Source organism: Streptomyces sp. NPDC001292 (assembly GCF_042896465.1).
GTDB lineage: Bacteria > Actinomycetota > Actinomycetes > Streptomycetales > Streptomycetaceae > Streptomyces.
This window is the reverse complement of sequence record NZ_JBIAXG010000033.1, coordinates 38,462-94,236: the sequence shown is the minus strand read 5'-3', so window position 1 is coordinate 94,236 and position 55,775 is coordinate 38,462. Positions and strand designations below refer to the sequence as shown.

The 55,775-nt window shown below is 70.9% G+C and carries 52 protein-coding genes (1 of these 52 cut by a window edge); 22 read left to right on the top strand and 30 right to left on the bottom strand.

Features of this window, described 5'->3' with window-relative positions; translation table 11 throughout:
- The 3 genes from pta to pyk all read left to right on the top strand — a co-directional run.
- Positions 1-1,632, top strand: the 3' portion of a protein-coding gene (pta, locus tag ACFY4A_RS29510) for a phosphate acetyltransferase (protein ID WP_390832383.1). Its footprint begins 444 nt before the window's first position; 1,632 of the gene's 2,076 nt are visible here — the last part of the coding sequence; its start codon lies beyond the left edge, outside the window; its stop codon occupies positions 1,630-1,632.
- 86 nt (positions 1,633-1,718) lie between these two features.
- The gene (locus ACFY4A_RS29505) at positions 1,719-2,927 is read left to right on the top strand and encodes an acetate kinase (RefSeq protein WP_390832382.1); all 1,209 of its coding nucleotides are present in this window, start codon (positions 1,719-1,721) and stop codon (positions 2,925-2,927) included.
- A 107-nt stretch (positions 2,928-3,034) separates the two neighbouring features.
- A complete protein-coding gene (gene pyk / locus ACFY4A_RS29500) occupies positions 3,035-4,465 on the top strand; it encodes a pyruvate kinase (RefSeq protein WP_390832381.1) in 1,431 nt (476 codons plus the stop codon).
- A 102-nt stretch (positions 4,466-4,567) separates the two neighbouring features.
- On the opposite strand, the gene ACFY4A_RS29495 is transcribed toward pyk, so the two are convergent.
- From ACFY4A_RS29495 to ACFY4A_RS29480, 4 genes are all read right to left on the bottom strand, one after another.
- Positions 4,568-5,905, bottom strand: a complete 1,338-nt coding sequence (locus ACFY4A_RS29495; protein WP_390832380.1) for a hypothetical protein — start codon at positions 5,903-5,905, stop codon at positions 4,568-4,570.
- A complete protein-coding gene (locus ACFY4A_RS29490; RefSeq protein ID WP_390832379.1) occupies positions 5,895-6,506 on the bottom strand; it encodes a DUF6114 domain-containing protein in 612 nt (203 codons plus the stop codon). The genes ACFY4A_RS29495 and ACFY4A_RS29490 overlap by 11 nt, the downstream gene beginning before the upstream one ends.
- Positions 6,507-6,635: 129 nt before the next feature.
- Positions 6,636-7,277 (bottom strand): DUF6230 family protein, encoded by a 642-nt coding sequence (locus ACFY4A_RS29485; RefSeq protein ID WP_390832378.1) that lies wholly within the window; start codon positions 7,275-7,277, stop codon positions 6,636-6,638.
- Between the two features lie 647 nt (positions 7,278-7,924).
- Entirely contained in the window at positions 7,925-8,896 is a 972-nt protein-coding gene (locus tag ACFY4A_RS29480; protein WP_390832377.1) for a tetratricopeptide repeat protein, read from the bottom strand.
- 238 nt (positions 8,897-9,134) lie between these two features.
- On the opposite strand from ACFY4A_RS29480, the gene ACFY4A_RS29475 reads away from it, so the two are divergent.
- On the top strand, positions 9,135-9,752 hold the full coding sequence (locus ACFY4A_RS29475) for a TetR/AcrR family transcriptional regulator (RefSeq protein ID WP_390832376.1): 618 nt from the start codon (positions 9,135-9,137) through the stop codon (positions 9,750-9,752).
- Between the two features lie 49 nt (positions 9,753-9,801).
- Here ACFY4A_RS29475 and ACFY4A_RS29470 read toward each other — a convergent pair whose 3' ends face one another.
- The 4 genes from ACFY4A_RS29470 to ACFY4A_RS29455 all read right to left on the bottom strand — a co-directional run bounded on the left by ACFY4A_RS29470 (position 9,802) and on the right by ACFY4A_RS29455 (position 13,856).
- Positions 9,802-11,502, bottom strand: a complete 1,701-nt coding sequence (locus tag ACFY4A_RS29470; RefSeq protein ID WP_390832375.1) for a methylmalonyl-CoA mutase — start codon at positions 11,500-11,502, stop codon at positions 9,802-9,804.
- Between the two features lie 79 nt (positions 11,503-11,581).
- Positions 11,582-11,926, bottom strand: coding sequence for a DUF3817 domain-containing protein (locus ACFY4A_RS29465; RefSeq protein WP_390832374.1), 345 nt, complete (start codon positions 11,924-11,926; stop codon positions 11,582-11,584).
- A gap of 101 nt (positions 11,927-12,027) precedes the next feature.
- A complete protein-coding gene (locus ACFY4A_RS29460) occupies positions 12,028-12,537 on the bottom strand; it encodes a MarR family winged helix-turn-helix transcriptional regulator (RefSeq protein ID WP_390832373.1) in 510 nt (169 codons plus the stop codon).
- A 44-nt stretch (positions 12,538-12,581) separates the two neighbouring features.
- Complete coding sequence (locus ACFY4A_RS29455; protein WP_390832372.1) at positions 12,582-13,856, bottom strand: MFS transporter; 1,275 nt, start codon at positions 13,854-13,856, stop codon at positions 12,582-12,584.
- Positions 13,857-13,947: 91 nt separating this feature from the next.
- On the opposite strand from ACFY4A_RS29455, the gene ACFY4A_RS29450 reads away from it, so the two are divergent.
- Complete coding sequence (locus ACFY4A_RS29450; RefSeq protein WP_390832371.1) at positions 13,948-14,928, top strand: DUF5937 family protein; 981 nt, start codon at positions 13,948-13,950, stop codon at positions 14,926-14,928.
- A 60-nt stretch (positions 14,929-14,988) separates the two neighbouring features.
- On the opposite strand, the gene ACFY4A_RS29445 is transcribed toward ACFY4A_RS29450, so the two are convergent.
- Positions 14,989-15,291 carry an MTH1187 family thiamine-binding protein gene (locus tag ACFY4A_RS29445; RefSeq protein WP_390832370.1) on the bottom strand — a complete coding sequence of 101 codons (303 nt, stop codon included), beginning with the start codon at positions 15,289-15,291 and terminating at the stop codon, positions 14,989-14,991.
- Positions 15,288-15,632: a DUF3817 domain-containing protein gene (locus tag ACFY4A_RS29440; protein WP_141358273.1), complete on the bottom strand. Its 345-nt coding sequence runs from the start codon at positions 15,630-15,632 to the stop codon at positions 15,288-15,290. The genes ACFY4A_RS29445 and ACFY4A_RS29440 overlap by 4 nt, the downstream gene beginning before the upstream one ends.
- Before the next feature lie 215 nt (positions 15,633-15,847).
- Here ACFY4A_RS29440 and ACFY4A_RS29435 point away from each other — a divergent pair, with 215 nt between their 5' ends.
- From ACFY4A_RS29435 to ACFY4A_RS29420, 4 genes are all read left to right on the top strand, one after another.
- Positions 15,848-16,480: an AIM24 family protein gene (locus tag ACFY4A_RS29435; protein WP_390832369.1), complete on the top strand. Its 633-nt coding sequence runs from the start codon at positions 15,848-15,850 to the stop codon at positions 16,478-16,480.
- Between the two features lies 1 nt (position 16,481).
- The gene (locus ACFY4A_RS29430; protein WP_390832368.1) at positions 16,482-17,132 is read left to right on the top strand and encodes an AIM24 family protein; all 651 of its coding nucleotides are present in this window, start codon (positions 16,482-16,484) and stop codon (positions 17,130-17,132) included.
- The gene (locus tag ACFY4A_RS29425) at positions 17,129-17,932 is read left to right on the top strand and encodes an AIM24 family protein (protein WP_390832367.1); all 804 of its coding nucleotides are present in this window, start codon (positions 17,129-17,131) and stop codon (positions 17,930-17,932) included. The genes ACFY4A_RS29430 and ACFY4A_RS29425 overlap by 4 nt, the downstream gene beginning before the upstream one ends.
- Before the next feature lie 95 nt (positions 17,933-18,027).
- Positions 18,028-18,504, top strand: coding sequence for a MarR family winged helix-turn-helix transcriptional regulator (locus ACFY4A_RS29420; RefSeq protein ID WP_390832366.1), 477 nt, complete (start codon positions 18,028-18,030; stop codon positions 18,502-18,504).
- Positions 18,505-18,589: 85 nt separating this feature from the next.
- Here the strand turns inward: ACFY4A_RS29420 and meaB are convergent, their stop codons facing one another.
- Complete coding sequence (meaB, locus tag ACFY4A_RS29415; protein ID WP_390832365.1) at positions 18,590-19,546, bottom strand: methylmalonyl Co-A mutase-associated GTPase MeaB; 957 nt, start codon at positions 19,544-19,546, stop codon at positions 18,590-18,592.
- A gap of 81 nt (positions 19,547-19,627) precedes the next feature.
- Positions 19,628-20,836, bottom strand: coding sequence for an acetyl-CoA C-acetyltransferase (locus ACFY4A_RS29410; RefSeq protein WP_390832364.1), 1,209 nt, complete (start codon positions 20,834-20,836; stop codon positions 19,628-19,630).
- A gap of 149 nt (positions 20,837-20,985) precedes the next feature.
- Here ACFY4A_RS29410 and mce point away from each other — a divergent pair, with 149 nt between their 5' ends.
- The 7 genes from mce (at position 20,986) to ACFY4A_RS29375 (ending at position 30,776) form a co-directional block, all read left to right on the top strand.
- Positions 20,986-21,426 carry a methylmalonyl-CoA epimerase gene (mce, locus tag ACFY4A_RS29405; protein ID WP_390832363.1) on the top strand — a complete coding sequence of 147 codons (441 nt, stop codon included), beginning with the start codon at positions 20,986-20,988 and terminating at the stop codon, positions 21,424-21,426.
- 234 nt (positions 21,427-21,660) lie between these two features.
- Entirely contained in the window at positions 21,661-25,506 is a 3,846-nt protein-coding gene (gene scy / locus ACFY4A_RS29400) for a polarized growth protein Scy (protein ID WP_390832362.1), read from the top strand.
- A 181-nt stretch (positions 25,507-25,687) separates the two neighbouring features.
- Positions 25,688-26,623, top strand: coding sequence for a cellulose-binding protein (locus ACFY4A_RS29395; RefSeq protein ID WP_390832361.1), 936 nt, complete (start codon positions 25,688-25,690; stop codon positions 26,621-26,623).
- A 103-nt stretch (positions 26,624-26,726) separates the two neighbouring features.
- Positions 26,727-27,695 carry an ABC transporter ATP-binding protein gene (locus ACFY4A_RS29390; protein ID WP_390832360.1) on the top strand — a complete coding sequence of 323 codons (969 nt, stop codon included), beginning with the start codon at positions 26,727-26,729 and terminating at the stop codon, positions 27,693-27,695.
- A gap of 3 nt (positions 27,696-27,698) precedes the next feature.
- Complete coding sequence (locus ACFY4A_RS29385) at positions 27,699-28,469, top strand: ABC transporter permease (RefSeq protein WP_390832359.1); 771 nt, start codon at positions 27,699-27,701, stop codon at positions 28,467-28,469.
- A 112-nt stretch (positions 28,470-28,581) separates the two neighbouring features.
- The gene (locus ACFY4A_RS29380; protein ID WP_390832358.1) at positions 28,582-29,904 is read left to right on the top strand and encodes an ATP-binding cassette domain-containing protein; all 1,323 of its coding nucleotides are present in this window, start codon (positions 28,582-28,584) and stop codon (positions 29,902-29,904) included.
- On the top strand, positions 29,901-30,776 hold the full coding sequence (locus tag ACFY4A_RS29375) for an ABC transporter permease (protein WP_390832357.1): 876 nt from the start codon (positions 29,901-29,903) through the stop codon (positions 30,774-30,776). Before ACFY4A_RS29380 ends, ACFY4A_RS29375 begins: the two co-directional genes overlap by 4 nt.
- 16 nt (positions 30,777-30,792) lie before the next feature.
- Here ACFY4A_RS29375 and ACFY4A_RS29370 read toward each other — a convergent pair whose 3' ends face one another.
- Positions 30,793-31,134: an ATP/GTP-binding protein gene (locus tag ACFY4A_RS29370; RefSeq protein ID WP_390832356.1), complete on the bottom strand. Its 342-nt coding sequence runs from the start codon at positions 31,132-31,134 to the stop codon at positions 30,793-30,795.
- Positions 31,135-31,355: 221 nt separating this feature from the next.
- On the opposite strand from ACFY4A_RS29370, the gene ACFY4A_RS29365 reads away from it, so the two are divergent.
- On the top strand, positions 31,356-32,384 hold the full coding sequence (locus ACFY4A_RS29365) for an LLM class flavin-dependent oxidoreductase (protein ID WP_390832355.1): 1,029 nt from the start codon (positions 31,356-31,358) through the stop codon (positions 32,382-32,384).
- Between the two features lie 84 nt (positions 32,385-32,468).
- Here ACFY4A_RS29365 and ACFY4A_RS29360 read toward each other — a convergent pair whose 3' ends face one another.
- Complete coding sequence (locus tag ACFY4A_RS29360; RefSeq protein WP_351350219.1) at positions 32,469-32,861, bottom strand: SCO5389 family protein; 393 nt, start codon at positions 32,859-32,861, stop codon at positions 32,469-32,471.
- 300 nt (positions 32,862-33,161) lie between these two features.
- Between ACFY4A_RS29360 and nucS the strand changes: the two genes are divergently transcribed.
- A complete protein-coding gene (gene nucS, locus ACFY4A_RS29355) occupies positions 33,162-33,833 on the top strand; it encodes an endonuclease NucS (RefSeq protein ID WP_390832354.1) in 672 nt (223 codons plus the stop codon).
- Positions 33,834-33,910: 77 nt separating this feature from the next.
- Here nucS and ACFY4A_RS29350 read toward each other — a convergent pair whose 3' ends face one another.
- The 3 genes from ACFY4A_RS29350 to ACFY4A_RS29340 all read right to left on the bottom strand — a co-directional run bounded on the left by ACFY4A_RS29350 (position 33,911) and on the right by ACFY4A_RS29340 (position 38,392).
- On the bottom strand, positions 33,911-36,541 hold the full coding sequence (locus tag ACFY4A_RS29350) for an ATP-binding protein (protein ID WP_390832353.1): 2,631 nt from the start codon (positions 36,539-36,541) through the stop codon (positions 33,911-33,913).
- A 533-nt stretch (positions 36,542-37,074) separates the two neighbouring features.
- Entirely contained in the window at positions 37,075-37,398 is a 324-nt protein-coding gene (locus ACFY4A_RS29345) for an STAS domain-containing protein (RefSeq protein WP_141358314.1), read from the bottom strand.
- A gap of 145 nt (positions 37,399-37,543) precedes the next feature.
- Entirely contained in the window at positions 37,544-38,392 is an 849-nt protein-coding gene (locus tag ACFY4A_RS29340) for a 3-hydroxyacyl-CoA dehydrogenase family protein (protein WP_390832352.1), read from the bottom strand.
- A 267-nt stretch (positions 38,393-38,659) separates the two neighbouring features.
- Here ACFY4A_RS29340 and ACFY4A_RS29335 point away from each other — a divergent pair, with 267 nt between their 5' ends.
- Positions 38,660-39,232, top strand: coding sequence for a cob(I)yrinic acid a,c-diamide adenosyltransferase (locus ACFY4A_RS29335; protein WP_390832351.1), 573 nt, complete (start codon positions 38,660-38,662; stop codon positions 39,230-39,232).
- 27 nt (positions 39,233-39,259) lie between these two features.
- Here the strand turns inward: ACFY4A_RS29335 and ACFY4A_RS29330 are convergent, their stop codons facing one another.
- Positions 39,260-39,838 (bottom strand): hypothetical protein, encoded by a 579-nt coding sequence (locus ACFY4A_RS29330; protein WP_390832350.1) that lies wholly within the window; start codon positions 39,836-39,838, stop codon positions 39,260-39,262.
- 152 nt (positions 39,839-39,990) lie between these two features.
- Here ACFY4A_RS29330 and ACFY4A_RS29325 point away from each other — a divergent pair, with 152 nt between their 5' ends.
- The 3 genes from ACFY4A_RS29325 to ACFY4A_RS29315 all read left to right on the top strand — a co-directional run bounded on the left by ACFY4A_RS29325 (position 39,991) and on the right by ACFY4A_RS29315 (position 43,797).
- Positions 39,991-41,166 carry a sensor histidine kinase gene (locus tag ACFY4A_RS29325; protein WP_390832349.1) on the top strand — a complete coding sequence of 392 codons (1,176 nt, stop codon included), beginning with the start codon at positions 39,991-39,993 and terminating at the stop codon, positions 41,164-41,166.
- Positions 41,163-41,804, top strand: coding sequence for a response regulator (locus ACFY4A_RS29320; protein ID WP_390832348.1), 642 nt, complete (start codon positions 41,163-41,165; stop codon positions 41,802-41,804). Before ACFY4A_RS29325 ends, ACFY4A_RS29320 begins: the two co-directional genes overlap by 4 nt.
- Before the next feature lie 166 nt (positions 41,805-41,970).
- The gene (locus ACFY4A_RS29315) at positions 41,971-43,797 is read left to right on the top strand and encodes a glycosyl hydrolase family 18 protein (RefSeq protein WP_390832347.1); all 1,827 of its coding nucleotides are present in this window, start codon (positions 41,971-41,973) and stop codon (positions 43,795-43,797) included.
- 80 nt (positions 43,798-43,877) lie between these two features.
- On the opposite strand, the gene ACFY4A_RS29310 is transcribed toward ACFY4A_RS29315, so the two are convergent.
- From ACFY4A_RS29310 to glyA, 12 genes are all read right to left on the bottom strand, one after another.
- Positions 43,878-44,324, bottom strand: a complete 447-nt coding sequence (locus ACFY4A_RS29310) for a DUF2550 domain-containing protein (RefSeq protein WP_390832346.1) — start codon at positions 44,322-44,324, stop codon at positions 43,878-43,880.
- Between the two features lie 129 nt (positions 44,325-44,453).
- Positions 44,454-44,828, bottom strand: coding sequence for a F0F1 ATP synthase subunit epsilon (locus ACFY4A_RS29305; RefSeq protein WP_376548624.1), 375 nt, complete (start codon positions 44,826-44,828; stop codon positions 44,454-44,456).
- 110 nt (positions 44,829-44,938) lie between these two features.
- The gene (atpD, locus tag ACFY4A_RS29300) at positions 44,939-46,375 is read right to left on the bottom strand and encodes a F0F1 ATP synthase subunit beta (protein WP_390832345.1); all 1,437 of its coding nucleotides are present in this window, start codon (positions 46,373-46,375) and stop codon (positions 44,939-44,941) included.
- Entirely contained in the window at positions 46,375-47,292 is a 918-nt protein-coding gene (locus tag ACFY4A_RS29295; RefSeq protein ID WP_390832344.1) for a F0F1 ATP synthase subunit gamma, read from the bottom strand. Before ACFY4A_RS29295 ends, atpD begins: the two co-directional genes overlap by 1 nt.
- Before the next feature lie 21 nt (positions 47,293-47,313).
- Positions 47,314-48,906 carry a F0F1 ATP synthase subunit alpha gene (gene atpA, locus ACFY4A_RS29290; protein WP_390832343.1) on the bottom strand — a complete coding sequence of 531 codons (1,593 nt, stop codon included), beginning with the start codon at positions 48,904-48,906 and terminating at the stop codon, positions 47,314-47,316.
- 138 nt (positions 48,907-49,044) lie between these two features.
- Complete coding sequence (locus ACFY4A_RS29285; protein WP_390832398.1) at positions 49,045-49,860, bottom strand: F0F1 ATP synthase subunit delta; 816 nt, start codon at positions 49,858-49,860, stop codon at positions 49,045-49,047.
- 2 nt (positions 49,861-49,862) lie between these two features.
- Positions 49,863-50,408, bottom strand: a complete 546-nt coding sequence (locus ACFY4A_RS29280) for a F0F1 ATP synthase subunit B (protein ID WP_390832342.1) — start codon at positions 50,406-50,408, stop codon at positions 49,863-49,865.
- A gap of 41 nt (positions 50,409-50,449) precedes the next feature.
- On the bottom strand, positions 50,450-50,680 hold the full coding sequence (atpE, locus tag ACFY4A_RS29275) for an ATP synthase F0 subunit C (RefSeq protein ID WP_028804225.1): 231 nt from the start codon (positions 50,678-50,680) through the stop codon (positions 50,450-50,452).
- 74 nt (positions 50,681-50,754) lie between these two features.
- Positions 50,755-51,576: a F0F1 ATP synthase subunit A gene (gene atpB, locus ACFY4A_RS29270; protein ID WP_390832341.1), complete on the bottom strand. Its 822-nt coding sequence runs from the start codon at positions 51,574-51,576 to the stop codon at positions 50,755-50,757.
- Between the two features lie 225 nt (positions 51,577-51,801).
- Positions 51,802-52,248, bottom strand: a complete 447-nt coding sequence (locus ACFY4A_RS29265; protein WP_390832340.1) for a hypothetical protein — start codon at positions 52,246-52,248, stop codon at positions 51,802-51,804.
- Between the two features lie 299 nt (positions 52,249-52,547).
- A complete protein-coding gene (locus ACFY4A_RS29260; RefSeq protein ID WP_390832339.1) occupies positions 52,548-53,939 on the bottom strand; it encodes an MraY family glycosyltransferase in 1,392 nt (463 codons plus the stop codon).
- Positions 53,940-54,078: 139 nt separating this feature from the next.
- The gene (gene glyA / locus ACFY4A_RS29255) at positions 54,079-55,317 is read right to left on the bottom strand and encodes a serine hydroxymethyltransferase (RefSeq protein ID WP_390832397.1); all 1,239 of its coding nucleotides are present in this window, start codon (positions 55,315-55,317) and stop codon (positions 54,079-54,081) included.
- Positions 55,318-55,775: the final 458 nt, after the last annotated feature.

Here is a 55,775-nt window from a genome sequence, read left to right as displayed (position 1 = left end):
GCCGAGACCCGCAACGCCTACCGCGCCTACGACGGCCTGGGCTGCGACGTACTGGCCATGGTCACCAACCGGGTGGCCCGCGAGGACCGCGACGAGATCGCCGAGCGGCTGGCCGGCCGGCTGCCGGTGCCCTGCTGGGTGGTGCCCGACGAACCGGCCCTGTCCGCGCCGACGGTCGCACAGATCACCCAGGCCCTGGACGGCAGGGTCCTGCTGGGCGACGACTCCGGCCTGGCCCGCGACGCCCTCGACTTCGTCTTCGGCGGCGCCATGCTGCCCAACCTCCTCAAGGCGCTGACCCCCGGCTGCCTGGTGGTCACCCCCGGCGACCGCGCCGACCTGGTCATCGGCTCACTCGCCGCACACAGCGCAGGCACCCCGCCGATAGCCGGCGTGCTGCTCACCCTGAACGAGGCGCCGCGGCAGGAGATCCTCACCCTGGCCGGCCGGCTCGCCCCGGGCACCCCGGTCGTCTCGGTGTCCGGCAACAGCTTCCCCACCGCCGAGCGGCTGTTCTCCCTGGAGGGCAAGCTCAACGCGGCCACCCCGCGCAAGGCGGAGACCGCGCTCGGCCTGTTCGAGCGGTACGTCGACACCGCCGACCTCAGCAAGCGCGTCTCCGCGCCCAGCAGCGACCGGATCACCCCGATGATGTTCGAGCACCAGCTGCTCGAACAGGCCCGCAGAGACAGGCGCCGGGTCGTGCTGCCGGAGGGCACCGAGGAGCGCGTGCTGCACGCGGCGGAGGTGCTGCTGCGCCGGGGCGTGTGCGACCTGACGCTGCTCGGCCCGGTGGAGGGGATCCGCAAGAAGGCCGCCGACCTCGGCATCGACCTCGTGGACGCGCAGCTGATCGACCCGGCCACCTCCGGCCTGCGGGACGCCTTCGCCGAGCAGTACGCGCTGCTGCGTGCCCACAAGGGCGTCACGGTCGAGCTGGCGTACGACGTCGTCTCGGACGTGAACTACTTCGGCACGCTCATGGTGCAGGAGGGGCTGGCCGACGGCATGGTGTCGGGCTCGGTGCACTCCACGGCCGCGACCATCCGGCCCGCGTTCGAGATCATCAAGACCCGCCGGGACGCCAAGATCGTCTCGTCGGTGTTCTTCATGTGCCTGGCCGACAAGGTCCTCGTCTACGGCGACTGCGCGGTCAACCCCGTACCGGACGCCGAGCAACTGGCGGACATCGCCATCCAGTCGGCGGCCACCGCCGCCCGGTTCGGGGTGGAACCGCGGATCGCCATGCTGTCGTACTCCACCGGCACCTCCGGCTCGGGCGCCGACGTGGACAAGGTGCGCGAGGCGACCGAACTGGTGCGGCTGCGCCGCCCGGATCTGATGATCGAGGGGCCGATCCAGTACGACGCGGCCGTGGAACCGTCGGTGGCCGCCACCAAGCTGCCCGGCTCGGAGGTGGCGGGGCAGGCCACCGTGCTGATCTTCCCGGACCTGAACACGGGCAACAACACCTACAAGGCCGTGCAGCGTTCGGCCGGCGCGATCGCGGTCGGCCCGGTCCTCCAGGGCCTGCGCAAGCCGATCAACGACCTCTCCCGCGGCGCCCTCGTGCAGGACATCGTCACCACCGTGGCCATCACGGCGATCCAGGCCCAGTCGTCCGGCAACTGACCCCTCGTCGGCCGCGTTCGAGCCAGGGCCGCTCCAGGCCCCGGCCGAAGACCTCCACAGCCCCCGACCAGAAAGCGCCAGCGCTCGTGACCGCGACCCGCGTCCTCGTCCTCAACTCCGGCTCCTCGTCGGTGAAGTACCAGCTGCTCGACATGCGCGACGCGACCCGGCTCGCCGTCGGCCTGGTGGAGCGCATCGGCGAGCAGACCTCCCGGCTCGAGCACACCTGCCTGGCCACGGGGGGCACCCGCGAGCAGAACGGGCCGATCGCCGACCACGACGCCGCGCTGAAGGCGGTCGCGGAGGCACTGGCCAGGGACGGGCTCGGCCTGGACTCCCCCGAACTGGCCGCGATCGGGCACCGGGTGGTGCACGGCGGCATGTTCTTCACCGAGCCCACCGTCATCGACGACGCCGTGCTCACCGAGATCGAGCGGCTGATCCCGGTGGCTCCGCTGCACAACCCGGCCAACCTCACCGGCATCCGCACGGCCATGGCGCTGCGCCCCGACCTGCCGCAGGTCGCCGTCTTCGACACGGCGTTCCACACGACCATGCCGGAGTCCGCGGCGCGCTACGCGATCGACACGAAGATCGCGGACCGGTACCGGGTGCGGCGCTACGGCTTCCACGGCACCTCGCACGCCTACGTCTCCCGGGCGACCGCCGAGCTGCTGGGCAGGGCCCCCGAGGACGTCAACGTCATCGTGCTGCACCTGGGCAACGGCGCGTCGGCCTCGGCGGTCCGGGGCGGCCGGTGCGTGGACACCTCCATGGGGCTCACCCCGCTGGAGGGGCTGGTGATGGGAACACGTTCCGGTGACCTCGACCCGGCCGTCATCTTCCATTTGCAGCGAGTCGGCGGAATGTCCATGGACGAGGTCGACACTCTCCTCAACAAGAGGAGCGGTTTGTTCGGCCTGTGCGGCGACAACGACATGCGGGAGATTCGGCGCCGGATGGAGGAGGGCGACGATGAGGCACGGCTCGCGTTCGAGATCTACATCCACCGGCTGAAGAAGTACGTGGGTGCCTATTACGCGGTACTCGGCACGGTGGACGCGGTCGCCTTCACGGCCGGGGTCGGCGAGAACGCGGCCTTTGTGCGCGAGGCCGCCCTCGCGGGCCTGGAAGGGCTGGGCCTGGCGGTGGAGGGCGAACGGAACGCCGTACGCGGCGACGGGCCGCGGCTGATCTCGCCCGAGGGTGCGCGGATCGCCGTGGCCGTGGTTCCCACGGACGAGGAAATGGAGATCGCCACCCAGACTTACGCACTGGTCGTAAAGGACGCCTGAGCACGTCCACGGAATTCCGGTCGCACTCGACTGAGCGCGAAGGCGCCCATTTGCATCTTCCACCAGACGGAATATTCCGGAGCGAAACAAACCGATAGGATCGCCCCATGCGCCGTTCGAAAATCGTCTGTACTCTCGGCCCAGCGGTCGACTCCCACGAGATGCTCGTCGCCATGATCGAGGCGGGCATGAACGTAGCCCGTTTCAACTTCAGCCACGGAACGCACGCCGAGCACCAGGCACGGTACGACCGTGTCCGCGCCGCGGCCAAGGAGACCGGACGGGCCATCGCCGTCCTCGCCGACCTCCAGGGCCCGAAGATCCGGCTGGAGACCTTCGCCGAGGGTCCGGTGGAGCTCCAGCGGGGTGACGAGTTCACCATCACCACCGAGGACGTCCCGGGCGACAAGCACATCTGCGGTACGACGTACAAGGGGCTGCCGGCCGACGTCTCGCGCGGCGACCAGGTCCTCATCAACGACGGCAACGTCGAACTGAAGGTCCTGGACGTCGAGGGCCCGCGGGTGAAGACGATCGTCATCGAGGGCGGCGTCATCTCCGACCACAAGGGCATCAACCTGCCCGGCGCCGCGGTGAACGTGCCCGCGCTGTCCGAGAAGGACGTCGAGGACCTGCGCTTCGCCCTGCGCATGGGCTGCGACATGGTCGCCCTGTCCTTCGTCCGGGACGCCAAGGACATCTCCGACGTCCACCGGGTCATGGACGAGGAGGGCCGCCGCGTCCCCGTCATCGCCAAGGTGGAGAAGCCGCAGGCGGTGGAGAACATGCAGGACGTCGTGATGGCGTTCGACGGTGTGATGGTCGCCCGCGGCGACCTGGCCGTCGAGTACCCGCTCGAGAAGGTCCCCATGGTGCAGAAGCGCCTGATCGAGCTGTGCCGGCGCAACGCCAAGCCGGTGATCGTGGCGACCCAGATGATGGAGTCGATGATCACCAACTCCCGTCCGACCCGCGCCGAGGCCTCCGACGTGGCCAACGCGATCCTGGACGGGGCCGACGCGGTCATGCTGTCGGCCGAGTCGAGCGTGGGCGCCTACCCGATCGAGACCGTCAAGACGATGTCCAAGATCGTCAAGGCGGCGGAGGAGGAGCTGCTCTCCAAGGGCCTGCAGCCGCTGGTGCCGGGCAAGAAGCCGCGTACGCAGGGTGGTTCGGTGGCCCGCGCCGCCTGCGAGATCGCCGACTTCCTGGGCGCCAAGGGCCTGGTGGCCTTCACCCAGTCCGGCGACACCGCGCGCCGGCTGTCCCGGTACCGCGCCTGCCAGCCGATCCTGGCTTTCACCACCGACGAGTCCACCCGCAACCAGCTGGCGCTCAGCTGGGGCGTGGAGCCGCACGTTGTGCCGTTCGTCAACAGCACCGACGAGATGGTCGAGCTGGTCGACCAGGAGCTGGTCAAGCTCAACCGCTTCGCCCCCGGCGACACGGTCATCATCACCGCCGGCTCGCCCCCCGGCGTGCCCGGCACCACCAACATGGTCCGCGTCCACCACCTGGGCGGCGGATCCCGCGACTGAGACCGACCGCGCGCACGGTCGATCGGCACAGACCGAGGGCGCCCCCCACGGACAGGGGGCGCCCTCAGCGGTGTCGCGGCTCCCGGACGGGCCTCCGGCCGGTCAGTCGGTGGTGTACAGGTGCATTCCGGGGACGTGCAGGTTGCCGCCGAACTGGGCCGCCTGGACCACTTTGACCTTGGTGAAGTAGATCAGCGGAATGTTCAGCGGCGGAGGGCTGTCCGGGCTGAAGCAGACGGGGGTCAACCCGAACAGGTTGCCGCAGATGCTCTCGGTGTACATCACCGTGTCGCCGCCGCGGATCGTGGACGTCGAGCCCTTGCGGGCCTGCACGTGATAGGTCTTGCCGACCTGCTTGTCCGTCACCGTCTGGTGCAGGTCGCCGATGTCGGTGCCATCCGAAATGACGTACTTCAGCACCTTCTTGACGTTTCCACTGGCCGTGCGCACCTCCACGATGCCCTGGTAGTCGGCACCCTTCAGCAGCAGCGAACTGGCGTTCAGGTACCACGGGTCGTCGGCCAGGAGCACCTCGTTGTCCACGCCGCCCACGGCGTCGGTGGCGACCGGGCAGCTCTCCGGGTCCGTCGTGGAACTCGCCGACGGGCTCGGCGAGGCCGTCGCCGCGCCGGCCGCCTCGCCGGCCGCGTCCTTGGCGCCCTCGACGGCCTTCCCGGCCTCCTCGACCGTCCTGGACACCGTGCCGGTCGCGTCCTTCACCGTGTCCTTGACCGTGTCGGTGGCCTTCTGGGCGGTGTCCTCGACCGTGTCGGAGGCGCCGCCGCCGGCGTTCCCGGTCCCGCCCGCCGAAGGCGTGGCGGAGGCGGTCGGTGTGGGCTCAAAGTCCGCTGAGGCCCCGGAGCCGGAGCCCTGCTCACCGCCGGTGAGGACGCCGCCGAGCGCGTCACCGATGGTCCCCAGCAGGCCGCCGCCGCTCGTGGACGCCGACGGGGAAGCCGTGGCGGTGCCTCCGGCATCCGAACCGCCCGGCTTGCTCTGCGAGGCGGTGGAGTCGGGCTCGGGCGCGGCCTCGTCGCCGGAGGACGGATCCGGCGAGGAGGACGTGGCCGAGGGGGCCGGCCGCGCGGTGGCGTCCCCGCCGTCCTCGGCGGTGTCTCCAGCGCTCGCGGAGGCGGACGGCGTCGGCGGGGCCGAGGCCTTGTCCAGGGAGCCGTCCAGTGCCGCGACGCAGTCCTTGTACTCGTCGGCCGTCAGGCTCTTGGCGGACGGCGTCGGCGCGTTGTTGTCGGCGATGGCGTGCGTCGATGTGAAGCCCATCCCCATGAGGACCGCCGTCGGCATCGCCGCCATGGCTATCGCCTTGCCGGCCGGCATGTGGAATCTGGTGAACAGCGGCTTCTTGGGTGCCGCGTGGCGCGGCCCGGTTCTCACACGGGACTCCTCCACTCCCGTCCCGTGAGTCACCTCGTCAGCCGGCACTTTGCCTCCCGTTCGCCCCGTTGGCCGGGCTCGTTCCTGACAGGTCGTTCTCCCCCAGTGCCCCAACGGCCCGGGAGGGACCCTCATTGCTCATCGGGTCCACCGCCGGGCCGGCCGGCACCGGGTCGTCCGCCACCGGGCCGGGCACGGCCGCGGGAGCACCGCCCCGTACGGGGCCGGCCCGCTCGGCGTCCTCCGGAGCGGGCGGCACTCCCTCCGCCCACGCCACGGCCATCGCGCCGCCGATGAGCGCGAACAGGAAGCCCATGACGAAGCCACCGAAGTTGGACACGGGGATGGACACCAGCGCCAGCAGGATCGCCGCGACACCCGCGAACACCCGGATGTGCTTCTGGAACCAGAGACTGATGCCCAGGACGACGAGCAGCACGCCGATGATCAGGGACCCGGCTCCCGCGGTGGTGGCCATCGCCAGCGTCAGATGACCTAGCTGGAGGTGGGCGTACGGGAAGTACATGATCGGAAAACCGCCGAGCAGGACGAACAGACCGGCCCAGAACGGACGTGTGCCCCGCCAGGCGCGGAACTGCAGCCTCCGGCGGGTGAACTGGCCGGCTACGGCAGGAGTCTCGGCGCTCATGGAAAACAGCTCCCTGGTGCGGCGTTGCTGTGATGAGGGTGATGCTTGGTCTGTGGGGGGTGTGTGAAGAACGGATGGAAGATGGAACGGGCGGGGGCGCCGTCGGCTCCCCCGCCCGTCACCGAGCGCCTAGTAGCACTCCTTGGTACCCGTCGCCAGCGACATGCTGAGTCCGCTGAGCTTGAAGGTTCCGGCGGTCGTCGCCCACGCCGTCTGCTTCACGCCGGTCAGCACGGCCGAGTCGGCCTGCTGAGCGAACCCGAAGGGATTGGTCTGCTTGTTCGCGACCTCGCCCGGCTTGATGCCGGGACCCTTGTTGGCGTCCTTGGCCGCAACACCGATGTCGATGTTTTTGAACGTGGCGTCGGCCTGAAGGTCTGCGACGTCGATGTAGAGGTTCTCGGCCTGGACCGGCGACTTGCCGCCGCCCGCCTTCAGCAGCAGGCTCACGTTGCCGAAGGGCGTCGGGGTGACGACCGACTGGCACAGGTTGTTGATCGTGGCCCTCTTGAACGCCGAGACCGCGACCGGGTGGTGCTCGTCCTTGCTGCCGTCGAGGCTCTTCCCCGAGTCGATCGCGCCGTACTGGGCGAACCCCTTGCCCTCCAGCCTGTCGGCCGTCACCTTGAACGACTGGCCCGACACGCTGAACGACGCGGCGAGAGCACCCTGCGCCAGGGCCACGCCTATCGCCGCCGTCGCGGCCACGCTGGGCACCATGACCACAGCGAACCGCTTCCATCTGGTCCCGCCACGCACTTGGGACTCCATATTTCCTCCTTCTCGGACGTACATCTCCTGGCCCGGCTCACCACCGGCCGGCGGTCAGGCCGGGCAGGGATGGGAGAAGTGCTACGTCCTCGGGAAGGAGAGCGCCCGCGCTCAGTGGCGCCAACCGCGCCCGAATCACCGGCGATCACCCCCGAGCGACAACCACTGGTCGCGCCTGACACGCATCACGCACAACCCTGCTGGACAGGCTTCGCCAGCCGGCGAAGACCCCCCTGCCCCAAGGGACGGCGTCACTGCCGCCGGCCCTGCTCGGTGGGGACCCAGACACCCCGTGCCCCGACCGGCTGCCGGGGGTACGGGGATGGACCGAGCGTCGCCGATCGTGGTGCATTCTCGCCGCCCGCACAAGGGGGTTCGTTACTCGCTAGTAACGGCCGGATAACCGGGACACGACTCACCGGCCCCGAACGACGACACTCGGTGGTAACAAAGGGCAGAACAAAACGGTTGATCCCCGGACCGAACCGGGCGGAACCACACCCTCGATTTACTGCCAGTAACAGCGGCCGCGATTACCAAGTTTTGGTAAAGCGCGGCCGCACTGACGGCTCCTCGCCCAATCTTTCACTCGGGCATCACATGCCGTGACGTTTAACGACTGGTCAGCACAAGAGCGTTGGCCCGGATCAGAACAGCGCCCGCGCCAACGCCCGGCGCGCCCCCGCCACTCGGGGGTCCTCGGCACCGATGACCTCGAAGAGTTCCAGCAGCCTCAGCCGCGCCGTGTCCCGGTCCTCACCGGCGGTGCGCCGCACGGTGTCGATGAGCCGGCCGAAGGCGTCCTCCACGTGACCGCCGACCAGATCCAGATCGGCGGCGGCGATCTGCGCCTGCACGTCGGCGGGCTTCTCGGCCGCCTCCTTGCGTACCCGCTGCGGGTCCAGGTCCTGCACCCGCTGGAGCAACTCGGCCTGCGCCAGGCCAAGTTTGGCCTCCGGGTTGCCCGGATCGTCGGCGAGCACGTTCTTGTACGCCTGGACCGCGCCGCCCAGGTCGCCGGCGTCGAGCGCCTGCGAGGCCGCGTTCAGCAGCGATTCGTACGGGCCGACAGGGGCCTGCCGAGCCGTCTGCCCACCCGCCTCGGCGTCCGGGTCGACGGTCAGACCGGTCAGCCCGAACCGCTCCTCGGCGACCTGCACCAACTGGTCCAGCGTCTGCCGGATCTGCGCCTCGCCCGCCGCCCCCTGGAACAGGGGCAGGGCCTGGCCCGCGACCACCGCGAAGACCGCGGGGATCCCCTGGACTCCGAACTGCTGCATCAGCAACTGGTTGGCGTCGACGTCGATCTTGGCGAGGAGGAAGCGCCCGTTGTACTCGACGGCCAGTCGCTCCAGGACCGGGCTCAGCTGCTTGCAGGGCTGACACCACTCGGCCCAGAAGTCGATGACGACCGGCACCTCGGCCGACCGCTGGAGGACATCGCGCTCGAAAGTGGCCTCGTCGACGTCGATCACGAGATCGGCCGGGGAGACCGCCCCCGCGCCACCCTCCCTGGCCGCTTGGGCGCGCGCCTGCTCCGCCTTCGCCTTGGCCTCCTGGGCCGCCTTCACCGCGGCGAGGTCGACGACTCCGCTCATGGACATGTTCCGTGGCTGCATGCGTCTATCCTCCCCCGTTCTGGCCGCCTGAGTGAAAACCGCCGGGAAAGCCGTACTGCGCCGGGCGCCCGGTCCCCACCTGGCACCCTGTGGTCATCGCTCGGACGCTGGCTCGCGCCCGCCTTTCGCTACGACCCGTAGCGTAATGGCACCGGACGCCCGCGCGGAAGCACATCGCGGTGATCTCTCTCACGACCGGACAGGAACCACTCGTTTTCGGGCCGGTTATGGTCGGGGAATGCAGAGCCGCACCCCCGCCGCCCGCGCCGGCCGGCCGCGCAGCGCCGCCGCGGACGCGGCGATCCTGGCCGCCACCCGGGCGGCGCTGGTGGAGCTGGGCTGGTCCCGGCTCACCCTGGGGGACGTGGCCACCCGGGCCGGGGTCGCCAAGACGACGCTGTACCGCCGCTGGGCGGGCAAGAACGAACTCGTGGTCGACGCCGTCGCCGAACTCTTCGACGAGCTCCGCCTCCCCGACCGCGGCAGCCTCGCCGCCGACATCGAGGGCGTGGTCCTGCAGTTCGCGGCGATCCTGGCCCGGCCCGAGGCCAGGAGCGGCCTGATGGCCGTGGTCGCCGAGTCGACGCGTGACGAGGCCCTGCGCGAACGCATCCGCACCTCGATCGTGGACCGCCAGAAGCGGCTGGTCCTGGAGGGTCGCGCCCGCGCCCAGACCCGCGGCGAACTCCCCCCGGAACCGGACCCGGAGGAAGCCGCCCGCACGGTCGGCCTGATCTTCGACGTCGTCGCGGGCGCGGTGGTGCACCGTACCCTGGTCAGCGCCGAACCGGCGGACGAGGAATGGGTGCGCGGCTTCACCCGGCTCCTTCTGACCGGGCTGGCGGCGAACAGCTGACAGGGCCGCCGGGACGGAAGAATCCGCCCCGGCCCCCCGCTCCGGACCGTCAGAACCCCGCGGGCTCCGTGTACACCCCCCACTCGTCCCGCAGCACCCCGCAGATCTCACCCAGCGTCGCCTCGGCGCGCACGGCGTCGAGCATCGGCTCGATCATGTTGGCGCCGGACCGCGCGGCCGCCAGCATCGCGTCCAGCGCGGAGCGCACGACGCTCTCGTCCCGCCCGGCCTTCCGCTCGCCGAGCACCCGCACCTGCTCCCGCTCCACCTCGTGGCTGACCCGCAGGATCTCCAGGTCCCCGGTGACCGAGCCGGTGTGGACGTTGACGCCGACGACCCTCTTGTCGCCCTTCTCCAGCGCCCGCTGGTACCGGAACGCCGACTCCGCGATCTCGCCGGTGAACCACCCGTCCTCGATGCCCCGCAGGATCCCGGACGTGATCGGCCCGATGGGGTGCTGCCCGTCGGGGTGCGCCCGCAGTCCCCGCTCCTTGATCTGCTCGAAGATCTTCTCGGCGTCCGCCTCGATCCGGTCCGTCAGCTGCTCGATGTACCACGAACCGCCCAGCGGATCGGCCACGTTGGCGACCCCGGTCTCCTCCATCAGCACCTGCTGCGTGCGCAGCGCGATCTCCGCGGCCTGCTCGCTCGGCAGCGCGAGCGTCTCGTCGAGCGCGTTGGTGTGCAGCGAGTTGGTGCCGCCGAGCACCGCCGCGAGCGCCTCCACGGCCGTACGCACGACGTTGTTGTACGGCTGCTGGGCGGTCAGCGAGACCCCGGCGGTCTGCGTGTGGAAGCGCAGCCACTGCGCCTTGTCGGTCTTCGCCCCGTAGACGTCCCGCATCCACCGGGCCCAGATGCGGCGCGCCGCGCGGAACTTGGCGATCTCCTCGAAGAAGTCGACGTGCGCGTCGAAGAAGAAGGACAGGCCGGGCGCGAAGACGTCGACGTCGAGACCGCGGCTGAGCCCGAGCTCGACGTATCCGAAGCCGTCCGCCAGCGTGTACGCCAGCTCCTGCGCGGCCGTCGCCCCCGCCTCGCGGATGTGGTAGCCGGAGACGGACAGCGGCTTGTACGCGGGGATCTTGGCGGCGCAGTGCTCCATCAGGTCGCCGATGAGGCGCAGATGCGGCTCGGGCTGGAAGAGCCACTCCTTCTGCGCGATGTACTCCTTGAAGATGTCCGTCTGGAGCGTGCCGTTGAGGACGGAGGCGTCCACGCCCTGCCGCTCCGCGGCGACCAGGTACATGCAGAAGACGGGGACGGCCGGCCCGCTGATCGTCATCGACGTGGTGACGTCACCGAGCGGGATGTCCTTGAACAGCACCTCCATGTCGGCCGCCGAGTCGATGGCCACGCCGCAGTGGCCGACCTCGCCCAGCGAACGCGGGTCGTCGGAGTCGCGGCCCATGAGCGTCGGCATGTCGAAGGCGACCGAGAGCCCGCCTCCGCCGTTGCCGAGGATCATCTTGTAGCGCTCGTTGGTCTGCTCGGCGTTGCCGAACCCGGCGAACTGCCGGATCGTCCACGTACGCCCCCGGTAGCCGGTCGGGTACAGGCCGCGGGTGAAGGGGTACTCCCCCGGCCAGCCGATCCGCTCGAATCCCTCGTACATGTCTCCCGGCCGGGGACCGTACACCGGCTCCACGGGGTCGCCGGAGAGTGTCGTGAAGTCCGCCTCGCGCTTGCGTGCGGCGTCGTACCGGGCCTGCCAGCGGCGGCGGCCCTCCTCGATGGCGTCAGCGTCCATACCCCCGAATTTACTAGGACGTCCAAGTAAATGTCGACGGCTGACCGCCGTACGTGTGCCGTACGGCGGTGGCGCGTGCCTACGCCTTGGCGACCGCGGGGGCCTCGTCCTGCGCGGCGAGCCGGGACTCCAGCTCGCGGCTGATCCTGCGCTCGACGAAGAAGGCGGCGGTCGGGATGGTCCCCGCAAGGAGCACCCACAGCTGCTTGCCGACCGGCCACTTGGCCTTGGAGCCCAGGTCGAAGGCGAACACCAGGTACACGACGTACAGCCAGCCGTGCGCGATGCCGACGATGCGCGTGAAGTCCGCCGCGCCGTTCACGTCGAGCACGTACTTGGCGATCACGCCGAGAGTCAGCAGGACCAGCAGCACACCGGTGACGTAGGCCATGACGCGGTAGCGGGTCAGCACGCTTCGTTTCATGGGGACGAGCGTAACCACCCGTTCCGGGAGATCTTGCCCCGGGTGGCCCTGCCGCGGCGGTCCGTGCCCCGGCTCCTCAGCCCTCGTGGAAGCCGTGCACGTCAGTCCTCGTGGAAGTCGTGCGCGGCGATCCGCAGCGGCCGCAGCATCGCGAAGATCTCGCCGCACTCCTCGGCGTCGTAGGCCCCGAGGCCGAACTCCATGGCCATCAGGTCGCGGGTGGCGGCCTCGACCACCTCGCGGCCCTTGTCGGTGATGACGGCGAGCGTGCCGCGCCCGTCCTTCGGATTGGGCCGCCTGGCGACCAGACCGGATTTGACCAGGCGGTCCACGGTGTTCGTCACGGACGTGGGGTGCACCATCAGACGCTCGCCGATCTTGGACATCGGCAGTTCGCCGGCCTTGGAGAAGGTGAGCAGCACCAGGGCCTCGTAGCGCGCGAAGGTCAGCCCGTACGGCTTGACCACCGCGTCGACCTCGGCCAGCAGGATCTGGTGGGCGCGCATGATCGAGGTGATCGCGGCCATGGACGGCACGCTTCCCCAGCGCCGCTTCCAGAGCTCGTCGGCACGGGCGATGGGGTCGAAAGGAAGACTGAGGGGCTTCGGCACGTCACCAGACCCTACCGGTCGGTCATATCCGGCTCAGCCCCGTCTCAGCTTTCGGTCCGGCGGGCGGCCACCGCCAGTCCCACGCAGCACACCGTCCCCAGCACCCCGGCCCCCGCGACCGTCGCCGCCGCCCCGGCGAACTCCGCCGCGACCCCGGCCAGCGCCATGCCCACGCCCTGGATCGTCATGAGTCCGGCGGTCAGCAGGGTCATCGCCCGGCCGCGCAGTTCCTCGGGCACCGCCCGCACGAACCACTGGTCCAGGCCCAGCGTGTACGCCGACCCGGTGCCCGAGAGCAGCAGCAGGAGGAGGGAGACGGTGAGGTCCGGGTGCAGGGCGTAGCCGAGGTACGGCAGCAGCATGAGGCAGACCAGCGGGAGGGCTATCCGCTCGCGGACGGCGGGCCGCAGCCGGGAGCCGGCGTACAGCTCGCCCGCGATGGTGCCGACGGGCAGCGCGCACATCAACAGGCCGAGGCCGGTGGAGCCGGCGCCGAGCGCGGCGGCGTACGGCGCCGCCAGCGCCTCGGGTACGACGGCGAACATCGGCGGCAGCCAGAACAGCAGGAGCAGCACCCGGATCCGGCGGTCGGCGAGGACCTGCCGGGCGCCCCTGAGCGAGTCGCCCACCAGGGCGCCGGGCTGCCCGGCGCGCGGTGGGCGGCGCCGGGTGCCGAAGCGGAGCAGCACCGCGGAGGTCAGGAAGGTGCCGACGGTGATGAGCAGGGCGTGCCGCGGGCTGACCACGGTGAGCAGCAGGCCGCCGAGGCCGTAGCCGACGAGCAGCGCGCTCTGCGAGACGATCCGCAGCAGGGAGCGGCCGAGTACGAACAGGTCGCCGTCCCCGAGGATGTCGGTGAGGGTGGCCATGCGCGTTCCCTGGAACACGGGGGACACGACGGCGAGGGCGCAGCGCAGGACGAGCAGTACGCCGATGTGGGACGCCGGCGCCACCATGGGGGCCACGCAGGCCGCGCAGACCAGGTCGCAGACGACAAGCACGCGGCGGGCCGGGAAGCGGTCGGCGATCCCGGCGAGGAGGGTGCCGCCGACGACGTACGGCAGGAAGCCCAAAGCGAAGGTGAGGGCGCTCATCAGGGGCGAGCCGGTGAGGTCGTAGACCAGGACCGACAGGGCGATCTCGCTGACGATCACGCCGAGCAGGGAGAGGGCGTGGGCGGCGAAGACCGCGGGGAACTCGGGTACGGCGAAGACCCGGGCGTAGCCGGTCGCCGGTTCGGGTGCGGGGGTGCTCGCGGGCGGGGTCTCCGGCCGGTCCGGGGTCTGCGGGGTCGGGGTGGGCTCGGGGGCTTGCTGCATGGGCCGCAGCGTGCCGGTGGGAGGGTTGGGCGGCGTAGAGTTTCGGCCGCTGCCGAATCCTGCTTTCTTTCCTGCTTTCCCGGGGGGTGCCGTGCCGTTCCTTCTGCACTTCGGGGACGACGACCTCATGCGGTGCCGGTTCGCGGTGTCGCCGCTGTGGGAGACGCAGGAGGCGGTGCGGACGCTGCGGCGGCCGGACCGGCACGGGTACCACCCGCACTGGCTGCGTCGCATCCGGGAGGCCGCACGGGGGCTGGACCTCGCCCCGCTGTGGCTGCTGATGCCCCGGCGCGGGCACAGCCCCGACTTCCTCGGGCCGCCGCCGATCGGGCCGGCGGCCGTGTTCGAGGACGAGATCGCTCAGGTGCGGGCGGCGGACCCCCGGGCGGCGCGGGAGGATCTGGCGCGGGCGCTCGCCGATACGCCGGGTGCGCTGGAGTCGTCGCGGGGACGGGCGATGCTCGCCGATCCGGCGCGTGCGGTGCGGGAGCTGGCCGATCTGATGGAGGCCGCGTGGCATGCGCTGGTCGAGCCGGAGTGGCCGCGGCTGCGGGCGCTGCTGGAGGCCGATGTGGCCTTCCACTCGCGGCGGCTGGCCGAGGTGGGGCTGGGGGCGCTGCTGCCGGAGCTGGACCGGCGGCTGGCCTGGGACGGGCGGACGCTGACGGTCGACTGGCCGGGCGAGCACGGGCGCGACCTCGACGGACAGGGGCTGGTGCTGATGCCGAGCGTGTTCTCCTGGCCGGACGTGATCAGCGGCTTCGATCCGCCCTGGCAGCCCACGCTGGTGTACCCGGCGCGGGGGCTGGGGGGCCTGTGGGCGCGGCGGGGCGCGGAGGGCGGCGAGGCCCTGGTGCGGCTGCTGGGGCGGGGGCGGGCCGCGGTGCTGGCCGCGCTGACCGATCCGGCGACGACGACGGCTCTGGCCCACCGTCTGAGCCTGGCTCCGTCGTCGGTGTCGGCGCATCTGACGGTGCTGCGGGACGCGGGCCTGCTCACGTCCCGCCGGTACGGGCACCAGGTGCTGTACGAACGCACGCCGCTGGGGATGGCACTGGTCTCGGGCGGGTGAGGCCCGCGCGACCGGGGCGGCGCGGGCGGGACGGGAGTCCCGCGGCACGCCGCCGGGTGCCTACTCCGCTTGTTGGGCGAGGTGCCTTTCGACCCGCTCCACCTTGGCGGTGAGGCCGTCCGTCACGCCGGGACGGATGTCCGCCTTGAGGACCAGGGAGACGCGCGGAGCGCGTGCCTCCACCGCGGCGACGGCTCGCCTGACGACGTCCATGACCTCGTCCCACTCGCCCTCGACGGAGGTGAACATCGCGTCGGTGCGGTTGGGCAAACCGGACTCGCGGACGACCCGGACGGCGTCGGCGACGTACTCCCCCACGTCCTCGCCGACGCCCAGCGGGGTCACGGAAAAGGCGACGATCACGCGTTCACGACTCCTTCGCGGCGGGCACGGGAGGCGATCACCGCGTCCTCGGCCTCGCGCTTGAGCCTGCGCTCGGCGAAGAAGCCGCCGGTGGGCAGGACCGAGAGGACGAAGTAGAGGGCGGCGGTCCCCAGTGACCACTTGGCGCGGTTCCAGGCGTCGGCCCAGAAGATCACGTACAGGATGAACAGGACGCCGTGGATCGCGCCCATCACGGGCACCGCGTTGAAGTCGGTGGTCCGCTTCAGGACCGAGCAGACCAGCAGCAGGAGGAAGGAGACCGCCTCGGGGGCGGAGACCAGGCGGAGGCGGCGGAGGGCGGTGGCGGTCTTGATGTCCACGGGTCACCTTCGGTGGGAGACGGACAGCGGGCCGCTGGAGTGACGCGGACCGCTTGTGAATGCGAGCACAAACGCTCGTCCATTGTGGCAAACCCGCGGGACGGGTCCGGTCAGGGGGTGTACGCGACGCTCCCGTAAGGGTGTGAATCAGGGTCGTTGTCCACCCGTGGGCCCTGTCGGCCTCCCCCGTCCACCGCTACCTTCGCTCCGTGGCGATGTTCCGACTTCAAGACAGCAGGGTGCTCGCCGTCGACATGACCGGGGACGCCGTGAAGGCGAAGAACGGCTCGATGGTCGCGTACGACGGGCAGATGGCCTTCAAGAGGCTGACCGGTGGCGGCGAGGGACTGCGCGGCATGGTGACGCGGCGGCTCACCGGCGAGCAGATGACCGTGATGGAGGTGCGGGGGCACGGTACGTGCTGGTTCGCGGACCGGGCGGCCGAGATCAATCTGGTCCGGCTCCAGGGGGACAAGCTGTACGTGGAGTCGAGCAACCTGCTCGCGACGGACGCCGGGCTCCGTACGGGGACCACGTTCACGGGGCTGCGCGGCGCCTCGCAGGGCAACGGGCTGTTCACGACCACGGTCGAGGGGCACGGGCAGGCGGCGATCATGTCGGACGGGCCGGCGGTGGTGCTCAGGGTCAGCCCGCAGCACCCGCTGACCGTCGACCCCGGCGCCTACGTCGCGCACCAGGGGAACGTCCGGCAGTCCTTCCAGTCCGGGGTGACCTTCCGCACGTTCCTCGGGGAGGGCGGCGGGGAGGCCTTCCAGATCCGGTTCGAGGGGGACGGGCTGGTGTACGTCCAGCCGAGCGAGCGGAACACGATCGCGGGGGACCTGTGAGATGACCTTCCGGGAGATCAACTCGAAAATGGTCGAGGCGACGGTCGTGCCCGGCCGGCGCCTGTTCAGTCAGCGCGGCGCGATGCTCGCCTACCGGGGTGAGGTGGCGTTCACGCCCGACATCCAGGGTGGTCAGGGCGGTCTGATGTCGATGATCGGGCGCCGGGTGGCGGGTGAGGCGACGCCGCTGATGACCGTGGAGGGCAGCGGCACGGTGTTCTTCGGGCACGGCGGCCACCATGTGCACGTGATCGAGATGACGGGTGACACGTTGTACGTGGAGGCGGACCGCCTGCTCGCCTTCGAGGGCACGCTCCGGCAGGGCACGATGTTCATGGGCTCGCAGGGCGGGGTCATGGGCATGGTGCGGGGCCAGGTGACGGGCCAGGGACTGTTCACCACGACCCTCCAGGGACACGGCTCGGTGGCCGTCATGGCGCACGGCGGCGTCTTCCAGGTGCCGATCACCCCGCAGCGCCCCGTCCACGTCGACCCGCAGGCCTACGTCGCCCACCACGGCGACGTCCGCAACAAGCTGTCCACCGCGCTGGGCTGGCGCGAGATGGTGGGACGCGGCTCCGGCGAGGGCTTCCAGCTGGAGCTGAGCGGCAACGGCACGGTGTACGTCCAGGCGTCGGAGGAGAAGCTGTGAGCGCGTACGGAACGCCCGGTGCCGGGCCGGTGGTCCACGATCCGACGACCCTGCCGGCCGACGACAACGTGAACCCGTACACCTTCTGCGTGGAGCTCAAGGGGAGCCAGTGGTTCCTCCAGAAGGGGAAGATGATCGCCTACTACGGGGCGATCGAGTTCAACGGCATCGGGCACGGCCGGCTGGACCGTCTGGTCCGTACGGCCTTTCATTCGCCTCTGCACGCGAGCGACTGGGTGGTGGCCGAGGGCTCGGGCCGGATGCTGCTCGCCGACCGGGCCTTCGATGTCAACTCCTTCGACCTGGACGACGGCAATCTGACCATTCGCTCCGGCAATCTGCTCACTTTTCAGCCAAGTCTGGCGCTCAAGCAGTCCATCGTGCCCGGCTTTCTGACCCTCATCGGAACCGGAAAGTTCGTGGCCGCGTCCAACGGGCCGGTGGTGTTCATGGAGCCCCCGATCCGGGTGGACCCGCAGGCGCTGGTCGGCTGGGCCGACTGCCCGTCCCCGTGCCATCACTACGACCACGGGTACCTGACCGGCGTACTGGGCGGGCTGCGTTCGATGACGGGCCTCGGGCCGGTCTCCGGGGAGGAGCACCAGTTCGAGTTCGTGGGAGCCGGGACGGTCCTTCTGCAGTCGAGCGAGAGCCTGATGGCCGAACAGGCGGCGGGGGTGCTCCCGGAGGAGCCCGGGGTACCCGCAGGAGGAAGGGTGTCCGGAACCCGCGGACAGCAGGCCGGTCAATCGCGCCTTCCCGGACAGCTGGGAGATCTCCAGCGTCGCTTCGGTGTGTGAGCGGTAGTCTGCGGAGTGTGACATCGAACGCGTGCGCGCCACGTTCCACCACCCCTCACTAGTTAGCCTTTCAACTTCTTAGGTAGACTTCATTCATGGAGACCGAGACGGCCACGCGCTGGCTGACCGATGCGGAGCAGTGCGCCTGGCGCACCCACCTGGAGGTCAACAGGCTGTTGACGTACCAGCTCGAAAAGGACTTGCAGCCGTTCGGCCTGACGATGAACGACTACGAGATCCTGGTGAATCTCTCCGAGTCGGAGGACGTACGGATGCGCATGAGTGACCTCGCGTCCGCCACCCTCCAGTCCAAGAGCCGCCTCTCGCACCAGATCACCCGCATGGAGAACGCGAACCTGGTGCGCCGTGAGAACTGCGAGTCCGACCGCCGCGGCCTGTACGCGGTCCTCACCGAGCACGGCATGGAGACCATGCAGAAGGTCGCGCCGCACCATGTGGCGTCCGTGCGGAGGCACTTCATCGATCTGCTCGACCACGAGACGCTGGTGGAGCTGGACAAGGCCCTGAAGCCGATCGCCCAGCATCTGCGGGGTCAGCGGGGCAGCGCGTAGCCAGCCCGCACGACCACCCCGCACGCGGGGAAGGCGGAGCCCTCAGGGCTCCGCCTTCCGTGTCACCTGGTTCACCAGGGGCGGGTCAGGCCTCGGTCAGGCCCGCCACCAGTTCGTCGGCCGCCTGGTACGGGTCCAGCTCGCCGGCGACGATCCGCTCCGCGAGGGCGCTCAGACGGCGGTCGCCGTGCAGGTCGCCGATGCGTTCGCGCAGGGCCGTGACCGCGATGGTCTCCACCTCGCGGGCGGCGCGGGCGCGGCGGCGCTCCGCCAGGACGCCCCGCTCCTCCATCCAGGCCCGGTGCTTCTCCAGCGCCTCGACGACCTCGTCGACGCCCTCGGCGCGCGCGGCGACCGTCTTGACGATGGGCGGGCGCCAGTCGCCGGGGCCGCGGGCCTCGCCCAGGCCCAGCATGTGGTTCAGCTCGCGGGCGGTGGCGTCCGCGCCGTCCCGGTCGGCCTTGTTGACGACGTAGACGTCGCCGATCTCGAGGATGCCGGCCTTGGCCGCCTGGATGCCGTCGCCCATCCCCGGGGCCAGCAGGACGACGGACGTGTCGGCCTGGGAGGCGATCTCCACCTCCGACTGGCCGACGCCGACCGTCTCGACCAGGATCACGTCGCAGCCCGCCGCGTCCAGGACGCGGATCGCCTGCGGGGCGGCCCACGCGAGCCCGCCCAGATGACCGCGGGTGGCCATGGAGCGGATGTAGACGCCCGGGTCGGAGGCGTGCTCCGACATCCGCACCCGGTCGCCGAGCAGCGCGCCGCCGGAGAAGGGCGAGGACGGGTCGACGGCCAGGACGCCGACCCGCTTGCCCTGCTTGCGGTACGCCGTCACCAGCGCGGACGTGGACGTCGACTTGCCCACGCCCGGGGAGCCGGTCAGACCGACGACGTACGCGTTGCCGGTCAGGGGCGCGAGCGTGCGCATGACCTCCCGCAACTGCGGGGACGCCCCCTCCACCAAGGAGATCAGCCGGGCCACGGCCCTCGGCCGGCCTTCCCTGGCCTGGGCCACCAGAGAGGAGACGTCCTGCATCACAGCTCCGTTCACGTGATCCACGTACGCGGTCCGCGTACGAGAGGTCCTACGAATGAGGTCGGTCGAGCGTTACCCGGCTCAGGCCTTCGGCACCCGGACGATCAGCGCGTCGCCCTGACCGCCGCCGCCGCACAGCGCGGCCGCGCCGACGCCGCCGCCGCGCCGCTTCAGCTCCAGCGCCAGGTGCAGCACAAGACGGGCGCCGGACATCCCGATCGGGTGACCCAGGGCGATGGCGCCGCCGTTCACGTTCACCTTTTCCGTGGACACGCCGAGGTCCTTCATTGACTGCACGGCCACGGCGGCGAACGCCTCGTTGATCTCGACGAGGTCCAGGTCGGAGACCTCCAGACCCTCCTTCTTCAGGGCGTGCAGGATGGCGTTGGAGGGCTGGGACTGCAGGGAGTTGTCCGGGCCGGCGACGTTTCCGTGGGCGCCGATCTCGGCGATCCACTCCAGGCCCAGCTCCTCGGCCTTGGCCTTGCTCATCACGACCACGGCCGCGGCGCCGTCGGAGATCTGCGAGGAGGAGCCGGCGGTGATCGTGCCGTCCTTGGCGAAGGCCGGGCGCAGCTTGGCCAGGCCTTCGGCCGTGGTGTCGCCCCGGATGCCCTCGTCCTTGCTGAACAGGACCGGGTCGCCCTTGCGCTGCGGGAGCTCCACCGGGGTGATCTCGGCCTCGAAGACACCGTTCTTCTGCGCGGCGGCGGCCCGCTGGTGGGACAGGGCGGCGATCTCGTCCTGCTCGGCGCGCCCGATGCCCAGGCGGGTGTTGTGCTTCTCCGTCGAGGCGCCCATGGCGATGCCCTCGAAGGAGTCGGTCAGGCCGTCGTGGGCCATCGCGTCCAGCATCTCCACCGCGCCGTACTTGTAGCCCTCGCGGGACTTCGGCAGGAGGTGGGGGGCGTTGGTCATGGACTCCTGGCCGCCGGCCACGACCACGTCGAACTCACCCGCACGGATCAACTGGTCGGCGAGCGCGATGGCGTCCAGACCGGACAGGCACACCTTGTTGATGGTGAGCGCCGGGACGCTCATCGGGATGCCGGCCTTGACAGCGGCCTGGCGAGCGGGGATCTGCCCCGCCCCCGCCTGCAGCACCTGGCCCATGATCACGTACTGCACCTGGTCGCCCCCGATCCCCGCGCGGTCGAGGGCGGCCTTGATCGCGAAGCCGCCGAGGTCGGCTCCCGAGAAGGACTTCAGCGAGCCCAGCAGCCGTCCCATGGGCGTCCTCGCGCCCGCGACGATCACCGAGCCGGTCGTACCGGAAGTTCCAGAAGTCATGAGCTGCGATCCCCTTACCGGCCTGCACGGCCGAGGAGTGAACGAGGGTTTACTTCGAATGTACTGAGCGGTACTCCGCCCCGTCATCGGGCCGTCGGTGTGATCGCGCGCACGTTGCGTAACCACCCCGGTGGCGTTGCACTGAATCCATGCTGACGCGAATCGACCACATCGGGATCGCCTGCCACGACCTCGACGCCACCGTCGAGTTCTACCGGGCCACGTACGGCTTCGAGGTGTTCCACACCGAGGTCAACGAGGAGCAGGGCGTGCGCGAGGCCATGCTCAAGATCAACGACACCTCCGACGGCGGGGCTTCCTACCTGCAACTCCTCGAACCGACCCGCGAGGACTCCACCGTCGCGAAGTGGCTCGCGAAGAACGGCGAGGGCGTGCACCACATCGCCTTCGGCACGGCGGACGTCGACGCGGACGCGGCCGCCGCCCGCGACAAGGGCGTACGCGTTCTGTACGACGAGCCGCGACGCGGCTCCATGGGGTCCCGGATCACCTTCCTGCACCCCAAGGATTGCCATGGTGTCCTGACAGAACTGGTCACTTCGGCGCCTGTTGAGTCGGCTGAGCACTGACTCCCGTACATAAGGGCCGGTAGGGTTGGGGGCGGTCGTCCCCCGCGCGGGGACGACCCGGTCCTGCCGTCAAGAGCGACAGGACCGCCGGGGTCCGTGTTTCGGGGGACGAGCGGCGGGGCAGCAGCCCGTGCTCCGCTGTTGATCTGACACCATTTCCCGGGGGCCCCGTTCGGCGGATGGACGGAGCTCGTTTGGACAGGCTTGCGACCAGGGGACGGATGGGACCGCGCAGTGCGGGGCTACGAACGCCAGGAGCGAGAGCCGGCGGCTGACGTCGACCACCTCTCTCGGTTCGAGGCCGAGATGGATCGGCTGAAGACCGAGCGGGAAAAGGCGATCCAGCACGCCGAGGACCTCGGCTACCAGGTCGAGGTGCTGCGCGCCAAGCTGCACGAGGCGCGCCGCACCATCATGACCCGGCCCGCCTACGACAGCGCCGACCTCGGCTACCAGGCCGAGCAGCTGCTGCGCAACGCGCAAGTGCAGGCCGACCAGATCCGCGCAGACGCCGAGCGCGAGTTGAGCCAGGCCCGGGCACAGACCCAGCGCATCCTCCAGGAGCACGCGGAGCAGGCCGCGCGCCTTCAGGCCGAGCTGCACGCCGAGGCGGTCAACCGGCGCCAGCAGCTCGACCAGGAGCTCGCCGAGCGTCGGCAGACCGTCGAGTCGCACGTCAACGAGAACGTGGCGTGGGCGGAGCAGCTGCGCGCCCGCACCGAGCAGCAGGCCCGGCGTCTGCTGGACGAGTCCCGCGCCGAGGCCGAGCAGGCCATGTCCGCGGCCCGCGCGGAGGCCGAGCGGCTGGCCGCCGAGGCCCGGCAGCGGTTGCAGAGCGAGGCCGAGGCGGCCCGCGCGGAGGCCGAGCAGATCCTGCGCCGCGCCCGCACCGACGCCGAACGGCTGCTGAACGCCGCCTCCACCCAGGCCCAGGAGGCCACCGACCACGCCGAGCAGCTGCGCTCCGCCACCGCCAGCGAGTCGGACGCCGCCCGCCGCCGGTCCGCCGAGCTGAGCCGGGCCGCCGAGCAGCGCATGGCCGAGGCCGAGGACGCGCTGCGCAAGGCGCAGACCGAGGCCGAGAAGCTGGTCACCGAGGCCAAGGAGTCCGCGGCCAAGGCGCTCGCCGGCGCCGAGTCGGCCAACGAGCAGCGCACCCGCACCGCCAAGGAGCAGGTCGCCCGGCTGGTCCAGGAGGCCACCAAGGAGGCCGAGGCCACCAAGTCGGAGGCCGAGCAGCTGGTCGCGGACGCCCGCGCCGAGGCGGAGAAGATCGTCGCGGAGGCCTCCGAGAAGGCCCGTACGATCACCGCCGAGGAGAGTGCCACCCAGCTGTCCAAGGCGGCGAAGACCGCCGAGGACGTGCTGAACAAGGCCGCTGAGAACGCCAAGAGGACCACGAAGGCGGCGGCCGAGGAGGCCGAGCGGATCCGCAAGGAGGCCGAGGCCGAGGCGGACCGGCTGCGCGCCGAGGCGCACGACATCGCCGAGCAGCTCAAGGGCGCCGCCAAGGACGACACCAAGGAGTACCGCGCCAAGACGGTCGAGCTCCAGGAGGAGGCCCGCCGGCTGCGCGGCGAGGCCGAGCAGCTGCGGGCCGACGCGGTCGCCGAGGGCGAGAAGATCCGCGCCGAGGCCCGGCGCGAGGCCGTGCTGCAGATCGAGGAGGCGGCCAAGTCCGCCGAGGAACTGCTGGCCAAGGCGAAGGCCGACGCCGACGAGCTGCGCGGCACCGCGCAGAGCGACAGCGAGAAGGTCCGCACCGAGGCCATCGAGCGGGCCACCACGCTGCGCCGGCAGGCCGAGGAGACCCTGGAGCGCACCCGCAAGGAGGCCGAGCGGCACCGCGCCGAGGCCGCCGAGCAGGCCGAGTCGGTCAAGGCGGACGCCGAGCGGGCCGCGCGCGAGCTGCGCGAGGAGACCGAGCAGGCGGTCGCCGCCCGGAAGGCGGAGGCCACCGAGGAGTTCACCCGGCTGCACACCGAGGCCGAGGAGCGGCTGGCGGACGCCGAGAAGGCGCTGAGCGACGCCCGCGAGGAGGCCTCCCGCATCCGTCGCGAGGCGGCGGAGGAGGCCGAGCGGCTGCGCACCGAGGCCGCCGAGCGCATCCGGACGCTGCAACAGCAGGTGGAGACGGAGGCCGAGCGGCTGCGCACCGAGGCCGCCGCCGACGCGTCCGCCTTCCGCGCCGAGGGCGAGGCCGTGGCCGTACGGCTGCGGTCGGAGGCCGCGGCGGAGGCCGAGCGGCTCAAGGCGGAGGCGCAGGACACCGCGGACCGGGTGCGCGCGGAGGCGCAGGCCGCCGCGGAGCGGCTGGGCACGGAGGCGTCGGAGACGCTGGCCGCCGCCCAGGAGGAGGCCGCCCGGCGCCGCCGCGAGGCCGAGGAACTGCTCGGTGCCGCGCGCGCCGAGGCCGACCAGGAGCGCGAGCGGGCCCGCGAGCAGAGCGAGGAGCTGCTGGCCTCGGCGCGCAAGCGGGTGGAGGAGGCACAGGCCGAGGCCATCCGTCTGGTGGAGGAGGCCGACCGGCGCGCCACCGAGATGGTGTCGGCCGCCGAGCAGCACGCGCAGCAGGTGCGGGACTCCGTCGCCGGGCTGCACGAGCAGGCGCAGGAGGAGATCGCCGGGCTGCGTTCGGCCGCCGAGCACGCGGCGGAGCGGACCCGCCGGGAGGCCGAGGAGGAGGCGGACCGGGTCCGCACCGACGCCTACGCCGAGCGGGAGCGGGCGAGCGAGGACGCGGGCCGGCTGCGGCACGAGGCGCGGGAGGAGACCGAGGCCGCCAAGGTGCTCGCCGAGCGGACCGTGTCCGAGGCGATCGCGGAGGCGGAGCGGATCCGCGCGGACGTCTCCGAGCACGCCCAGCGGGTGCGCACGGAGGCCTCCGACACCATCGCGCAGGCCGAGCAGGACGCCTCGCGCACCCGCGCGCAGGCCCGCGAGGACGCCAACCGCATCCGGTCGGAGGCGGCCACCCAGGCGGACACGCTCATCTCCGAGGCGCGCTCGGAGGCGGAGCGGCTCCAGACGGAGACCGTCGCGGAGACCGACCGGGTGCGCGCCGAGTCCGTCGCCAAGGCGGAGAAGCTGATCTCGGACGCCACCGGGGACGCGGAGCGGCTGCGTGCCGACGCCGCCGAGACGGTCGGCTCCGCGCAGGCGCACGCCGAGCGGGTCCGCGCCGAGTCCGATCGGGTCAGGTCCGAGGCGCGGGCGGAGGCCGAGCGACTGGTGGGCGCGGCCCGCGAGGAGGCCGAGCGGACCCTGGACGAGGCCCGCCGGGACGCCAACAAGCGTCGCTCGGAAGCCGCAGAGCAGGTCGACACGCTCATCACCGAGACCACCGCCGAGGCCGACAAGCTGCTCACCGAGGCGCAGGCGAGCGCGGTCAGGACGAAGGCCGACGCCGAGTCCCAGGCCGACACGATGGTGGGCGCGGCCCGCAAGGAGGCCGAGCGGATCCTGTCCGAGGCGAAGGTCGAGGGCAACACCACGGTGGAGAAGGCCCGTACGGACGCGGACGAGCTGCTCGTCGGCGCCCGCCGGGACGCCACCCGGATCCGGGAGCGCGCGGAGGAGCTGCGCGAGCGCCTGACGACCGAGATCGAGGAGCTGCACGAGCGGGCCCGCCGCGAGGCGGCCGAGACGATGAAGTCGGCGGGCGACCGCTGCGACGTGCTCATCAAGGCGGCCGAGGAGCAGCTGGCCAAGGCGCAGGCCAAGGCGAAGGAGATCGTCTCGGAGGCCAACTCCGAGGCGGGCAAGGTGCGGATCGCCGCGGTGAAGAAGGCCGAGGGGCTGCTGAAGGAGGCCGAGCAGAAGAAGGCCACGCTCGTGAAGGAGGCCGAGGAGCTCAAGGCCGAGGCGGTCCGCGAGGCCCGGCGCACGGTCGAGGAGGGCAAGCGCGAGCTGGAGATCCTGGTGCGCCGGCGCGAGGACATCAACACCGAGATCTCCCGGGTCCAGGACGTGCTGGAGGCACTGGAGTCGTTCGAGGCGCCGTCCGGGAAGGACGGCGCTGTGAAGGCCGGCGCGACGGTGGGGGCACCCCGGTCGGGTGGCAAGTCGTCAGACGGCTAGCCTGTAGGCGGATTCCGGCCTTCTGGGTGCTTTGACCCGTTCTTTGGCAAGCCCTGGAACGGTCAGCCACTCAAAAGAGGTGTCATTCTCCAGATCAAACACGTATCCGCTCGATGACACACCGCTTCGGCCCCTAGGATTCCACCTATCACCTCACCGGTCTCATTCGGACAGGAACCCCATGAGCGACACTTCCCCCTACGGCTTCGAGCTTGTGCGGCGTGGGTACGACCGCGCTCAGGTGGACGAACGTATCTCCAAGCTCGTCTCCGACCGTGACAGTGCTCTCGCCCGCATCACCGCCCTGGAGAAGCGCATCGAGGAGCTCCATCTCGAGACGCAGAACGCCCAGGCCCAGATCGGCGACGCCGAGCCGTCGTACGCGGGCCTCGGCGCGCGGGTCGAGAAGATCCTCCGCCTCGCCGAGGAGGAGGCCAAGGATCTGCGTGAGGAGGCCCGGCGCGCGGCCGAGCAGCACCGCGAACTGGCCGAGTCGGCGGCCCAGCAGGTCCGCAACGACGCCGAGTCCTTCGCCGCGGACCGCAAGGCCAAGGCCGAGGACGAGGGCGTCCGGATCGTCGAGAAGGCCAAGGGCGAGGCCTCGCAGCTGCGCGCCGATGCGCAGAAGGACGCGCAGTCCAAGCGGGAGGAGGCGGACGCCCTCTTCGAGGAGACCCGCGCCAAGGCCGCGCAGGCCGCCGCCGACTTCGAGACGAACCTCGCCAAGCGGCGCGAGCAGTCCGAGCGGGACCTGGCCTCCCGTCAGGCCAAGGCCGAGAAGCGGCTGGCGGAGATCGAGCACCGCGCCGAGCAGCTGCGCCTGGAGGCGGAGAAGCTGCGCACCGACGCCGAGCGCCGCGCCCGCCAGACGGTGGAGACGGCCCAGCGCCAGGCCGAGGACATCGTGGCGGACGCCAACGCCAAGGCGGACCGCATCCGTTCGGAATCCGAGCGCGAGCTCGCGGCGCTCACCAACCGCCGCGACTCCATCAACGCTCAGCTGACGAACGTGCGCGAGATGCTGGCGACCCTGACCGGTGCCGCGGTGGCCGCCGCGGGCACGCCGACCGAGGACGAGCCGATCTCCCGCGGCGTTCCCGCCCAGCAGTCCCGCTGACCCGCGTTCACCGGGCCTGACGGCGGCCGACATACGCCGCTGACCGCGAAGCTCTCCGCCCCAGGGGTGGCGGGGAGCTTCGCGGCGTTCTAGCGTGACTGTCATGATCGAACTGGAGGGGTTGACCAAGCGGTACGGAGAGAAGCTGGCGGTCGACGGCCTCACCTTCACCGTCCGACCGGGCACCGTCACCGGATTCCTCGGGCCCAACGGCGCCGGGAAGTCCACGACGATGCGGATGATCCTCGGCCTCGACCGTCCCACCTCCGGGTACGTCCGCATCGACGGGCGGCACTACCACGAGCTCAAGGACCCGCTGACGTACATCGGCGCCCTGCTGGACGCCAAGGCCATGCACGGCGGGCGCAGCGCCTACAACCACCTGCTGTGCCTCGCCCAGAGCAACGGCATCCCCACCCAACGGGTGAACGAGGTCCTGGACACCGTCGGCCTGACCCCGGTGGCGCGGAAGAAGGCGAAGGGTTTCTCGCTCGGCATGAGCCAGCGGCTCGGCATCGCCGGCGCGCTGCTCGGCGACCCGCGGATCCTGATGTTCGACGAGCCGGTCAACGGACTCGACCCCGAGGGCATCCACTGGATCCGCGGCCTGATGAAGTCCCTCGCCGCCCAGGGCCGTACGGTGTTCGTCTCCTCACACCTGATGAGCGAGATGGCGCTGACCGCCGATCACCTCGTCGTCATCGGCCAGGGCCGGCTGCTCGCCGACACCTCCATGGCCGACTTCATCGAGCGGAACTCCCGTTCCCACGTCCGGGTCCGCACCCCGCAGCGCGAGCGCCTGCTCGACGTGCTGCACGAGGCCGGGATCACGGCCGTGCCGGGCGAGGGCGGCCTGCTTGAGATCGAGGGCGGCAAGGCGGAGCGCATCGGCGAGCTGGCCGCACAGCACCAGGTCGTGCTGCACGAGCTGAGCAGTCAGCAGTCGTCGTTGGAGGAGGCGTTCATGCGGCTGACGGCCGGGGCGGTGGAGTACCACGCGCACGCCGAAGGGGCCGCGCCGGAAGGGGCGCCCGCCCAGCCGTGGGGCGCCGGCAGCGAGAAGGAGGGCTGAGCGATGACGGCGACTCAGGTCATCAGGTCCGAGTGGACCAAGATCCGGTCGGTGGCGTCCACGGTGTGGACGCTGTCCCTGACGGCGGTCGTCACGATCGCCCTCGGCATGCTGCTCTCGGCCCTGTCGAAGCACGAGTTCGGCAACACGCACGCCCGGGACCGGGTCTCCTTCGACCCCACCTACGTCAGCTTCGCCGGCATGGGCCTCGGCCAGCTGGCGATGATCGTGTTCGCGGTGCTGGTGGTGTCCAACGAGTACAGCACCGGCATGATCCGCACCTCGCTGGCCGCCGTCCCGCAGCGCGGTGCCTTCCTGGCGAGCAAGGTGGCGGTGGCGGCCGGGCTGGCCCTCGTGGTCGGCATGGTCACCAGCTTCGCCTCGTTCTTCCTCGGGCAGGCCATGCTCGGATCGCTCGGCACCTCCCTCGGCGAGCCGGGTGTGCTGCGCGCGGTCGTCGGCGGCGGCCTCTACATGACCCTCATCGCCATGTTCTCCATGGGCGTCACCGTGATGCTGCGCTCGCCGATGCTGTCGCTGGGCATCCTGATGCCCTTCTTCTTCCTGATCTCCAACATCCTCGGCAACGTCTCGGCGACGAAGAAGGTCGGCCGGTTCCTGCCCGACCAGGCCGGCAACCGCATCATGCAGGTGGTGCCCCGGGTCGGCGACGACACCCCCTACGGTCCCTGGGGCGGCCTCGGGATCATGCTGCTGTGGGTGATCGCGGCGCTCGCCGGAGGGTACGTACTGCTGCGCAAGCGGGACGCCTGAGCACGGCACGCTTTTACTTTCTTTTGGGTGGAACCGTCAGCTCCCGGATATCCTCCTAACCCTTACGGGGGCGTGTGCCCCGCTGACCTGAACCGTTCGATGGGTGCGGAGCATGATCGAGGCAGTCGGCCTGACCAAGCGCTATGGCGACAAGACCGCCGTGCACAACCTCTCCTTCCAGGTACGGCCGGGTGCCGTCACCGGCTTCCTCGGCCCGAACGGCTCGGGCAAGTCGACGACGATGCGGATGATCCTGGGGCTGGACAACCCCACCTCGGGGACGGTGACGATCGGCGGCCATCCGTACCGCACGCTGCCGAACGCGCCCCGCCAGGTCGGCGCCCTGCTGGACGCGAAGGCGGTGCACGGCGGGCGGTCCGCGCGCAACCACCTGCTGTCCCTGGCCCAGTTGTCCGGCATCCCGGCCCGCCGCGTCGACGAGGTGCTCGGCGTCGTCGGCCTCCAGGACGTGGCGAAGAGGCGCTCCAAGGGCTTCTCCCTCGGCATGGGCCAGCGGCTCGGCATCGCCGCCGCGCTGCTCGGCGACCCGCGGGTGCTGCTGTTCGACGAGCCGGTGAACGGACTCGACCCCGAGGGCATCCTCTGGGTGCGCAATCTGATGAAGTCCCTCGCGGCGGAGGGACGGACCGTGTTCGTCTCCAGTCACCTGATGAGCGAGATGGCGCTGACCGCCGACCATCTGATCGTCATCGGGCGGGGACAGTTGCTCGCCGACATGAGTGTGACGGACTTCATCTCCGCGAACTCCGCGGACTTCGCGCGGGTCCGCACGCCCGACACCGAGCCGCAGCAGCGGGAGAAGCTGACGTCCGCGCTGACCGAGGCGGGCGGGCACGTGCTGCCCGAGCAGGACGGCGCGCTGCGCGTGACCGGGCTGCCGCTGGCGCGCATCAGCGATCTCGCGCACGAGGCGGACGTACGCCTGTGGGAGCTGTCGCCGCACCAGGCCTCGCTGGAGGAGGCGTACATGCGGATGACCCAGGGGGTCGTCGACTACCGCTCCACCATCGACCAGAAGGCCGGGCTGATGCAGCCCCTGCCGCCCGGCGCCGAGCCGCCCATGCCGGTTCCCGGTCAGGGCCAGCCCGGTTGGTACGCGCCGCCACCGCCCCAGCCGGGCGGACAGCCGTACGCGGGCCCGCAGGGCGCCCCCGGCGCGCAGCCGAACCCGTACGCCGCTCCGGGCGCGGGCCACCCCGGCCCCTACGGCGCCCCCGGCGCCGGCGTCCCGAACCCGTACGCGCAGAGCGCGCCGCAGGTGCCGCAGGTGCCCGCCCAGCCCGCCACCGCGCCGCACGGAGGGGCCGCACCGGCCGCGCCCGCGTCCCCCGCGGCGTCGCCCGCCGCCGCACCCGCGCAGCCGTCCGCGCCCGCCCCCGCCGCCGACTCCACCAAGCCCGAGGACGCCCGATGAGCACGCCGCAGACTCCTGTGCCGCAGGCCGCGCCGCCCGCCTGGGAGGCGGCGGCCGGTTCCCCCCAGCCCGGCTACACCTCGCCGATCCCCGTCGTCCGTACGCACCTCGCGCACGCCCTCGCCTCGGAGTGGACGAAGATCAAGTCGGTGCGCTCCACGATGTGGACGCTCGGGGTGTTCATCCTGCTCGTGGTCGGGATCGGGCTGCTGACCGGGCTGGTCATCGCCAACTCCGCGGGGGAGGTGGCAGGCGACGAGAACATCCTGTCGCTGGGCTTCTTCGGACTGCTGCTCGGCAGCATCTGCATCATGACGCTCGGCGTGCTGACCACGGCCTCGGAGTACGGAACCGGCATGATCCGGACCACCATGACGGCGTGCCCGAGCCGCGGTCGGGTACTCACGGCCAAGGCTGTGGTGTTCTTCCTGGTCGCGTTCACGGTGACCCTGGTCTCCACCGGCCTGGTCGGTCTCGCGCAGACGGCCATTCTCGACGGCACCGGCGCCCGGCAGCCCACCGGCGCGGAGTGGTTCAAGGCCACTGTGGGCGTGAGCCTCTACATGGCCCTGCTCGGGCTGTTCTCGCTCGTCGTCGGCTCGGTGCTGCGGCACTCGGCGGGCGCCATCACGATCATGATCGGTGTCGTGCTCGCCCCGCTGGTGATCGCGCTGTTCATGTTCACGCGCTCGCTGGAGAAGGTGCGCCAGTTCCTGTTCGAGTACTCGATCCCGAACCAGCTGAGCGTCTTCTACTCCAACTCCCTCACCGATTCCGGCCCGACCGGCTGGGACCCGCTGTGGATCCTCCTGGGCGCGACGGCCGCGGCGTTCGCCGGCGCGTGGGCCCTGCTGCGGACGCGGGACGTCTGAGCGACCGGAACCACCGCTAGAACCGCGGCGCGTTACGGGACCGCTGCACCCGGGTGGTGCGGCGGTCCTTGGCGTTCCAGCACGCCTTGTGCCAGTGCCGGCGGTCGTCCACCCCCGCGTGCTGGGGCCAGGCAACCACGTGCGGGACGCCGGAGGGGATCATCTGGTCGCAGCCGGGGCAGCGGTACGTCTTGCCCTCGGCGCCGGCACCCGCGACATGGCGCACGCTGAAGTCCTCGCCCTGCCAGCTCTCGGTGGACTGCCAGCCGCCGTAGCGGCCCGCGGCGTCGTCCTCGGCGCTCCGGCCGGAGGAGGCAGCGCCTCTCCCGGACTTGGGTCGGTTGCGGCGGGGGGACACGGGACACCTCACGAAGCTGTGCGGGAGACAGGGACCTTCTCCAGCCTACGCGGCGCCACCACCGGCGGGTGGGGAGAACCGACCACCACAAGTCCCCTCCCGGACGCGCCATTCCGCAGACAATCCGCAAATCTCTTCGCCAAGCCGTGTCCTCGGCACGTGTCCCACGGTTATGCCGGTGGGGGAGCTCCGTGTCGGGGCCGAGGAAGCAGGAAAGAGCAATGCGCGTAGGAAGTTTCGTGCTGGCGGCCCAGTTCCCCGGGCAGGGCCAAGGCGAGGCGCTGCACCGGGCGGTCCGCTCCGCGGAGGTCGCCGAGGAGGCCGGGCTGGACGCGGTCTGGCTGGGCGAGCACCACTTCGTCCCGTACGGGACGTGCCCGTCGGCGATCACCCTCGCCGCGCTGCTGCTCGGCCGCACCCGCCGGCTGCGGGTGGGTACGGCGGTCAGCGTACTGCCCACGGTCCACCCGGTCGCGCTCGGCGAGCAGGCGGCGCTGCTGCACGTGACGAGCGGCGGGCGGTTCTCACTCGGCGTCGGGCGCGGCGGCCCGTGGGTGGACCTGGAAGTGTTCGGCATGGGCCTGGAGGCGTACGAGAAGGGGTTCCCGGAGTCGCTGGACCTGCTGCTGCGCTGGCTGCGCGAGCCGTCTGTGTCGGCCTCGGGGGAACGGTTCGCCTTCCGCGAGGTCCCCGTCGTACCGCGCCCGTCGGAGGCGCTGACCCAGGTCCCGGGCCCCGAGGTCGTCGTCGCCTGCACCTCCGCGGCGAGCGTGCGGCTGGCCGCCGAGCGCGGGCTGCCGATGCTGCTGGGGATGCACATCGGGGACGAGGAGAAGGCCGAGATGGTAGCCCTGTGGCAGCGGTGCGCGCGGGCGGCGGGCCGGCCGGGCGAGGACATCCGCGGCGCCGCCCATGTCTCGGCGGGCGTCTGCCAGATCGCGGACCGGCGCACGGACGCGGTGGAGACCCTGCTGAAGGCGATGCCGGGCTGGCTGAAACAGGGCCTGGACGCCCATGTCACCGTGGACGGCCGGGTCCGCGGGATGCGCGATCCGCTGGAGTACACCGAACTGCTCTGCGGGTTGCACCCGGTGGGCACCCCGCGGCTGTGCGCCGACCGGCTCGCGGCGACCTCCGAGCGGACCGGTATCTCCCGCTTCGCCCTGCTCACGGAGGGTTCGGGCGATCTGGCGGCGACGGAGGAGAACCTGCGACGGCTCGGCACCGAGGTGCTGCCCCACCTCCGGTGACCGGGAGCGCGTCGTGTGAAGCTTGCCGCCCCGGTGGTCCAAGCACCTCCCGCGGACGGAGCGGCAAGCAGGCGACTCACGGCGTCAGCAGTCCCGCAGTTCCGGGGACTGGTTGAGGAGTTGGCTGCGCACGGAGGTGAAACGGGCCAGCGTCTCGTCGACCGAGGCGTCCAGCGGGAACACCGCCACCCGGTGGCAGTTCTGGAAGGCGAGCCGCACACCGAAGTGCCGCTGAAGCGCGCCGCGTATGGCGTCACTCGCCAGCGCACGCAGCAGCTGACCGCGTGCCTGCTCGTCCGGCGGGGGCGTCTGGTTGTCGGCGAACTGGCCGCCGTCCACCTTCAGCTGGGCCACCAGGGAGCTGATCATCTCCCACGCGTAGGGCAGGGAGGTCCGGACGCAGTCGACGAAGGCTGCTTCGTCGACCTCGCCTCGCTCGGCCTGTTCGAGTAGGGCCGGTGAGACGTCGAGCGACATGGGTTCTCCTCTCGCACCCCCGAACGACAGGGGTTGCCGGACAGGTCAGGGGGCTCGCGACTCCCAATACGGTGAGTACACGGGTCGCGACCTCCCGTTCACTACGGTAGGCACAAGAACGGACGCCCACCAGGCGAATGCATATACAGACCGGGCTAGTTGGGCACACAATCGGCCACAAGTGAACACGGGTGATCCAGGGAAAAAAGGGGCGACCCACGGGGAGTCCCGGTGGACGCCGGGCGGGAGGTCCCCGGGCGAATCGCGCGCACCGCCGTCCGTCCAGTAGCGTTGCCGACCATGCGTCTCGTCATTGCCCGGTGCTCCGTCGACTACGCCGGCCGGCTCACCGCCCATCTGCCGTCAGCGCCCCGTCTGATCCTGGTCAAGGCGGACGGCAGCGTCTCGATCCACGCGGACGACCGCGCCTACAAGCCGCTGAACTGGATGTCCCCGCCGTGCACGCTGAAGGAGGGCACCGGTGACGAGGAGGGCGTCTGGACCGTCGTCAACAAGGCGGGTGAGAAGCTCATCATCACGATGGAGGAGGTCCTGCACGACTCCTCGCACGAACTCGGCGTGGATCCGGGGCTGATCAAGGACGGCGTGGAAGCGCACCTCCAGGAGCTGCTCGCCGACCGCATCGAGACGCTCGGCGAGGGCTACACGCTGATCCGCCGCGAGTACATGACGGCCATCGGCCCGGTCGACATCCTGTGCCGGGACGCCGAGGGACGGACGGTCGCGGTCGAGATCAAACGGCGCGGTGAGATCGACGGCGTGGAACAGCTCACCCGCTATCTCGAACTGCTGAACCGCGATCCCCACCTCGCCCCGGTCCGCGGCGTCTTCGCGGCCCAGGAGATCAAGCCGCAGGCCCGCGTCCTCGCCACCGACCGCGGCATCGGCTGCCAGGTGCTGGACTACGAAGCCCTGCGCGGCATCGAGGACGACAAGCTGCGGCTGTTCTGAGGACGGCCGCAGGGCATTCGTACGACGCCGGGGGCCGGGTCCGTGTCATACGGACCCGGCCCCCGGCTCTTCGTGCGTCAGGCGACCGTCGCCGTGTCGGACGACGCCGGAGCCGCGCCGCCCTCGGAGGTGTCGGCCGGCGGGCCGGCCGAGAGGCCGGACGCCGGCGCCGAGGTGCCACCGCTCGGCTCCCCGGACGAGCCGGCGTCGGTGCCGCCGGTGGGGCCCGTAGTGCTCCCTTCCGAGGGGCCGCCGCTGGGCTCTCCCGTGCTCCCACCCGTGGGATCGCCGGAGCCGCCGCTCGTGGGGTCTGTGGTGCCTCCGCTGGAAGAGCCTCCGCTGCTTCCGCCCGGCGTGCCGCCGCCCGTGGAGCCCCCGGAGCTCCCGCCGGTCGAGCCACCGGTCTCCCCGCCGGTGCCGCCGCCCGAAGAGTCGGCAGGCCCCGACGGCTTCGGGGGCTTGGACGAGGAGGCCGGGGACGTGCCGTCACCCGACGGCTTGAGGCCCTCCGACGGCTCGGCGCCGCCCGGCGTCGGGTCCTCGGACGTGCCGGAGGTGCCGTCGTGGCCCGGATCCGACGGACGGCTGGTCGCCGTGCCGGTGTCGCCTCCCGGCGGGTCGGCGCCCAGGCTGCCGTCGTCCACGCCCTGCCCGGCGGACGGGTTGACGTTGTCGGAGGGGGTGTCGGCGCCGTTCTGCGAGGTGGCGCCGAGCGTCACCACCGTGCCGAGGACGGCCGCGAGCAGCGCGCCCGCGCCGGCCGCAACGAGGTTGCGCCGCGCCAGGCCCTTGAGGCCGACGCGGTGCTTGGCCGGGGCGTGCGGGGCGGACGGCGAACCCTGGACCGACGCCTGGTGGGTGACCAGCGTGGAGGCGTCCGGTCCGGGCTGCTGGAGCGTCGGGAAGGGCGCGGCCACCCCGCCCGGCGGGGACGCCGACTCCTCGGTGCGGGCGTCCGGCACCTCCTCGCCCGCCGTCGCGCCGAGGCCCGGCGCCGTACCGGAGCGGTCGGCGACCAGGGCGAGGGCGCGGCGCCCGGCGACCGTGCCGCGCTTGTCGGCGAGCGCGCCGCGCAGCCCGATGGAGGCCTCCAGCTCGGCACGGGCCCGGTCCAGCTGACCACCGCAGAGCGCGATGACGCCCAGCTCGTGGTGGAAGTAGGCCTGTTCGGCGACCTCTCCGGCGAGCCGGGAGGCCTCGGTGCCGTAACGCAGCGCGCGTGCCCAGGCGTTCCAGTCGAGGCCCGCGGCGAACGCGGGGGCGGCGGTGCGGGCGAGCCGTACGGCCGTGCTCTCCTCGCCCCCGGCGGACGGCGTGGTGACCGGCACCAGCACGGCCAGCGCGGCGAGCACGGCGTCCGCCTCGGCGCACACCCGCTCCGGGGTGACCGAGGGGTGGCCGGCCCACCAGGCGTAGTGGCGGGCCGCGGTGAGGGCCTGTACCTCGGCGTCCTCGCCGTATCCGGCGGTCTCCAGCTGGGTCAGCACACCGGCGGCGAGCCGGTAGCGGGAGCCGGCCGGGGAGACCAGGCCGCAGCTCGCCAGCTCGCCGAGCGCGGCGTCGGCGTGGGTGTCGCCGACCAGCGCGGGCAGGTGCGACTGGTGGGGCACCTCACCGCCGAGCGCTACGGCGAACCGCAGCGTGGCCCGCGCGGAGGCACTCAACCGGGAGGCGAGCAGCGGCGCGGGCGCGGCTGCCTCGCCGAGCGAGGGCAGGGGTACGTCGTCGCCGTCGTCCCCGTCCACGACGGCGTCCACGGGCGGCGCGTCCTCGAAGACGCCGAACTCCTCGACGGCGCTGGTGCCGGCCCGCAGGTGGTCGTGCTGGCTCAGCAGGGCACCGGCCTGCACGAAGCGCAGCGGCAGGCCCTCGGACTCGAACCAGAGGTCCCCGGCCCAGTTGGCCTCCTCCTCGGTGAGCACACGGCCGACGGCGCGCTCGATGAGTTCGACTCCGCCGGCCCGGTCCAGGCCGCTGAGGAGGACCTCCTCGATCTCCGACTCGGCGGACGGCGCGGGCACGTCCGGGGCCGCGCTGATCAGGAAGGCGCATTCGGGGGTGGCGTCGATCAGCTCGTCGAGCGCGCCACCGCCGAACTCGATGTCGTCCACCACGACGACCGCGCCGATCTCCCGGACGTACGCGAGGAGTTCGTCCCGGCCGGGCCGGTACCGCGGCGCGCTGTGCACGGCGTGGAAGAGGTCGTACAGCAGGTCGCTCGCGGTGCGGCGGTGGCCGCTGAGGCGGACGACGCCGTCGGGGGCGAGGTCCGAGCAGTCGTCGGCTACGAGGTCGAGCAGGCTGGTGCGGCCGGAGCCGCCCGGGCCGGTCAGGCGTACGGAGCGGCCGCGCGCGAGCAGCCGTACCAGCTGCTCGCGCTCGTCCTGGCGCTCCAGGAGCGGCTGGGCGGACGGGGCGGGGCCGGGCAGGACGGGCGGCCCGGCCCCGCGGTCGTGCTCGGCACGCTCGGCCGGTGTGTACTTGCGCGGCCGCTCGGGGTGCTCCCCGGGCGGGCAGGCCTCGATCTCGCTGCCGTCCACGGGGTTGACGGTGAGCAGGAAGTCGCCCGAGACGAGCTGCACCGTGCGGGCCGGTGCGGGTGCGTGCTGGACGAAGTCGGATGCGAGGGAATCCCTGGGTGGGCGCCGGCCCGGCACGTTGCCGTCGCCATGGCCGATGTCCTCGGGTTCCCGGGTGTTCGGGTCCATAGGTTCCAAGCCCCCCAAAAGCGTCGTGTGCCGGCCACGGCCGGCCCCTCCCGGCCTTGCCGCACACCGCGCTGTCGCTTCTGGTCCGGGCCCGCTCGAGGGTTGCTGAGCTGCGGGCGACCGAACCCTAAACCTTCGGCCAGTATCCACGACAGCCCGGGGTACCGCCCGGCCCGAGACGTCACGGTCTCATGAGGATTGCGCGCCACGTACGGTTCGCCGACGTGCGCCCGGGTCTCCCCCGTCGCCCGGTTCACACCTGTTCGGGCCGGGCTGAAGTGGACCGGTCTGGGGCCTGTCCGGCGGATCAAGGCGCAGGAAAGCGGGGGTCGTTGTCAGCCCAGGTGAGCGGGGTCCGGTGCGTGCGGCCGCAAGGTGGAGGAGGGAGTCGACGCGATGGGGCCCCTGCTCGTCAAGAGCCTGGGGGAGTCGGCGACCGACGACAACGCCGCTGGGGGTCCCCCCTGCTCGAAGAGCTTGGGGGAGTGCGTGCCGGACCCCGCGTCTGCGGCGTGATCCGCCGGACAGCACACCTAGACGCGGGGCAGGGACTCGACGCCGATGCCGCCCTCGATGGCGAGGATGCGGTGCAGCCGGGTGGCCACCAGCAGGCGCTGCATCTGCGGCGGCACGTCACGCAGCACCAGCCGCCGGCCACAGCGGCCGGCCCGCCGGTGGACACCCATGATCACGCCGAGTCCGGTGGCGTCCCAGGAATCGAGCTCGGACAGGTTGAGCACCAGGTCGCCGACGCCGTCGTCGACGGCCGAGTGCAGGACCGTACGGGCGTCCGCCGCGCTGCGGACGTCGAGGCGGCCCCCGACGACCAGCTCGGCGTGGTCGCCCCTGATATGCATATGCGCTCCCCGTGAATGCTGTGGCGTACTCCGTGACGGCGGCTGTGCAACCTCTGACTGCTTCCGCGGCGGTCTGGTTGCTGCTTGTAAGCGAACCGATACCGAATTCACCCCGGAGGGTGACCCCAGTGGCCCCTGTGCGGTCTCAGTGCTTGTAGAAGCCCTGCCCGCTCTTGCGCCCGATGTCACCGGCGTCAACCATCCGGCGCATCAGCTCCGGCGGCGCGAACTTCTCGTCCTGGGTCTCGGTGTAGATGTTGTCTGCGGCGTGCAGCAGGATGTCGACGCCGGTCAGGTCCGCGGTCGCGAGCGGGCCCATGGCGTGGCCGAAGCCGAGCTTGCAGGCGAGGTCGATGTCCTCGGCGGTGGCGACGCCCGACTCGTAGAGCTTGGTCGCCTCGACGACGAGCGCCGAGATGAGCCGGGTGGTCACGAAGCCGGCCACGTCCCGGTTGACCACGATGCAGGTCTTGCCCACGGACTCGGCGAACTCCCGTGCCCGGGCGAGGGTTTCGTCGCTGGTCTTGTAGCCGCGGACCAGTTCGACGAGCTGCATCATCGGCACCGGCGAGAAGAAGTGCACTCCGACGACCCGCTCCGGGCGCTCCGTCACGGCCGCGATCTTGGTGATCGGGATGGCGGAGGTGTTGGAGGCGAGCACGGTGTCCTCGCGGGCGAGCTTGTCGAGGGTGCGGAAGATCTCGTGCTTGACCTCGAGCTTCTCGAAGACGGCCTCGACCACGACGTCCGCGTCGGCGGCCGCGTCCAGGTCGGTGGTCGCGGTGATGCGGGCAAGGGCGGCGTCGGCGGCGTGCGCCTCCATCCTGCCCTTGGCGACGAACTTGTCGTACGAGGCCTTGATGCCGTCCGTGCCACGCCTCAGTGCCTCGTCAGTGACGTCCCGCAGGACGACGTCCCAGCCCGCCTGCGCGGAGACCTGGGCGATGCCGGACCCCATGAGACCGGCCCCGATGACGGCGAGCTTCCGTGACACTGACGACTCCCCTTCGAAACGACTGCACGACGACTGCGCGAGCGCTTGGCGCTTACCCGCTGCTTACGCACGGCTCCTGTGCGGACATTAGCGCTCACGCGGGTCCTTGAGACCCGTAAGTAATGCGTGTCACTGTCTCAGGGCGTGAGACGCCCGTCACGTCCGGTGCGGCGGACTCGGCCACGAAATCCTCCCGGCTGGGCCCGGGTTGGCGCCACCACGAAAACGCCGCCCCGCGACCGTCGCGGGAACGTCTAGATTGGCCCCATGGTCAACCTGACGCGCATCTACACCCGGACCGGGGACAAGGGCACCACCGCCCTCGGTGACATGAGCAGGGTCGCCAAGACCGACCTGCGGATCTCGGCGTACGCCGACGCCAACGAGGCGAACGCGGTGATCGGCACGGCGATCGCGCTGGGCGGGCTCGGCGAGGACGTCGTCAAGGTCCTCACCCGGGTGCAGAACGACCTGTTCGACGTGGGTGCGGACCTGTCCACGCCGGTGGTGGAGAACCCGGAGTTCCCGCCGCTGCGGGTCGAGCAGTTCTACGTCGACCGGCTGGAGGCGGACTGCGACCGCTTCAACGCCGGGCTCGACAAGCTCCGCTCCTTCATCCTCCCCGGCGGGACGCCGGGCGCGGCCCTGCTCCACCAGGCGTGCACGGTGGTCCGCCGGGCCGAGCGCTCGACCTGGGCAGCCCTGGAGGTGCACGGCGAGACGATGAACCCGCTCACCGCGACCTACCTCAACCGGCTGTCGGACCTGCTGTTCATCCTGGCGCGCACGGCCAACAAGGCCTCCGGGGACGTGCTGTGGGTACCGGGCGGCGAACGCTGAGCACGGCTTCCCGCCCGGGGCGCCCGCTCACCGTCCGGCCGGTGTGCGCTCCTGGTCCGTGCGGGCCGACCCGGCCGGAGCCTTCTTGGGGAAGAGCAGGTACGACAGCGTGATCAGCCCGTGGATCCCGGCGATGCGCAGTGTCGTGCCCTGCCAGGACCTGAGCGGCTCGGTGGCGGACGGGTCGCCGACGAACAGGATCGCCGCCTGGAGCAGGCCGAGGGCGACGCACGACGCGACGAGGGTACGCAGCCAGAGGCCGCCCTCGTAGCGGGCCCGGGCCAGGCCGTGACGGGGCGGCTTCTCGGGGCGCGGGCCGCCGGCCAGGCGGTGGGCCGCGCGGGCGTCGAGCCGGCGGACGGTGTAGTGGCCGTAGCCGACGGTGAAGCCGATGTACAGGGCGGCCAGGCCGTGCTCCCAGCCGGGCTCCGCGCCGTTCTTCAGATCGACGGCGGTGACCACGAACAGGACCAGTTCCAGCAGCGGCTCGCACAGCAGCAGGGCCATGCCGGTACGGCGCCACCGCAGGAGGTAGCGAGCGGTCAGGCCCAGCGCCAGCAGTACCCAGAAGCCCACCTCGCAGGCGATGATCAGCGCGACGATCACGATTGCTCCTCTCGGTTCCCACCTCCAGGCTCGTGGCTGCCCGCGTCCGGTGCGTCGTCGGCGGTGACGAACCGCGTGTGCATCCTTCGATGTACGCGCGGACCCTCCCGGGGCATCAGGCGCCGGACGGCTCCCCCGTGTTGGATGGACACATGGCCCGAGGACTCCGCCCGCACCGCCACGACGTGTACATCGCCGTGGGCGGGCTGCTCGGCGGACTGGTACTGCTCGGCGTCGGGCTGCACACCCGCACCCGCCACGACCCGTCCTCCGTCCTGGACCAGGCCTGGGCGGTCGCCGTCCCGCTGCTGGTGATGGCGGGCTGCGAGCTGCTGCGCCGCACCCGGCCGGGGCCCGCCCTGCTCGTCGGCACGGCGGCGGTCGTCGCGGACCTCCCGACGCGGGGCAGCCTGGCCACCCTGGTGATGTTCACCGATCTGGTCTACGCGGCGGTGCTGTACGGCCCGCCCGCCTCGGCCCGCCTCATTCCCTGGATCACCGGTCTGCTCACGGTGGTCGGCACGGTCGTGCCGCTCGTGGTCTGGCGCACACCGCAGGCACTGCTGCTGGGCGTGGGCGTCGCGCTGGTCAGCCTGGTGCCGGCGGCGACCGGCTGGGTGGTGCGCAACCACCGTGACACCGCCGTCGCCGAGCGGCTGCGGGCCGAACAGACCGCGCTGCTGGCGGACATGGACCGCGCGCAGGCGGTCGTCGCGGAACGGGCCCGGATGGCGAGGGAGTTGCACGACATGATCGCCAACCACATGTCCGCCATCGCCATCCACTCCACGGCCGCGCTGTCCCTGGACGACCCGGAGACCTCGCGGCAGGCGCTCACCGTGATCCGGGAGAACAGCGTCGAGGGGCTGGCGGAGATGCGGCGGCTGATCGGCATCCTGCGCGACAGCGGGGACGAGCACGCCCCTGCCGCCGCACCCACCCTGGACGGTCTTGAGGCGCTGGCCGAGGCGGCCCGCGGCAACGGTCTCGAGGTCACGCTCGACGCCCGCCACGGCGAGGTTCCGACGCCGGTGGAGCTGGCGGCGTACCGGATCGTGCAGGAGTCGCTGACCAACGCACTCAAGCACGCGGCTCCGGGCCGTGTCACCGTCACGCTGGCCCGGCACGACGGCGCGCTCGAGGTACGGGTGACCAGTCCCTACGGGCACCAGGGCGGGCCGCGCGCCCCGGGCTCCGGTGCCGGTCTGGTCGGGATGCGGGAGCGGGCCGCGCTGCTCGGTGGCGCGTTCGCGGCCGGTCCCGGGGGCGCCGTCTGGACCGTCCGTGCCACCCTGCCCCTGGGTGAAGGCGAAGGAGATCCCGCATGATCCGTGTTCTGGTCGCCGAGGACCAGTCCGCCGTCCGCGCCGGGCTGGTCCTGATCCTGCGCAGCGCGCCCGGCATCGAAGTGGCCGGCGAGGCGGCCGACGGCGAGCAGGCGGTGGCGCTGGCCCGCGAGCTGCGGCCCGACGTGGTGCTGATGGACGTTCAGATGCCGCGGCTGGACGGGGTCTCGGCGACCCGGCAGGTGGTCGCGGAGCAACTGGCGGACGTCCTCGTGCTGACCACCTTCGACCTGGACGAGTACGTCTTCGGGGCGCTGCGCGCGGGCGCGGCCGGGTTCCTGCTCAAGAACGCCGAGGCGCGGGAGCTGGTGGAGGCGGTGCGCACGGTGGCGCGCGGGGAGGGGATCGTCGCGCCCGCCGTCACACGGCGCCTGATCGCCGAGTTCGCCGCCGGTCCGGTACGGGAGGCGAAGGCGGCGCCGACCGCGCTGGGTACCCTCACCCCGCGGGAGCGCGAGGTGCTGTCGTGTCTGGGCGAGGGGCTGTCCAACGCCGAGATCGCACTCCGCCTGGACCTCGCGGAAGGCACCGTGAAGACCCACGTCAGCCGCCTGCTGGGCAAGCTGGAGCTGCGCAGCCGGGTCCAAGCGGCGGTGCTGGCCCAGGAGTTGGGGATCTGAGGGCGGGCGAAGCAGCTGGTCCAGACCTATTGACCCATGGTCCAGACCTTTCTATTCTCGCGGCATCGGTGGGCGTGATGGCTCAGTCACGCTCCCGAACACAACCCCCACCGCCGAAGGGGTGGCCGTAGCGCCCCGCAGGCGACATCACAAGAGGAGGCGCGGTATGCGCTTCAGACACAGAGCCGCGGCCGGGTTCGCGACCCTGCTGCTCCCGCTGGCCGGGCTCGTCGGCCTCGCGGGCTCCGCCCAGGCCGCAACGTCGGCCACCGCCACCTACGCCAAGACCCAGGACTGGGGCTCCGGCTTCGAGGGCAAGTGGACGGTGACCAACTCCGGGACCACGACGATCAGTGCGTGGACGATCGAGTGGGACTTCCCCTCCGGTACGTCCGTCACCTCCGCCTGGGACGCGGACGTGACCAGCTCCGGCACCCACTGGACCGCCAAGAACAAGTCCTACAACGGCACCCTCGCCCCGGGCGCCTCCGTCTCCTTCGGCTTCAACGGCGCCGGCTCCGGATCCCCGAGCAACTGCAAGCTCAACGGGGGCAGTTGTGACGGCGGCAGCACGGTACCCGGCGACAACCCGCCCTCCGCGCCGGGCGCCCCGACCGCCTCGAACATCACCGACACCTCGGTGAAGCTCACCTGGAGCGCGGCCACCGACGACAAGGGCGTCAAGAACTACGACGTACTGCGCGACGGCAGGACGGTCGCGACCGTGACGACGACCTCGTACACGGACACCGGACTGACCGCCGGCACCGACTACTCCTACAGCGTCCAGGCCCGCGACACCGCCGACCAGACCGGCCCGGTCAGCGGCTCGGTCGCCGTGCGCACCACCGGCGGAGGCGGCGGAACTCCCCCGCCCGGCAACAAGGTCCGGCTCGGCTACTTCACCGAGTGGGGCATCTACGGCCGTAACTACAACGTCAAGAACATCGTGACGTCCGGCTCCGCATCGAAGATCACGCACATCAACTACGCCTTCGGCAACGTCACCGGCGGCAAGTGCGCGATCGGCGACTCCTACGCCGACTACGACAAGGCGTTCACCGCCGACCAGTCGGTCAGCGGCGTCGCCGACACCTGGGACCAGCCGCTGCGCGGCAACTTCAACCAGCTGCGCCAGCTGAAGGCCAAGTACCCGAACATCAAGGTGCTGTGGTCCTTCGGCGGCTGGACCTGGTCCGGCGGCTTCGCGGACGCGGCCAAGAACCCGACGGCCTTCGCCCAGTCCTGCTACGACCTGGTGAAGGACTCCCGCTGGGCCGATGTGTTCGACGGCATCGACATCGACTGGGAGTACCCGAACGCCTGCGGCCTGACCTGTGACACCAGCGGGCCGGCGGCCTTCAAGAACCTGGCGGCCGCGCTGCGGGCGAAGTTCGGCAACAACGCCCTGGTCACGGCGGCCGTCTCCGCCGACGGCTCCTCCGGCGGCAAGGTCGACGCCGCCGACTACGGCGGGGCGGCGCAGTACCTCGACTGGTACAACGTGATGACGTACGACTTCTTCGGCGCCTGGGACGCGAAGGGCCCCACCGCCCCGCACTCCCCGCTCACCTCCTACAACGGCATCCCGCAGGCCGGCTTCACCACGGCCGACGCGATCGCCAAGTACAAGGCCAAGGGCGTACCGGCGAGCAAGCTGCTCATCGGCATCGGCCTCTACGGCCGCGGCTGGACCGGGGTCACCCAGGACGCCCCCGGCGGCACGGCCACGGGCCCGGCGTCGGGTACGTACGAGCAGGGCATCGAGGACTACAAGGTGCTCAAGACGTCCTGCCCGGCCACCGGCACCATCGCGGGCACGGCCTACGCGAAGTGCGGCAGCAACTGGTGGTCCTACGACACCCCGGCCACCATCGGCACGAAGATGTCCTGGGCGAAGACGCAGGGCCTCGGCGGCGCCTTCTTCTGGGAGTTCAGCGGTGACACCAGCAACGGCGAACTGGTGAACGCCATCAACAGCGGTCTGTCGTAAGGGCCCACCGGCCCGAGACCGGAAGAGCTCCCCCGGACCACGTCCGGGGGAGCTCTTCCGTTGCTGTGCCACGGCCGTCGCTACGCCACATTCACTCGTTGTCCGGGCGGCGCCGCCTCCAGCCAGGCGAGGAAGCCGGTCAACGCGTCCTCGCTCATCGCGAGTTCCAGGCGGGTACCGCGGTGCAGGCAGGTGAGGACGACCGCGTCGGAGAGCAGGGCGAGTTCCTCCTCGCCCTCGGGCAGGCGGCGGCCGGCCACCTCGATGGACGCACGCTCCAGGGTGCGGCGGGGGCGGGGGGCGTAGGAGAAGACACGGAACCACTCGACGCGGTCGCCGTTGTAGCGGGCGACGCCGTAGCTCCAGCCCTTGCCGCTGGTGTCGGTCTTCTCCGGCACGTCCCAGCGCAGGCTGCAGTCGAAGGTGCCGCCGGAGCGCTGGATGAGCCTGCGGCGCAGACCGAAGACGAACAGTCCCACCACCACGAGCAAGACCGCCAGCCCGCACACAGTCAGAGCGAGGACCATCGACACCGACCTCCTCGTCTCCTAGGTAACGGAACGGAAAAAACACCCACATTCACCTCAGCCGCGGCCGGTACCGGATTGCTCCGGTACCGGCCGCGGCTGAGTGACGTCATCACACGGCTGGCTGGTTCAGCTCGCTGTCGCCGCGCGCAGTCGGACCTCCGCGCGGCGCTCGGCATGAGCGTCGCCCTCCGCCTTCGCGCGTTCGAGCTCCCGCTCGGTGCGCTGGACGTCGATCTCGTCCGAGAGTTCGGCGATCTCCGCCAGCAGCGACAGCTTGTTGTCCGCGAACGAGATGAAACCGCCGTGCACCGCGGCTACGACCGTCGCACCTTCACTCGTACGGATGGTCACCGGGCCCGACTCCAGCACACCGAGCAGCGGCTGGTGACCGGGCATGACGCCGATGTCGCCGGACGTGGTGCGCGCGACGACCAGGGTGGCCTCGCCGGACCAGACCTGGCGGTCGGCGGCGACCAGCTCGACGTGCAGCTCAGCAGCCAAGAGTGGCTCCTCGGGTCACCACCCGGCGGGACTGCCGGGTGTTGGGGTCAATTCTAAGGGGCGTGGGAGAGGGGGCGGGACGCACCCGCCCCCTCAGGTGAGCTGGATGCTCAGGAGACGCCCAGCTCCTTCGCGTTCTTCTTCAGGTCCTCGATACCACCGCACATGAAGAACGCCTGCTCGGGGAAGTGGTCGTACTCGCCGTCGCAGATCGCGTTGAACGCCGCGATCGACTCGTCCAGCGGCACGTCCGAGCCGTCCACACCGGTGAACTGCTTGGCGACGTGGGTGTTCTGGGACAGGAAGCGCTCCACGCGACGGGCACGGTGGACGACGAGCTTGTCCTCCTCGCCGAGCTCGTCGATACCGAGGATCGCGATGATGTCCTGGAGGTCCTTGTACTTCTGCAGGATGTTCTTCACGCGCATGGCCGCGTTGTAGTGGTCCTGCGCGATGTAGCGCGGGTCCAGGATCCGGGACGTGGAGTCCAGCGGGTCCACGGCCGGGTAGATGCCCTTCTCCGAGATCGGACGGGAGAGGACCGTCGTCGCGTCGAGGTGGGCGAAGGTGGTGGCCGGAGCCGGGTCGGTCAGGTCGTCCGCGGGGACGTAGATCGCCTGCATCGAGGTGATCGAGTGACCACGGGTCGAGGTGATGCGCTCCTGGAGCAGACCCATCTCGTCGGCCAGGTTCGGCTGGTAACCCACCGCGGACGGCATACGGCCGAGCAGCGTGGAGACCTCGGAACCGGCCTGGGTGAAGCGGAAGATGTTGTCGATGAAGAACAGCACGTCCTGCTTCTGGACGTCACGGAAGTACTCGGCCATGGTCAGGCCGGCCAGCGCGACGCGCAGACGGGTGCCCGGGGGCTCGTCCATCTGACCGAAGACCAGCGCGGTCTTGTCGATGACGCCCGACTCGCTCATCTCGTCGATGAGGTCGTTGCCCTCACGGGTGCGCTCGCCGACACCGGCGAACACGGAGACACCGTCGTGGTTGTTGGCGACACGGTAGATCATCTCCTGGATGAGCACCGTCTTGCCGACGCCGGCGCCGCCGAACAGACCGATCTTGCCGCCCTTGACGTACGGGGTCAGCAGGTCGATGACCTTGACGCCGGTCTCGAACATCTCGGTCTTCGACTCGAGCTCGTCGAAGTTCGGCGCCTTGCGGTGGATCGGCCAGCGCTCGCCGTCGTACTCGGCGTCGACGTTCAGCACCTCACCGAGGGTGTTGAACACCTTGCCCTTGGTGAAGTCGCCGACCGGGACCGAGATCGCCGAGCCGGTGTCCGTCACCGGGGACTGGCGGACCAGGCCGTCGGTGGGCTGCATGGAGATCGTGCGGACCAGGCCGTCACCCAGGTGCTGGGCGACCTCCAGGGTCAGCGTCTTCTGCTCGCCCTCGTTCGCCGGGTCGGCGACCTTGACGTGAAGGGCGTTATTGATGTCCGGCATCGCGTCGACGGGGAACTCCACGTCGACGACCGGGCCGATGACCCGCGCGACGCGGCCCGCCGCCGTGGCCGTCTCAACAGTGGTGGTCATTACTTGTCACTCCCCGCGGTCGCGTCGGCCAGGGCGCTCGCGCCACCGACGATCTCGCTGATTTCCTGGGTGATTTCGGCCTGGCGGGCCGCGTTGGCAAGCCGGGAGAGCGTGTCGATCAGCTCGCCCGCGTTGTCGGTGGCCGACTTCATCGCGCGCCGGGTGGCGGCGTGCTTCGAAGCGGCCGACTGGAGCAGCGCGTTGTAGATACGGCTCTCCACATAGCGCGGCAGCAGCGCGTCGAGGACGTCCTCCGCCGAGGGCTCGAAGTCGTACAGCGGAAGGATCTCGCCCTTCGGCGCGGCCTCTGCCGAGACCTCGTCGAGGCGCAGCGGCAGCAGCCGGGCGTCGGTCGCCGTCTGCGTCATCATCGAGACGAACTCCGTGTAGACGATGTGGAGTTCGTCCACGCCGCCGTTCGCGGTGTCCTTCTGGATGGCCTCGATCAGCGGGGCCGCCACCGTCTTGGCGTCCGCGTACGAGGGCTCGTCGGTGAAGCCGGTCCACGACTCCGTGATCTTGCGCTCACGGAAGTTGTAGTGGGCCACGCCGCGCCGGCCGACGATGTAGGCGTCGACCTGCTTGCCCTCGCGCTCGAGGCGCTCGGTCAGCTGCTCCGCCGCCTTGATGGCGTTGGAGTTGAAGGCGCCGGCCAGACCGCGGTCGCTCGTCAGGAGCAGCATCGCGGCGCGGGTCGGGTTCTCCGCCTCCGTGGTCAGCGGGTGCTTGGTGTTGGACCCGGTTCCGACCGCCGTGACCGCGCGGGTCAGTTCCTGCGCGTACGGCGTGGAGGCCGACACCTTGCGCATCGCCTTGACGACGCGCGAGGCGGCGATCATCTCCATCGCCTTGGTGATCTTCTTGGTCGCGGTGACGGATCGGATGCGACGCTTGTAGACCCGGAGCTGGGCTCCCATGAGTCAGGTCCCTTCCTTACGTCACTTGGCGGCAGCGGCCGGGGTGTCCTCGCCGAGCAGCTTGCCGTCGCCCGTCTCGAACTGCTTCTTGAACTCGGCGATCGCCTCGGCCACGGCCTGGAGCGTGTCGTCGGACATCTTGCCGCCCTCCTTGATGGAGGTCATGAGGCCCTGCTCCTTGCGGTGCAGGTACTCCAGGAGCTCCTTCTCGAAGCGGCGGATGTCGGCGACCGGCACGTCGTCCATCTTGCCGGTGGTGCCGGCCCACACGGAGACGACCTGGTCCTCGGTAGCCATCGGCTGGTACTGGTCCTGCTTCAGCAGCTCGACCATGCGCTGACCGCGCTCCAGCTGGGACTTCGAGGCGGCGTCCAGGTCGGAACCGAAGGCGGCGAACGCCTCCAGCTCACGGAACTGGGCCAGGTCCACGCGCAGACGGCCGGAGACCTGCTTCATCGCCTTGTGCTGCGCGGAACCACCGACTCGGGAGACGGAGATACCGACGTTCAGCGCGGGGCGCTGACCGGCGTTGAACAGGTCCGACTCCAGGAAGCACTGGCCGTCGGTGATGGAGATGACGTTGGTCGGGATGAACGCCGAGACGTCGTTGGCCTTGGTCTCGACGATCGGCAGACCGGTCATCGAGCCCTTGCCCATGTCGTCGGACAGCTTCGCGCAGCGCTCCAGCAGCCGGGAGTGCAGGTAGAAGACGTCGCCCGGGTAGGCCTCACGGCCCGGCGGACGGCGCAGCAGCAGCGACACGGCACGGTAGGCGTCGGCCTGCTTCGACAGGTCGTCGAAGATGATCAGGACGTGCTTGCCCTGGTACATCCAGTGCTGACCGATGGCGGAACCGGTGTACGGCGCCAGGTACTTGAAGCCGGCCGGGTCGGACGCCGGGGCGGCCACGATGGTCGTGTACTCCAGCGCGCCGTTCTCCTCCAGCGAGCGCCGGACCGACGCGATGGTGGAGCCCTTCTGGCCGATGGCGACGTAGATGCAGCGGACCTGCTTGTTCGGGTCGCCGGTGCGCCAGTTGTCGCGCTGGTTGATGATCGTGTCGACGGCCAGGGCGGTCTTGCCGGTCTGGCGGTCGCCGATGATCAGCTGACGCTGACCGCGGCCGATCGGGGTCATGGCGTCGACGGCCTTGTAGCCGGTCTCCATCGGCTCGTGCACCGACTTGCGCTGCATGACCGTGGGGGCCTGCAGTTCGAGGGCGCGGCGGCCCTCGGTCTCGATCTCGCCGAGGCCGTCGATCGGGTTGCCGAGCGGGTCCACCACGCGGCCGAGGTAGCCCTCGCCCACGGCGACGGACAGGACCTCACCGGTGCGCTGCACCGGCTGGCCCTCCTCGATGCCGCTGAACTCACCGAGGACGATGGCACCGATCTCGCGCTCCTCGAGGTTGAGGGCGAGGCCGAGGGTGCCGTCCTCGAACTTCAGCAGTTCGTTGGCCATGGCCGAGGGAAGGCCCTCGACCTTCGCGATGCCGTCGCCGGCAAGGGTGACCGTACCGACCTCCTCGCGCGAGGCCGCGTCCGGCTTGTACGACTGGACGAAGTTCTCCAGCGCGTCCCGGATCTCCTCCGGCCGGATCGTGAGCTCCGCCATCTGGGTTCCCTGCTCTCCTTGTTGGGCCCGAAGTTTCACTTGGGGGTATTGCGAGTCCCGGACTCCCCCCAATAAGAGGTGAATCCTCTGCACGGCCCAACCAGGGCCGTCGTGTACGTCTTGCGTGTTGAGTTGCTGCTAGCTCGCCATGCGGCGGGCGGCGTCCTCGAGCCGGTCCGCGAGGGAGCCGTTGATGACCTCGTCGCCGACCTGCACCCGCATCCCGCCGAGGACGTCGGGGTCCACGTCGAGGTTGAGGTGCATCTGACGGCCGTAGAGCTTCGCGAGGGCCGCGCCGAGGCGCTGCCTCTGCGTGTCGCTCAGCGGGACCGCCGAGGTGACGACGGCGACCATGCGGTTGCGACGGTCGGCGGCGAGCTTGGTCAGGGACTCCAGTCCCGCTTCCAGGCTACGTCCCCGCGGCGCGGTCACAAGGCGCGTCACCAGACGCTCGGTGGTCGCGGCCGCGCGGCCGCCGAGCAGCCGGCGCAGCAGCTCCTTCTTGGCCGAGGCGGTCGCGGCGCGGTCGGTCAGGGCCGCGCGCAGCCCGGTGTTCGAGGAGACGATCCGGCCGAAGCGGAACAGTTCGTCCTCGACGCTGTCGAGCGTGCCACCCCGCTGCGCCGCGGTGAGGTCGGCGACGTCCGCCAGCTCCTCCAGCGTGTCGACCAGGTCGCGGGGCTGCGACCAGCGGGAACGCACCATGCCGGACACCAGGTCGACGGCCGTGCCGCCGACCTGCCCGCCGAGCAGGCGCTGCACCAGCGTGGCCTTGGCCTCACCGGACTGCGCCGGGTCGGTCAGGACCCGACGCAGGCCGACCTCGCGGTGGAGCAGCGCGGTGACGGCCGCCAGCTCGTCGGCGAGCCGGCCGGCGTCCACGGAGGTGGAGTCGGTCAGCGCGTCCAGACGCTCACGTGCGGCGGTCAGTGCCTCACGGCTGGCTCCGTGCATGGTCATCGAGTCGCCTCGGCCTTCTCCTCGAGTTCGTCGAGGAAGCGGTCGATCACACGGCTCTGCCGGGCGTGGTCCTCGAGGGACTCGCCGACGAGCTTGCCGGCCAGCTCGGTGGCCAGCGTGCCGACGTCCTGCCGGAGCGCGGACGCGGCGGACTTGCGGTCGGCCTCGATCTGGGCGTGGCCGGCGGCGATGATCTCCTCGCGCTGACGCTGGCCCTCGGCCCGCATCTCCGCGATGAGCGTGGCGCCCTGCTCCTGCGCCTCCTGGCGCAGGCGCGCGGCCTCGTGCCGGGCCTCGGCGAGCTGAGCCTTGTACTGCTCAAGGACGCTCTGGGCCTCGGTCTGCGCGGCCTCGGCCTTCTCGATACCGCCCTCGATGGCCTCGCGGCGCTCCTCCAGAACCTTGTTGATGTTCGGGAGGAGCTTCTTGGCGAGGAAACCGAAGACGATGACGAAGGCGAGCAGGCCGATGACGAGCTCGGGAATCGGCGGAACGAGGGGGTTCTCCTTGCCCTCGGTCGCCAGAATGAGCAGCTGGCTCATGTCATTGCCTTTCGTCTAGGGAGCTTTCGCTGATCGGCGAATCAGGTGCCGTAGACGAACGGCATGACCAGACCGATCAGGGCCAGCGCCTCACAGAAGGCGAAGCCGAGGATCTGGTTGGCGCGGATCAGGCCGGCGGCCTCGGGCTGGCGGGCCAGGGCCTGGGTGCCGTTGCCGAAGATGATGCCGACGCCGACGCCGGGGCCGATGGCAGCGAGGCCGTAACCGATGGAGCCGAGCGAGCCGGAAACAGCGGCAAGGGTCTGGGACATGCCAGTTCTTCCTTTTCTTTACGGACCGGTGGGGGTTGGCCACCGGACGATCAGGGGGTTGCTCCGCGGGGCGCTCAGTGGTGCTCTGCGAGCGCGCCCTGGATGTACGTGCACGTAAGGAGGACGAAGACGTACGCCTGCAGTGCCTGGATGAAGAGCTCGAAGGCCGTCATCACGATCGTCATGATGAAGCTGACGCCCGCGTAGGCGATGCCGACGCCGTTGAGCAGGTACCAGCTGGCGATGGTGAAGAGCAGCAGCAGCGTGTGGCCCGCGAACATGTTCGCGAACAGTCGCACCGCGTGGGTGAAGGGCCGCACCAGCAGGTTCGAGAAGAACTCGATCGTCATGGCCAGCGGCAGCACCGGGCCCAGCGACTTGTCGTAGCCCGTCACGTTCTTGAAGAAGCCCACGAAGCCGTGACGCTTGAAGGTCAGCGAGACCCACAGGACGTAGACGATCACGGCGAGCACCATCGGGTACGCGATGATCGAGGTCACCGGGAACTGGGCGACCGGGATGATCGACCAGAGGTTCATCATCCAGATGAAGAAGAACAGGGAGACGACGAGCGGGACGTACTTCTCGCCTTCCTTCTTGCCGATCGTCTCGTAGACGACCCCGCGCCGGATGAAGTCGTAGCCCGCCTCGGCGACCATCTGGAGCTTGCCCGGCACGACCTTCGGCTTGCGGAAGGCGGCCCAGAAGAAGCCGATGACGATGACGGAGCCGAGCAGCGCCAGCAACATCGGCTTGTTGAAGTACAGGTTGCTGTCCGCGTTGCCCCAGAGGGGCTCGAACAGGAACGAGTGCAGGCCCGGAGCGGGGAAGCCACAGCCGGCGAAGATGTGGCAGTCGGTCTCGAAGGCGAGCACCTGCGTCGGGTCAGCACTCACCGCGGGCTCCTTCAGCGTGGCGCATAGGTACGGCAACCTCGTTGTGTCGGCGCGGCGTGCGGCCGCGGTTCGGCACGGGACTGGTGTTACGGATGTGGGGGCGGCAGTGGGGCATCTCGCCTCGCGATCGAACAGGCGTCAGCTGTGATGCCCGCGCCCGCGATGCCGCAGTTGGCACCGGACGATAGCAGGATCTCTCATGCGTCTTTATCCCGGCCCTACCGCTCACGACGAGCGCTCCGTCTTTTCGGACTTCTCGGCGGCCGTGGACGGGGCCGAGTCGGGCTCGACGTAGAGGATCTTGGACTTCATGTGGGCCCGCGTCTGCGCCGCGGTCCAAGTCAGTGTGGCGGCGAGCAGGGTGAAGGCGAAGGACTTGGGGTTGAACAGCGTGGTGTGCTTGAACGCGGCCAGGAAGACGAACAGCAGCAGGATCTGGGCCGCGTAGAGCATCAGGCCCATCGCCTGGAAGAGATGCGGAAGCGACTTGGCCGTGCGCTGCAGGACGTAGAGGCCGAGCCCCATGAACAGGATCACGACCAAGGTCGCGACGACCGCGCCGATCGCCCCTTTGCCACCGGCGACCACGCCACTGACGACGGCGGCGACCGCACCGACGGCGGCTGTGGGCACAGCGGCCTCGGCCAGGATCCGGGCGTCATTCGACGGCATCGCGGCAACTCCGCATTCACAGGGGGCAGGGCGTCGTCATGGACGAGCGTAGTCCCGGTGCCGAGGGGAGAAACCTCGGCCCACCAGGACCTTCTCACTGTGGCCCTTCGGCTCTCCGGGATACTCGTGAACGGTATCACAAACTATTTGATGAGGTCTTTACCTCCAAGGTGTGCTGACCCTCACACGTGAGAGTACAGCTGCACTTCCGTGCAAAATCCAGGCCTATTCGCCCGATATTGGGGAGATTTGTCACGCCACGGGTTGGCAACGTCTTAGTCAGATTCTTACCTTGGCCGTCAGCGCGACGTTCCCGCTTTCCGCCCGTCCAGAACGCGCGAACGGGCTCCGACGGCGGTCGCTCCGTTGACACCGGCCGCACCGGCACGGACCGGCACGGCCGCGGCCACGGGCGTCTCCCCCGGCACAGGGCTCTCCGCGGTCGCGGAAGCCCCGACGGTCTCCTCCTTCGGCGCGGACGCAGTGGACGCGGGCGTGGAGGCGTCCCAGGCCCTGGTCCCGCGACGGCGGCGGTAGCGCGGCGGCACGAACTGCTCGGCCCAGCGCGGGGCACGCGGGGTGAAACGCGGCAGCAGGAGCAGCACAAGGCCGATGAAGCTGAGGACCACGATGCCCAGCACGATCCACATGGAGGCGGACTTGACCGAGTAGGCGAGCGCGCCGAAGCCGATCAGTGCCGCCCAGAAGTACATGATCAGCACGGCCCGGCTGTGCGAGTGGCCGATCTCCAGCAGGCGGTGGTGCAGATGGCCGCGGTCGGCGGCGAACGGCGACTTGCCGTGCCAGGTGCGCCGCACGATGGCCAGGACCAGGTCGGCGGCCGGGATGGCGATGATCGTCAGCGGCATCAGCAGCGGGATGTAGACCGGCACCATCTGGTGCACGGCGTTGCGCTCTGAGCCGGAGAACAGCTTCATCACGTCCGGGTCGACCTGCCCGGTCACCGAGATCGCGCCGGCCGCCAGCACCAGGCCGATGAGCATGGACCCCGAGTCGCCCATGAAGATCCGCGCGGGATGCATGTTGTGCGGCAGGAAGCCCAGGCACATGCCCATGAGGACGGCCGCGAAGAGGGTCGCGGGGGCGGCGGCCTCGATGCCGTACGAGTACCAGATCCGGTAGGCGTACATGAAGAACGCGGCAGCCGCGATGCACACCATGCCGGAGGCCAGACCGTCGAGGCCGTCGACGAAGTTGACCGCGTTGATGGTGATGACGACCAGCGCCACCGTGAGCAGGGTGCCCTGCCACTGGGTGAGCGCGACCGTGCCGACGCCGGGCACGGGCAGCCACAGGATCGTCAGACCCTGCATCACCATGACACCGGCCGCGATCATCTGGCCGCCCAGCTTGATCAGGGCGTCGATCTCGAACTTGTCGTCCAGGACGCCGATCAGCCAGATCAGGGCGGCGCCGGAGAGCAGCGCGCGCGGCTCGTTCGACTTCTCGAAGACCTCGTTGAGGTTGGTGAGGTGATCGGCGACCAGCAGGCCCGCGCACAGGCCGAAGAACATCGCGATCCCGCCGAGCCGGGGGGTGGGCTCCCGGTGCACGTCACGTGCCCGGATCTCCGGCATCGCCCCCGCGACGATCGCGAACTTGCGCACCGGCCCTGTCAGCAGATACGTCACCGCGGCCGTGATGCAGAGCGTCAGCAGGTATTCACGCACGGGCTTCCCCACAGGTCTCGCTGGCCTTCTCAGCCCCACACCCTAGCGACGCAGGCATATGTATGTGGACTTCCGGGTAGCGACGATGGTTGCACGTGTGGCTGTGTACGGTTTTGTACGACCGTTCTGCTACCCCGTCTCAGCCGGGATACGGCGGAAACCGGCCGGTGAGTTCGCGCACGTCCTCACGCGCGCTCGCCCCGTCGACCTCGCCGCGCAGCACCTTGCCGAACAGGACGGCTATCCACTCCATCTCCTGCTGGCCCATGCCCTGGGTGGTCACCGCGGCGGTGCCCAGGCGCAGCCCGCGGGCGTCGGCGTGCGGCAGCGCGCAGCAGTCGAGGACGATACCGGCGGCGGCCAGCCGTCCGCGCGCGGTGCGCCCCTCGATGCCGAGCGGCGCCGGGTCGGCGGTGATCAGGTGGGTGTCCGTGCCGCCGGTGGTGACGGCAAGGCCCTCCGCGGCCAGCCGGGCAGCGAGCACCCGCGCGTTCGCGACGACCTGGTGGGCGTAGGCGGCGAAGGCCGGGGTCGCGGCCTCGCCGAACGCCACGGCCTTCGCGGCGATGGTGTGCATCTGGGCGCCGCCCTGGGTGAAGGGGAAGACGGCGCGGTCGACGCGCTCGGCCAGCTCGCCGCCGCACAGGAGCATTCCGCCGCGCGGCCCGCGCAGCACCTTGTGGGTGGTGGCGCACACCACGTCGGCGTACGGCACGGGGCTGGGCGCCGCCTTGCCGGCGACGAGCCCGATGGGGTGGGCCGCGTCCGCGATCAGATGGGCGCCGACCTCGTCGGCGACCGTGCGGAAGAAGGCGTAGTCGATGTGGCGCGGGTAGGCGATGGAGCCGCACACGATCGCCTTGGGCCGGTGGGTGTGGGCGAGTGTGCGCACCTGCTGGTGGTCGATGAGTCCGGTCTCGGCGTCGACGCCGTAGCCGACGAAGTCGAACCAGCGGCCGGAGAAGTTCGCGGGCGAGCCGTGCGTGAGGTGCCCGCCGTATGGCAGGCCGAGGGCGAGCACGGTGTCGCCGGGCCGCAACAGCGCCGCGTAGGCGGCGAGCACCGCGGACGAGCCCGAGTGGGCCTGCACATTGGCGTGTTCGGCGCCGAACAGGGCCTTCGCCCGCGCCACGGCAAGGCGTTCCGCGACGTCGACGATCTCGCAGCCGCCGTGGTGCCGGGCGCCCGGATAGCCCTCGGCGTACTTGTTCGCCAGTGCCGAGCCGAGCGTGGCGAGCACCGCCGGCGAGGTGAAGTTCTCCGCCGCGATCAACTGGAGCGTCGTCGACTGCCGGTCGAGCTCCCCGAGCAGGACGTCGGCCAGTTCCGGGTCCTGCCGGCGCAGAAGATCGGCCTCGAGAACGGGGATGACCGACATGTCGCGCTCCGGACGGTCGACGTTGGCGTACGTCCAATGTAGGCCCACCCACCCCACCCCGCGCGCCCCCTTACGCCGTCACGGCTACCCCTCACGGGCCCCGCTGCTCACCCCCCACGCAGCCCCGACGGGCGTGCCCCGAGGCCAGGAAGAGCGGCGGGCGGCGACGGGACCCCAGTACGCCCCCCGGCCACCCCTCTGGACACGTCCCCGCGGCCCCGGCGAGCGGGCCGCGCAGACCGCGACGCGCCAGGGCGCCCACGGACCGGTACATCCCCCGGCCGCCCCCTCCGGACGTCCACGCGCCCCCGACAGGCGGGCCGCGCAGACCCCGACGAGCTCCGAGGCGCCCACGGACCGGAACATCCCCCGGCCGCCCCCTCCGGACGTCCACGCGCCCCCGACAGGCGGGCCGCGCAGACCCCGACGAGCTCCGAGGCGCCCACGGACCGGAACAT

Excerpts from the sequence above, each read along its gene's own strand:
- pyk (WP_390832381.1), top strand. The coding sequence starts at position 3,035 with ATGCGCCGTTCGAAAATCGTCTGTACTCTCGGCCCAGCGGTCGACTCC.
- ACFY4A_RS29490 (WP_390832379.1), bottom strand. The coding sequence starts at position 6,506 with ATGAGCGCCGAGACTCCTGCCGTAGCCGGCCAGTTCACCCGCCGGAGG.
- ACFY4A_RS29485 (WP_390832378.1), bottom strand. The coding sequence starts at position 7,277 with ATGGAGTCCCAAGTGCGTGGCGGGACCAGATGGAAGCGGTTCGCTGTG.
- ACFY4A_RS29480 (WP_390832377.1), bottom strand. The coding sequence starts at position 8,896 with ATGCAGCCACGGAACATGTCCATGAGCGGAGTCGTCGACCTCGCCGCG.
- ACFY4A_RS29475 (WP_390832376.1), top strand. The coding sequence starts at position 9,135 with ATGCAGAGCCGCACCCCCGCCGCCCGCGCCGGCCGGCCGCGCAGCGCC.
- ACFY4A_RS29470 (WP_390832375.1), bottom strand. The coding sequence starts at position 11,502 with ATGGACGCTGACGCCATCGAGGAGGGCCGCCGCCGCTGGCAGGCCCGG.
- ACFY4A_RS29465 (WP_390832374.1), bottom strand. The coding sequence starts at position 11,926 with ATGAAACGAAGCGTGCTGACCCGCTACCGCGTCATGGCCTACGTCACC.
- ACFY4A_RS29455 (WP_390832372.1), bottom strand. The coding sequence starts at position 13,856 with ATGCAGCAAGCCCCCGAGCCCACCCCGACCCCGCAGACCCCGGACCGG.
- ACFY4A_RS29435 (WP_390832369.1), top strand. The coding sequence starts at position 15,848 with ATGTTCCGACTTCAAGACAGCAGGGTGCTCGCCGTCGACATGACCGGG.
- ACFY4A_RS29430 (WP_390832368.1), top strand. The coding sequence starts at position 16,482 with ATGACCTTCCGGGAGATCAACTCGAAAATGGTCGAGGCGACGGTCGTG.
- ACFY4A_RS29420 (WP_390832366.1), top strand. The coding sequence starts at position 18,028 with ATGGAGACCGAGACGGCCACGCGCTGGCTGACCGATGCGGAGCAGTGC.
- meaB (WP_390832365.1), bottom strand. The coding sequence starts at position 19,546 with ATGCAGGACGTCTCCTCTCTGGTGGCCCAGGCCAGGGAAGGCCGGCCG.
- ACFY4A_RS29410 (WP_390832364.1), bottom strand. The coding sequence starts at position 20,836 with ATGACTTCTGGAACTTCCGGTACGACCGGCTCGGTGATCGTCGCGGGC.
- mce (WP_390832363.1), top strand. The coding sequence starts at position 20,986 with ATGCTGACGCGAATCGACCACATCGGGATCGCCTGCCACGACCTCGAC.
- ACFY4A_RS29395 (WP_390832361.1), top strand. The coding sequence starts at position 25,688 with ATGAGCGACACTTCCCCCTACGGCTTCGAGCTTGTGCGGCGTGGGTAC.
- ACFY4A_RS29390 (WP_390832360.1), top strand. The coding sequence starts at position 26,727 with ATGATCGAACTGGAGGGGTTGACCAAGCGGTACGGAGAGAAGCTGGCG.
- ACFY4A_RS29385 (WP_390832359.1), top strand. The coding sequence starts at position 27,699 with ATGACGGCGACTCAGGTCATCAGGTCCGAGTGGACCAAGATCCGGTCG.
- ACFY4A_RS29380 (WP_390832358.1), top strand. The coding sequence starts at position 28,582 with ATGATCGAGGCAGTCGGCCTGACCAAGCGCTATGGCGACAAGACCGCC.
- ACFY4A_RS29375 (WP_390832357.1), top strand. The coding sequence starts at position 29,901 with ATGAGCACGCCGCAGACTCCTGTGCCGCAGGCCGCGCCGCCCGCCTGG.
- ACFY4A_RS29365 (WP_390832355.1), top strand. The coding sequence starts at position 31,356 with ATGCGCGTAGGAAGTTTCGTGCTGGCGGCCCAGTTCCCCGGGCAGGGC.
- ACFY4A_RS29360 (WP_351350219.1), bottom strand. The coding sequence starts at position 32,861 with ATGTCGCTCGACGTCTCACCGGCCCTACTCGAACAGGCCGAGCGAGGC.
- nucS (WP_390832354.1), top strand. The coding sequence starts at position 33,162 with ATGCGTCTCGTCATTGCCCGGTGCTCCGTCGACTACGCCGGCCGGCTC.
- ACFY4A_RS29350 (WP_390832353.1), bottom strand. The coding sequence starts at position 36,541 with ATGGACCCGAACACCCGGGAACCCGAGGACATCGGCCATGGCGACGGC.
- ACFY4A_RS29345 (WP_141358314.1), bottom strand. The coding sequence starts at position 37,398 with ATGCATATCAGGGGCGACCACGCCGAGCTGGTCGTCGGGGGCCGCCTC.
- ACFY4A_RS29335 (WP_390832351.1), top strand. The coding sequence starts at position 38,660 with ATGGTCAACCTGACGCGCATCTACACCCGGACCGGGGACAAGGGCACC.
- ACFY4A_RS29325 (WP_390832349.1), top strand. The coding sequence starts at position 39,991 with ATGGCCCGAGGACTCCGCCCGCACCGCCACGACGTGTACATCGCCGTG.
- ACFY4A_RS29320 (WP_390832348.1), top strand. The coding sequence starts at position 41,163 with ATGATCCGTGTTCTGGTCGCCGAGGACCAGTCCGCCGTCCGCGCCGGG.
- ACFY4A_RS29315 (WP_390832347.1), top strand. The coding sequence starts at position 41,971 with ATGCGCTTCAGACACAGAGCCGCGGCCGGGTTCGCGACCCTGCTGCTC.
- ACFY4A_RS29310 (WP_390832346.1), bottom strand. The coding sequence starts at position 44,324 with ATGGTCCTCGCTCTGACTGTGTGCGGGCTGGCGGTCTTGCTCGTGGTG.
- atpD (WP_390832345.1), bottom strand. The coding sequence starts at position 46,375 with ATGACCACCACTGTTGAGACGGCCACGGCGGCGGGCCGCGTCGCGCGG.
- ACFY4A_RS29295 (WP_390832344.1), bottom strand. The coding sequence starts at position 47,292 with ATGGGAGCCCAGCTCCGGGTCTACAAGCGTCGCATCCGATCCGTCACC.
- atpA (WP_390832343.1), bottom strand. The coding sequence starts at position 48,906 with ATGGCGGAGCTCACGATCCGGCCGGAGGAGATCCGGGACGCGCTGGAG.
- ACFY4A_RS29285 (WP_390832398.1), bottom strand. The coding sequence starts at position 49,860 with ATGCACGGAGCCAGCCGTGAGGCACTGACCGCCGCACGTGAGCGTCTG.
- ACFY4A_RS29280 (WP_390832342.1), bottom strand. The coding sequence starts at position 50,408 with ATGAGCCAGCTGCTCATTCTGGCGACCGAGGGCAAGGAGAACCCCCTC.
- atpE (WP_028804225.1), bottom strand. The coding sequence starts at position 50,680 with ATGTCCCAGACCCTTGCCGCTGTTTCCGGCTCGCTCGGCTCCATCGGT.
- ACFY4A_RS29265 (WP_390832340.1), bottom strand. The coding sequence starts at position 52,248 with ATGCCGTCGAATGACGCCCGGATCCTGGCCGAGGCCGCTGTGCCCACA.
- glyA (WP_390832397.1), bottom strand. The coding sequence starts at position 55,317 with ATGTCGGTCATCCCCGTTCTCGAGGCCGATCTTCTGCGCCGGCAGGAC.